The sequence below is a fragment of the Methylomonas sp. Kb3 genome (assembly GCF_002834115.1).
Lineage (GTDB): Bacteria > Pseudomonadota > Gammaproteobacteria > Methylococcales > Methylomonadaceae > Methylomonas > Methylomonas defluvii.
The window spans coordinates 57,672-115,342 of sequence record NZ_PIZT01000002.1; the positions used below are offsets into that span (position 1 = coordinate 57,672).

Annotated in this window: 55 protein-coding genes (2 of these 55 cut by a window edge); 42 read left to right on the forward strand and 13 right to left on the reverse strand. The window is 51.6% G+C overall.

Features of this window, described 5'->3' with window-relative positions; translation table 11 throughout:
* Positions 1-1,152 carry the beginning of a bifunctional proline dehydrogenase/L-glutamate gamma-semialdehyde dehydrogenase PutA gene (gene putA, locus CWO84_RS01145; RefSeq protein ID WP_101051533.1) on the reverse strand. The gene continues 1,929 nt to the left of window position 1, outside the view, so 1,152 of the gene's 3,081 nt are visible here — the first part of the coding sequence; it begins with the start codon at positions 1,150-1,152; its stop codon lies off the left edge, out of view.
* Between the two features lie 123 nt (positions 1,153-1,275).
* On the opposite strand from putA, the gene CWO84_RS01150 reads away from it, so the two are divergent.
* A complete protein-coding gene (locus tag CWO84_RS01150) occupies positions 1,276-2,631 on the forward strand; it encodes a type VI secretion system contractile sheath large subunit (protein ID WP_033157306.1) in 1,356 nt (451 codons plus the stop codon).
* Here CWO84_RS01150 and dctA read toward each other — a convergent pair.
* Both dctA and CWO84_RS01160 read right to left on the reverse strand, forming a co-directional pair.
* Positions 2,614-3,924, reverse strand: a complete 1,311-nt coding sequence (gene dctA / locus CWO84_RS01155) for a C4-dicarboxylate transporter DctA (RefSeq protein ID WP_033157307.1) — start codon at positions 3,922-3,924, stop codon at positions 2,614-2,616. The two genes, CWO84_RS01150 and dctA, sit on opposite strands and share 18 nt — an antisense overlap.
* A 226-nt stretch (positions 3,925-4,150) precedes the next feature.
* Positions 4,151-4,732: a hypothetical protein gene (locus CWO84_RS01160; protein ID WP_101051534.1), complete on the reverse strand. Its 582-nt coding sequence runs from the start codon at positions 4,730-4,732 to the stop codon at positions 4,151-4,153.
* A gap of 372 nt (positions 4,733-5,104) precedes the next feature.
* Here CWO84_RS01160 and CWO84_RS24085 point away from each other — a divergent pair, with 372 nt between their 5' ends.
* From CWO84_RS24085 to CWO84_RS01210, 11 genes are all read left to right on the forward strand, one after another.
* A complete protein-coding gene (locus tag CWO84_RS24085) occupies positions 5,105-5,365 on the forward strand; it encodes a hypothetical protein (RefSeq protein WP_133120632.1) in 261 nt (86 codons plus the stop codon).
* A gap of 26 nt (positions 5,366-5,391) precedes the next feature.
* Positions 5,392-6,378 (forward strand): ankyrin repeat domain-containing protein, encoded by a 987-nt coding sequence (locus tag CWO84_RS01165; RefSeq protein WP_101051535.1) that lies wholly within the window; start codon positions 5,392-5,394, stop codon positions 6,376-6,378.
* 237 nt (positions 6,379-6,615) lie between these two features.
* On the forward strand, positions 6,616-7,962 hold the full coding sequence (locus tag CWO84_RS01170; RefSeq protein ID WP_165786250.1) for a S8 family serine peptidase: 1,347 nt from the start codon (positions 6,616-6,618) through the stop codon (positions 7,960-7,962).
* A 51-nt stretch (positions 7,963-8,013) separates the two neighbouring features.
* Positions 8,014-9,060: a hypothetical protein gene (locus tag CWO84_RS01175; protein WP_101051537.1), complete on the forward strand. Its 1,047-nt coding sequence runs from the start codon at positions 8,014-8,016 to the stop codon at positions 9,058-9,060.
* A gap of 238 nt (positions 9,061-9,298) precedes the next feature.
* Entirely contained in the window at positions 9,299-10,762 is a 1,464-nt protein-coding gene (locus CWO84_RS01180) for an NAD(P)H-hydrate dehydratase (protein ID WP_101051538.1), read from the forward strand.
* The gene (tsaE, locus tag CWO84_RS01185) at positions 10,762-11,232 is read left to right on the forward strand and encodes a tRNA (adenosine(37)-N6)-threonylcarbamoyltransferase complex ATPase subunit type 1 TsaE (protein ID WP_033157311.1); all 471 of its coding nucleotides are present in this window, start codon (positions 10,762-10,764) and stop codon (positions 11,230-11,232) included. Before CWO84_RS01180 ends, tsaE begins: the two co-directional genes overlap by 1 nt.
* 44 nt (positions 11,233-11,276) lie before the next feature.
* Positions 11,277-12,827 (forward strand): N-acetylmuramoyl-L-alanine amidase, encoded by a 1,551-nt coding sequence (locus tag CWO84_RS01190; protein WP_240617931.1) that lies wholly within the window; start codon positions 11,277-11,279, stop codon positions 12,825-12,827.
* An 85-nt stretch (positions 12,828-12,912) separates the two neighbouring features.
* Positions 12,913-14,793 carry a DNA mismatch repair endonuclease MutL gene (gene mutL, locus CWO84_RS01195; protein ID WP_101051540.1) on the forward strand — a complete coding sequence of 627 codons (1,881 nt, stop codon included), beginning with the start codon at positions 12,913-12,915 and terminating at the stop codon, positions 14,791-14,793.
* Entirely contained in the window at positions 14,794-15,732 is a 939-nt protein-coding gene (miaA, locus tag CWO84_RS01200; RefSeq protein WP_101051541.1) for a tRNA (adenosine(37)-N6)-dimethylallyltransferase MiaA, read from the forward strand.
* Entirely contained in the window at positions 15,725-16,324 is a 600-nt protein-coding gene (locus CWO84_RS01205) for a 5-formyltetrahydrofolate cyclo-ligase (protein WP_101051542.1), read from the forward strand. The genes miaA and CWO84_RS01205 overlap by 8 nt, the downstream gene beginning before the upstream one ends.
* Positions 16,321-17,457 carry a carboxynorspermidine decarboxylase gene (locus CWO84_RS01210; protein ID WP_101051543.1) on the forward strand — a complete coding sequence of 379 codons (1,137 nt, stop codon included), beginning with the start codon at positions 16,321-16,323 and terminating at the stop codon, positions 17,455-17,457. Before CWO84_RS01205 ends, CWO84_RS01210 begins: the two co-directional genes overlap by 4 nt.
* 22 nt (positions 17,458-17,479) lie before the next feature.
* Here the strand turns inward: CWO84_RS01210 and CWO84_RS01215 are convergent, their stop codons facing one another.
* Genes CWO84_RS01215 through CWO84_RS01235 form a run of 6 tightly spaced genes read right to left on the reverse strand, consistent with a single transcriptional unit; the run spans position 17,480 to position 20,714 of the window.
* Positions 17,480-17,890: a hypothetical protein gene (locus CWO84_RS01215; RefSeq protein WP_101051544.1), complete on the reverse strand. Its 411-nt coding sequence runs from the start codon at positions 17,888-17,890 to the stop codon at positions 17,480-17,482.
* A gap of 5 nt (positions 17,891-17,895) precedes the next feature.
* Positions 17,896-18,813 carry a methyltransferase domain-containing protein gene (locus CWO84_RS01220; RefSeq protein ID WP_101051545.1) on the reverse strand — a complete coding sequence of 306 codons (918 nt, stop codon included), beginning with the start codon at positions 18,811-18,813 and terminating at the stop codon, positions 17,896-17,898.
* Between the two features lie 56 nt (positions 18,814-18,869).
* Complete coding sequence (locus CWO84_RS01225; RefSeq protein WP_101051546.1) at positions 18,870-19,271, reverse strand: hypothetical protein; 402 nt, start codon at positions 19,269-19,271, stop codon at positions 18,870-18,872.
* Entirely contained in the window at positions 19,264-19,458 is a 195-nt protein-coding gene (locus CWO84_RS24765; protein WP_240617932.1) for a hypothetical protein, read from the reverse strand. The genes CWO84_RS01225 and CWO84_RS24765 overlap by 8 nt, the downstream gene beginning before the upstream one ends.
* Before the next feature lie 58 nt (positions 19,459-19,516).
* Entirely contained in the window at positions 19,517-20,020 is a 504-nt protein-coding gene (locus tag CWO84_RS01230; RefSeq protein ID WP_240617933.1) for a ThiF family adenylyltransferase, read from the reverse strand.
* On the reverse strand, positions 20,013-20,714 hold the full coding sequence (locus CWO84_RS01235) for a TatD family hydrolase (protein ID WP_101051547.1): 702 nt from the start codon (positions 20,712-20,714) through the stop codon (positions 20,013-20,015). Before CWO84_RS01235 ends, CWO84_RS01230 begins: the two co-directional genes overlap by 8 nt.
* Positions 20,715-20,807: 93 nt before the next feature.
* Between CWO84_RS01235 and ettA the strand changes: the two genes are divergently transcribed.
* The 7 genes from ettA (at position 20,808) to CWO84_RS01270 (ending at position 29,005) form a co-directional block, all read left to right on the forward strand.
* Positions 20,808-22,472, forward strand: coding sequence for an energy-dependent translational throttle protein EttA (gene ettA, locus CWO84_RS01240; RefSeq protein ID WP_101051548.1), 1,665 nt, complete (start codon positions 20,808-20,810; stop codon positions 22,470-22,472).
* Positions 22,473-22,663: 191 nt separating this feature from the next.
* Positions 22,664-22,906: an RNA chaperone Hfq gene (gene hfq / locus CWO84_RS01245; RefSeq protein WP_020482487.1), complete on the forward strand. Its 243-nt coding sequence runs from the start codon at positions 22,664-22,666 to the stop codon at positions 22,904-22,906.
* 11 nt (positions 22,907-22,917) lie between these two features.
* Complete coding sequence (gene hflX, locus CWO84_RS01250) at positions 22,918-24,183, forward strand: ribosome rescue GTPase HflX (RefSeq protein WP_101051549.1); 1,266 nt, start codon at positions 22,918-22,920, stop codon at positions 24,181-24,183.
* Positions 24,184-24,349: 166 nt separating this feature from the next.
* On the forward strand, positions 24,350-25,543 hold the full coding sequence (gene hflK, locus CWO84_RS01255; RefSeq protein WP_101051632.1) for an FtsH protease activity modulator HflK: 1,194 nt from the start codon (positions 24,350-24,352) through the stop codon (positions 25,541-25,543).
* 1 nt (position 25,544) lies between these two features.
* Positions 25,545-26,399: a protease modulator HflC gene (hflC, locus tag CWO84_RS01260; RefSeq protein WP_033157325.1), complete on the forward strand. Its 855-nt coding sequence runs from the start codon at positions 25,545-25,547 to the stop codon at positions 26,397-26,399.
* 70 nt (positions 26,400-26,469) lie between these two features.
* Positions 26,470-27,666: an ATP phosphoribosyltransferase regulatory subunit gene (locus CWO84_RS01265; RefSeq protein WP_101051550.1), complete on the forward strand. Its 1,197-nt coding sequence runs from the start codon at positions 26,470-26,472 to the stop codon at positions 27,664-27,666.
* Positions 27,667-27,709: 43 nt separating this feature from the next.
* Positions 27,710-29,005, forward strand: a complete 1,296-nt coding sequence (locus tag CWO84_RS01270) for an adenylosuccinate synthase (RefSeq protein WP_101051551.1) — start codon at positions 27,710-27,712, stop codon at positions 29,003-29,005.
* Between the two features lie 104 nt (positions 29,006-29,109).
* Here the strand turns inward: CWO84_RS01270 and CWO84_RS01275 are convergent, their stop codons facing one another.
* Positions 29,110-29,955, reverse strand: a complete 846-nt coding sequence (locus tag CWO84_RS01275) for a sulfurtransferase (RefSeq protein WP_101051552.1) — start codon at positions 29,953-29,955, stop codon at positions 29,110-29,112.
* A 2-nt stretch (positions 29,956-29,957) separates the two neighbouring features.
* The gene (locus CWO84_RS01280; RefSeq protein ID WP_101051553.1) at positions 29,958-30,935 is read right to left on the reverse strand and encodes an NAD(P)H-quinone oxidoreductase; all 978 of its coding nucleotides are present in this window, start codon (positions 30,933-30,935) and stop codon (positions 29,958-29,960) included.
* A 78-nt stretch (positions 30,936-31,013) separates the two neighbouring features.
* Between CWO84_RS01280 and argC the strand changes: the two genes are divergently transcribed.
* The gene (gene argC / locus CWO84_RS01285) at positions 31,014-32,042 is read left to right on the forward strand and encodes an N-acetyl-gamma-glutamyl-phosphate reductase (RefSeq protein WP_101051554.1); all 1,029 of its coding nucleotides are present in this window, start codon (positions 31,014-31,016) and stop codon (positions 32,040-32,042) included.
* Positions 32,043-32,127: 85 nt separating this feature from the next.
* Here argC and xdp1 read toward each other — a convergent pair whose 3' ends face one another.
* Together xdp1 and prsT are read right to left on the reverse strand one after the other, a co-directional pair.
* Positions 32,128-32,886 (reverse strand): exosortase-dependent surface protein XDP1, encoded by a 759-nt coding sequence (xdp1, locus tag CWO84_RS01290; protein ID WP_101051555.1) that lies wholly within the window; start codon positions 32,884-32,886, stop codon positions 32,128-32,130.
* A 234-nt stretch (positions 32,887-33,120) separates the two neighbouring features.
* On the reverse strand, positions 33,121-35,922 hold the full coding sequence (gene prsT, locus CWO84_RS01295) for an XrtA/PEP-CTERM system TPR-repeat protein PrsT (RefSeq protein ID WP_101051556.1): 2,802 nt from the start codon (positions 35,920-35,922) through the stop codon (positions 33,121-33,123).
* 207 nt (positions 35,923-36,129) lie between these two features.
* Here prsT and CWO84_RS01300 point away from each other — a divergent pair, with 207 nt between their 5' ends.
* The 22 genes from CWO84_RS01300 to ppsA form a co-directional block, all read left to right on the forward strand.
* Positions 36,130-37,335, forward strand: coding sequence for an ATP-binding protein (locus CWO84_RS01300; RefSeq protein ID WP_101051557.1), 1,206 nt, complete (start codon positions 36,130-36,132; stop codon positions 37,333-37,335).
* Positions 37,322-38,704, forward strand: coding sequence for a sigma-54 dependent transcriptional regulator (locus CWO84_RS01305; RefSeq protein WP_101051558.1), 1,383 nt, complete (start codon positions 37,322-37,324; stop codon positions 38,702-38,704). Before CWO84_RS01300 ends, CWO84_RS01305 begins: the two co-directional genes overlap by 14 nt.
* 55 nt (positions 38,705-38,759) lie before the next feature.
* Entirely contained in the window at positions 38,760-39,071 is a 312-nt protein-coding gene (gene fliE / locus CWO84_RS01310) for a flagellar hook-basal body complex protein FliE (protein WP_033157335.1), read from the forward strand.
* Positions 39,072-39,088: 17 nt separating this feature from the next.
* Complete coding sequence (gene fliF / locus CWO84_RS01315; protein ID WP_101051559.1) at positions 39,089-40,840, forward strand: flagellar basal-body MS-ring/collar protein FliF; 1,752 nt, start codon at positions 39,089-39,091, stop codon at positions 40,838-40,840.
* On the forward strand, positions 40,833-41,843 hold the full coding sequence (gene fliG, locus CWO84_RS01320; RefSeq protein WP_033157336.1) for a flagellar motor switch protein FliG: 1,011 nt from the start codon (positions 40,833-40,835) through the stop codon (positions 41,841-41,843). The genes fliF and fliG overlap by 8 nt, the downstream gene beginning before the upstream one ends.
* Complete coding sequence (locus CWO84_RS01325; RefSeq protein WP_101051560.1) at positions 41,830-42,534, forward strand: flagellar assembly protein FliH; 705 nt, start codon at positions 41,830-41,832, stop codon at positions 42,532-42,534. Before fliG ends, CWO84_RS01325 begins: the two co-directional genes overlap by 14 nt.
* Positions 42,531-43,880 carry a flagellar protein export ATPase FliI gene (fliI, locus tag CWO84_RS01330; RefSeq protein WP_101051561.1) on the forward strand — a complete coding sequence of 450 codons (1,350 nt, stop codon included), beginning with the start codon at positions 42,531-42,533 and terminating at the stop codon, positions 43,878-43,880. The genes CWO84_RS01325 and fliI overlap by 4 nt, the downstream gene beginning before the upstream one ends.
* Positions 43,880-44,332, forward strand: a complete 453-nt coding sequence (gene fliJ / locus CWO84_RS01335) for a flagellar export protein FliJ (protein ID WP_101051562.1) — start codon at positions 43,880-43,882, stop codon at positions 44,330-44,332. Before fliI ends, fliJ begins: the two co-directional genes overlap by 1 nt.
* A 27-nt stretch (positions 44,333-44,359) precedes the next feature.
* Positions 44,360-45,721, forward strand: coding sequence for a flagellar hook-length control protein FliK (locus tag CWO84_RS01340; protein ID WP_101051563.1), 1,362 nt, complete (start codon positions 44,360-44,362; stop codon positions 45,719-45,721).
* A gap of 141 nt (positions 45,722-45,862) precedes the next feature.
* Entirely contained in the window at positions 45,863-46,288 is a 426-nt protein-coding gene (gene rpsF / locus CWO84_RS01345; protein ID WP_033157341.1) for a 30S ribosomal protein S6, read from the forward strand.
* 25 nt (positions 46,289-46,313) lie between these two features.
* Positions 46,314-46,544 carry a 30S ribosomal protein S18 gene (gene rpsR, locus CWO84_RS01350; protein WP_020482464.1) on the forward strand — a complete coding sequence of 77 codons (231 nt, stop codon included), beginning with the start codon at positions 46,314-46,316 and terminating at the stop codon, positions 46,542-46,544.
* A gap of 67 nt (positions 46,545-46,611) precedes the next feature.
* Entirely contained in the window at positions 46,612-47,475 is an 864-nt protein-coding gene (locus CWO84_RS01355) for a hypothetical protein (protein ID WP_225893057.1), read from the forward strand.
* A gap of 46 nt (positions 47,476-47,521) precedes the next feature.
* A complete protein-coding gene (gene rplI / locus CWO84_RS01360; protein WP_033157343.1) occupies positions 47,522-47,968 on the forward strand; it encodes a 50S ribosomal protein L9 in 447 nt (148 codons plus the stop codon).
* A 4-nt stretch (positions 47,969-47,972) separates the two neighbouring features.
* A complete protein-coding gene (gene rfaD / locus CWO84_RS01365) occupies positions 47,973-48,914 on the forward strand; it encodes an ADP-glyceromanno-heptose 6-epimerase (protein ID WP_101051564.1) in 942 nt (313 codons plus the stop codon).
* 137 nt (positions 48,915-49,051) lie between these two features.
* Positions 49,052-50,212, forward strand: coding sequence for a nitric oxide-sensing protein NosP (gene nosP / locus CWO84_RS01370; protein WP_101051565.1), 1,161 nt, complete (start codon positions 49,052-49,054; stop codon positions 50,210-50,212).
* Complete coding sequence (locus CWO84_RS01375; RefSeq protein ID WP_101051566.1) at positions 50,205-51,341, forward strand: sensor domain-containing diguanylate cyclase; 1,137 nt, start codon at positions 50,205-50,207, stop codon at positions 51,339-51,341. The genes nosP and CWO84_RS01375 overlap by 8 nt, the downstream gene beginning before the upstream one ends.
* Before the next feature lie 417 nt (positions 51,342-51,758).
* Positions 51,759-52,313 (forward strand): sigma-70 family RNA polymerase sigma factor, encoded by a 555-nt coding sequence (locus tag CWO84_RS01380; protein ID WP_101051567.1) that lies wholly within the window; start codon positions 51,759-51,761, stop codon positions 52,311-52,313.
* Between the two features lie 85 nt (positions 52,314-52,398).
* Complete coding sequence (locus CWO84_RS01385; RefSeq protein WP_240348252.1) at positions 52,399-53,364, forward strand: FecR family protein; 966 nt, start codon at positions 52,399-52,401, stop codon at positions 53,362-53,364.
* A 95-nt stretch (positions 53,365-53,459) separates the two neighbouring features.
* Entirely contained in the window at positions 53,460-55,883 is a 2,424-nt protein-coding gene (locus CWO84_RS01390) for a TonB-dependent receptor (RefSeq protein ID WP_101051568.1), read from the forward strand.
* 476 nt (positions 55,884-56,359) lie between these two features.
* A complete protein-coding gene (locus CWO84_RS01395) occupies positions 56,360-56,569 on the forward strand; it encodes a CopG family transcriptional regulator (protein ID WP_020482455.1) in 210 nt (69 codons plus the stop codon).
* A complete protein-coding gene (locus tag CWO84_RS01400) occupies positions 56,566-56,832 on the forward strand; it encodes a hypothetical protein (protein ID WP_101051569.1) in 267 nt (88 codons plus the stop codon). Before CWO84_RS01395 ends, CWO84_RS01400 begins: the two co-directional genes overlap by 4 nt.
* 185 nt (positions 56,833-57,017) lie before the next feature.
* Positions 57,018-57,671, forward strand: partial view of a phosphoenolpyruvate synthase gene (gene ppsA / locus CWO84_RS01405; protein WP_101051570.1) — the 5' end (the start) only. It continues 1,740 nt past the right edge of the window; the window shows 654 of its 2,394 coding nt (coding positions 1-654); the start codon lies at positions 57,018-57,020; the stop codon falls past the right edge of the window.

Here is a 57,671-nt window from a genome sequence, read left to right on the forward strand (position 1 = left end):
AGGCTTGGACAGTATCAGCCGAGCGCAAGTCAGATAAGACAAGTCGGTGGCAGGCTTTCGGGTGAACACCGGGTAGTCGTCCCAGCCGTTTTCCTGGGCGCGTTTGATCTCGCTATCCCAGTACGCGCCTTTTACCAAGCGAATGGGAATGATGCGCTTCTGGGATTCGGCCAATGCCGCCAGCCAATCGATCACCGCCAACGCGCGTTTTTGATAAGCTTGCACTGCCAGACCGAAGCCCGGCCAAGCGGCCAGCGCCGGATCGTCAAATACCGCCGCGAAAATATCCAAAGACATATCCAGCCGTTCGGCTTCTTCCGCGTCGACAGTCACGGAAATATTCGCCGCGCGGGCCAGCTTAACCAAAGCTAACAGTTTGTCGCTGATGGCCGGCACCGCATAACGCTGCTGTAATGGCTCATAACGCGGATATAACGCCGACAGCTTGATGGAAATGCCGGGGTTGGTAAATAAATCGGCTGTTGCTGATTCGGCCAGCGTTTCAATGGCATGCCGATAGGCCGCGCAATAGCGTTCCGCATCGTCTTGGGTTAAGGCCGCTTCGCCGAGCATATCGAAAGAATAGTGATAGGCCGGATTGCGGTCGGATTGTTTGATAGCCGCGTTTATGTTTTCGGCGATGACGAAATGTTCGGCCATTTGCTGCATGGCTTGCTTGATCGCTGCGCGGATCAGCGGCTCGCCCAGCCGGCTTAATAATCCATCGAAAACCCGCTGCCGAACCAGTTCTTCCATTTTGCCGCTGATCCATAAACCGCCACTAGCCAGATTGACTGCTACCGACTCGCTGTGCAACCAGTGGCTATACCAGTCGGCATCGGCGAGTTTATCGCGCAAGAACAGGTTTTGCGTGTCGCTATCCGGAATCCGCAGCAGCGCTTCGGCGATGCTCATCAAGACGATGCCTTCATCGCTGCTCAGGCTGTATTCGTGCAAGAAGGCTTCGAAAATGCCCGGCTGTTTATGCTTGGCGCGTACCGCTTCTATTAATGCCTGCGTAGAGGCGCCGATGGCCTGGCTATCGTAATCTCCCAACCTGGCGATTAGGCCGGAGATGGCTCGCGGCTCTGCTTGGGTAAATGCTTGATTGATGCGCCGGCGCAGTTCGGCTAAACGGTTGGCGTTGCTCATGGCTATCACCTGTTGGACTGACAGCCATAAGCATACCGCTATCCGGAAAAACCGGCTGGCTTGTTGGACCGGGTTTGCTCTGCTACTGTTGATGGTAAAGCACTGAACGCGCGAGGAGAAAACATGTCAGGCAGAATTGATTTTACGATGGGTTTTAATGCCGGAAAAACGGCCAAGGCCGGCGGCGACAGTAGCTACCGGGTTTATGTGTTCGGCAATTTTTCCGGTGTCGCCGTGCCCTGGGAGCAAAGCAAAATGCGCAAAATCGATGTCGATAACTTTGAGCAAGTACTGGCGCAAGTCACACCCACACTGGAAGTCAGCTCGGGCATCACGCTGCAATTTCCGGCGCTGGAGGATTTTCATCCCGATGCCTGGTTGGGAAAAGTCAAGCTGCTGGCCGATTTGCGGACTTTAAAATCGGAACTGGGCAACCCCAATACCGCCGCGCAGGCGGCGGCGAAAATTCAGGCCTTTTTTCCTGGCGTAGTCGCCAGCGAAGCAGCAGCGCCTGTGGCGGAAACGGAAAGCCAGGACGATATGCTGGAACGCCTGTTGGGGAAAAAGCCGGAAGGCGCGGTCGAGGCGTCCGATTCTCTGGATAGTTTGTTGAAACAGATTGTGGAGCCGCATGTCGCCAAAGACGCTAATCCGCAGCATGGGGTTTTAATCGATGTGATCGACGCCGCCACCGCACAGTTTGTGAAAGCCCTGTTACACCGGCAGGATTTTCAAGCCTTGGAAGCTTTGTGGCGGGCGACGTATGAATTGGTGCATGAAGAAGCGGCCGACGCGCAACAGCTCTATTTGCTGGATATTAGCCAAGCCCAATTGCTGGCGGAGCTGGAAAAAGGCGGCGAGAGCGTCGTCCAGCGTTTGCAGCAACATATTCAAACCGGTGACGGCGAGCAGGATGTGTTGATCGTGGCCGATTATCTGTTTGCCGATAATGCGGACGACAAAGCCTTGCTCGGTTATTGTGCGGATTTAGCCGCCAAATGCGGGGCGGGTTTTCTGGCGTGCGCAGGGAACGGTTTGGTGGTCGAGGCGTTGCAGAATGCCGCGGATTGGTTGGCATATCGCCAGCAGATCCAGGCCGACAGCGTGATCTTGACCTATCCGCGCGTGCTGATGCGTTTGCCTTATGGCAGCAAACGCGATCCGCTGGAGAGCTTGGCGTTTGAAGAGTGCACTAATATCCCGCAGACCAACGAGTTGTTGTGGGGAAATTCGGCCTTTTTAGCGGCCAGGGTATTGTTGAGAGCGGCTCAGGATGACGCGACACCCGAGCAATTCTTTTTTGCCGATGTGCCGGCGTTTAGCTACGAACTGGACGGCGAGCAGGTATTGCAGCCGGCGACGGAAGTGGTGTTGAACGAAGTGCAGGCGAATAATCTATTGGCGCAAAACATCATGCCGGTAGTCAGCTATCGGCAGCGGCAAGGCCTGCGCTTACTGGGGTTAGACACCCTGGCTTGACCGGTTTCGACCTAGCTGCGCCCGCATCTTTTCTGTATCCAGCTCGCCTTCCGAATGCGACACTACAATCGTGGCTACCGCATTGCCGACGATATTGGTCAAGGCCCGCGCTTCCGACATGAAACGGTCTATGCCCAGGATTAACGAAAGCGCCGCGACCGGTACTGCCGGCACTACCGCCAGTGTAGCCGCCAAGGTGATAAAGCCGGCCCCGGTGACACCGGACGCGCCCTTGCTGGTCAACATCGCGACCAACAACAGCGTTAATTGTTGCGTCAGCGTTAGATCGACATTCAAGGCCTGGGCGACGAATAGCGCGGCCATGGTCAGATAAATATTGGTGCCGTCCAGATTGAACGAGTAGCCGGACGGTATCACCAGACCCACCACCGACCGCGAGCAGCCCAGTTTTTCCAGCTTGTTCATCAAAGGCACCAGCGCCGATTCCGACGACGAGGTGCCGAGCACCAGCAACATTTCTTCCTTGATGTAGCGCAACAGCCGAAAAATATTGAAGCCGGTCAGTGCGGCTATGCTGCCTAGAATCAAGACGATGAACAAGCCGCAGGTCAGATAAAAACTACCCATCAGCGCGGCCAGCGGTTTCAATGCAGCCACACCGTATTTACCGATGGTAAACGCCATCGCCGCGCCGGCCCCGAACGGCGCCAGCTTCATGATCACGCTCATCATCGCAAAAAAGATGTGCGAGCATTCTTCGATAAACACATACACCGATCTGCCGGCGCTGCCCATTTGCTGCAAGGCAAAACCAAACAACACCGCCACCAGTAACACTTGCAGCAAATCGCCGGAACCGGTGAAGGCGTCGGTAAAGGTTTTAGGGATGATGTGCAGCAAAAAGTCGGCGGTGCTTTGCTGGCTGGCTTGTTTCACATAGCCGGACACCGCCTGCGCATCCAGCGTGGCCGGATCGACATTAAAGCCTTGGCCGGGCTTGAGCAGATTGGCCACCAGCACGCCCAACCCCAGCGCGAAAGTCGAGACGATTTCGAAATACAGCAAGGCTTTGACGCCCACCCGGCCAGCCTTTTTCATATCGTCGGCACCGGCGATGCCCAGCACAATAGTGCAAAACACCACCGGGCCTATCAGCATCTTGATTAGGCTGATGAAGCCGTCACCAATGGGTTTGAGCGAGATAGCGTGTTCGGCGTCCAGGTAACCGAAAAGGCCGCCGGCAACGATAGCCATTAGAACCCATAGATAAAGCCGGGCGGAGGAGCTGGCTGCTTGTGACGATGGCGGTTTGCTGAGGTTTTCCGAGTTCATGGTTTAGCGCGTGGCTCTTAGAATGTAGCGCGGGTGTTGAGCGCACTATCGGTTAAAAGCTGCGCGTATGGCAAGGATAAGTTACGAGGCCAACAGCCCGTCTTACGATGGTATGGAATCGTTCGTCGCCAACTTAAACCACAAGGCTATGGTGGACTCAATTATTGCAGTAAAAGGCTGCCGGAATCTTTTTGATTTAGACAAAGCGGCTGTTAGCGCCTTCCCGTTATTTGTCTTCCTTCTTGTCAAACACCCCGCTGAAGCTAAAGCCAATATCGATTTTGCCGATTTCCTCGATCACTTTCTGGCTCAATTCATCTACCGGCTTATCGGAAAACACCGCGTAGCGCATTAGATTTTCCGTGTAGGTTTGCTTGTCTTTGTATTGGCTGTAAAACGCGAACATCAACGCGGCGATGCCTGTCACCGTGGTTTGCACTATCGCCGACTTATACCATTCGCGCTCGCCCAGCCGGTCTTTCAACAACACCCCCAGCGAAGGCCACAAAAATACCGCCACCGCCGAAATCAGCGACAGCCAGAAAAACACTTTGTTTAAAATCGCATAACTCCTGGCTTTAACATACAAATCGTAAATCAACACCAGCTTGCGCTCTTCGTCTACAGTTGTAGGCTTTGCCGTGCCCGTTGCATCGGTCTTACAGACGGCGGTTTTGGCGTAATCCATCAACAACTTCGCGCTGGTTTGATTGGGGTTGAGGATGCTCACCACATCTTTATCGCAGGATTCCGACGCGCAGCCGCTCAGCGCAATCAGTGCCACCGTGATCAACAGAAACTGACGCATGGTTTTGCTCCGTATCGATTTAGTGGGGCAATTGTGACATAAGCGGCGTGATGGATTGTCCGTAAAATAATGCCCGGCGAGATTTGGCAGAGTGTTTTTCGGTAGTGTTTTTCTGCGATGGGATGTCTCGAACTTTTGGGGATCGACAAACATTTGCCCTTTACAGTCTGTGGCATTATCTGGTTGATTGACTAAAATTTATCGTTACCAATTATTGTAACTCGAAGACATTATAAATGCGGCGAGAAATGTTGAATATTTTCTAGAAACTGCCTCATCTCTGACTAATTTCTGGAAAGTATAGGGACAGCATGCAACCGCTTGTTATGCTACTCGTGATATTTCGTAATTAAATGAATTTTGGATTTAGCGGTGCAAAAGATGCGTAGCAAACACAAGGAAATAAAAAAATTTATAAAATCTAATATTTGTTTTCTATTTTTATTTTTTAGTTGCATCGCTGAAGCAAATAAGCCAGGTTATGTTGGCCCTGTAATAAAAGAAATAAAATTTTCGTTAGAAGATAAAAATGTTATTTATGCGGTTATCGGAAATTCAGATAAATTCATAAGTTTCGATAAAGGCTTATCGTGGGCTTATCAGAATCGAAGGACTAGCTATCTTTTGACATAAAAACTAGAAATACGAGCAAGAATAATATGGGCGAACTTTGTGTTGATGGAGTAGAGGCGCCTTCGTCGCCTAATATTATTTATGCAATTTGTTATAGAGACTCCAATTCAGGAGGCCATAGCAACTTCAAGAAAAGCATTGACTATGGCGAAACATGGGAAATACTAGGTGATGGTTTACCAGGCAGTTGGTTTGCCACCATTTTGGCTGTTGACCCGCGCGATCCTAACCTATTGTTCGCAGGATGGCTTGGCGGCGGGCTCTTCCGGTCGCTGGATGGCGGTAAAACTTGGAAGCCGTCCGACAAGGGTTTGATCGATAAACACGATCCCGCTCGACGATATTTGATGCAACCGGACTTGCACAAGGCGGTGCTCGATAATGATTTAAAGCAGATTGAAAAATTATTAAAGAGTGGCGCCAATATTGAAGAGATGGCCGAAGGAAAATCGCCGCTATTGTTGGCTATTAACTTGGGCCTTGTAAAAGCCGCCAAAGTGCTTTTATCGCATGGCGCTAATATTCATGTCCGAGATTCTAATGGGGCGTCGGCGCTCTATTTCGCAATTAATAGTAAAAATTCAGAATTGGCAGAGCTTGTATTCAATGCTGGCCTTAAGTTAGATGAGCCGATTTCGACAGCATTTCTTTCTGATCCTCTAATGTATAGTATCGATGCGCCAATAAATATCGAATTGATTAAGCTTTTGGTAAAGAAAGGTGCTAGTTTGGATATCCCCTATTTGATGGCGAGGGCAATAGACTATAATTTGAATTACCGAGACTCAGATGCTAAGCAACTTGAGTTGGTAAAATTTCTTTTTCAGAAAGGTGTGCCGTTGGATTATGAAAACAACGGCAATAATTTGGTCCATTATGCTGCGTGGTTATGCAAGCCCGATATCGTCCGATTTTTTCTGCAAAAAGGTCTTTCTGCCAAAATAACGAATGCATCGGACTTGCGTCATCCAGCTGATGGAAATTTGGCTTGCTATCAAGAATCAAAACACTAATAGATCAGTTGTCAAAATAGAGTTTTGGGGCTTTAAAATGTATTTTTCATAATAATATTATCAATTTTTTTGTTACGTGATTTTTATCGTCTGATGCATAAAATAGTTTCGCTTTACGTTTGCGCCACCTTTGCCTGTTGGTTATCAAAAGACGTGAGAGCGGAAATAGCCGCCGAACCTACGACCAACCAAGGAGACACAATTTTACGAGTAGATCAGACGAGAACTGACTACGCTTTGAACGGAGCGGGTATCACCGTTGCCGTCATCAGCGACAGTTTCAATTGTCTGGGCGGCGCGGAAATTGGGCAAGCCAGCGGCGAATTGCCACCAACAGTGACGGTAGTGAAAGAAGCTGATTGCAAAGGCGAAAAGACGCTCGATGAAGGCCGGGCGATGCTGGAAGTGATACATGATCTGGCGCCTGGCGCCAATTTGCTGTTTCACGCGATGGGCGACAATCCCGGCGATTTGACGTACGCCTTGAATCAAGTGGCCGATCACGGTGCGCAAATTATCGTTGATGATGCGGTGTATTTTAGCGAACCAATGTTTCAGGATGGGCCTGCATCGCAAACGATTGATCGGCTGGTAGTCGAACGCGGCATCGCTATTTTCTCGTCGGCAGGCAACGCCGGTCTTAACAGCTATCAATCCGCATTTGCCGATAGCGGTCGCTATCCTTTGGGCGAAAAACATGGCGTCGCCCACGACTTCAATCCCGATCCTAACAAAATCGACATCTGCCAAACGATTACTGTCGGCGCCGATGCGTTTACTGTATTGAGTTTGCAGTGGGACCAACCGGCCAAGTCGATTAGCGGCGGTAATGGTTCGGCTAATGATCTGGACGTTGTGGTTTACGACGATCCGGCCTGCAAGCGCGCCAGTCAAGCCTGGGTCATCGGTGGTTCAACCGATAATTTGGGTGGGGACCCCGTTGAAGTGGTCGGATTCGATAATAAAGGCAACCGCCGTCGAAAAACCGTCGGTTTGAGCATTTTGAAAGTGGCCGGTCCCTTGCCTAGCTTACTCAAATACATCCTGAGCGGCAGCTCGCTACCTAGCGAACACCCAAGTATCGACGAGTACCGCAACGCCCCAAAAAGCATCACTTCGGTATTCGGCCACGCTAACGCGGCAAGTGTGTTCAGCGTCGGCGCCGTCGAAGTCGGCCAAGGCAAAAAGCCGCTGGTGCCGAGTTATTATTCTTCGCCCGGCGGTTTGCCGGTCTTATTCGATAATCAAGGCAAGCGTTTAGCCGAGCCTGTCGTCCGGCAACATGTCGATGCCGTGGCTCCCACCAACGTCAATACCAGTTTCTTTTCCAAAACCCGTCCGGACCCTGAAAAAGACGGCAAGCCTAATTTCACCGGCACTTCTGCTGCTGCTCCCCATGCCGCCGCAGTGGCTGCTTTGGTGCTGCAGGCTGCGTCGAAAAAAGGTCTGAGTTTGCAGCCTCTCGAACTTTACGACGTGTTACGGCGTAGCAGTTTGGATTTGGGAGACATCGGTTATGACTCGTCAACGGGATATGGGTTGCTCGCCGCCGACAAAGCTCTGAAGGCTTTGTCCAATGAGTAATAATTCCCGCATATCGGGGCGATAAGCTTTATTAAGCAACTAGGGATCACCATGCGTAAATTACTGAGTTCTGCCGCGTTACTGTTGATACAGGCATGTACAACAGAAAAGCCTTTAGATAATCCGATCAACGATACCCTCATTCCATTTCCTGTCGAGCAACCACTGAGTTGCAGTTTCGGAAATCTGGAGTTGAATGACAATGTTGTTGTCTTGGCGGCTGGCGGCGGAGAGGGTAAAGAGCTTGATTTTGTCATAGAGCAAAAAAGCGGTAATGCTGCTAAAAAAATAGATGTTGCAGTCAACTCAATCGATAAACCGGTTGTATTGATGCTGGGTACTTATAACCCCACGATTTGGAATATAGGCTGGACGCCTGGCACCAAAATTTTAGCCGTTTCCGTTTTTGGTTATCACAAACAACGTGTTTCCGGATTACCGGCCGGTACGCCGGTATTGGCAAGTAGCCATGATGAAGGTGGCCCGTGCGAATTAACGGCTCTAACAAACAATAAAACGGGTTCGAATGAAGACAAACAAGCCCAGCAACTTTTTAATCGGCCGATAGCGGGTTTTAGTCGAGTGTCGAGAGGTAAAGTGTCGATTGGCGCCCCTATAGCTTATGGTGTGAGTTTGGTGACTTCGAACGCAACCCCACTCGAATCATTTCGTGAGCCGAATACACCGCTAGCCGGGAGTGCCGGCTTGGAACAGGCCTTGAAGGAAAACATATTAAGAAAGGCAACATTAAACGATGTCGCGGAATGGACCAGATTGCTTAAACAAAAGTATGCGCAAATGCATAAAAAGCCACCTGATATTCCTCCGTATTTGGATAACGCATTTATGGTCTTGAAAGAATTTGTCTGTCCTGCCGGCTTATATGGAAGCCATTCTGCAAATTTCTATGTCGCCAAAGGAGTTCCTTACCCGAAGGGCGATTGCGGCCATTCGAGTATTTACGATTTCAATTCCATGATGCTCGAATGTAGTGCGGGTAGTGCTTGTGGGGAAGATATCCTTAACGGAAGAATCGGCGCAGGCGCGATGCGGCGCATGACGACTATTAACTCGGGTCCTAGTAAGCCCGGCGATTAAATAGAGGAAGCGTGTCGGAAAACTATTGGACTACAATCGTCGAATGCAGATAAACATTCGGCATTGGATATTTGTGTTCGGTTTGTTTTGTAAACGCTGATTGCATACTGGTCTACTTACGCTATCTGCGCGTAAGCAGACGCTGAAGAACCGGAGTTAAAGGCAACTCTTGGCGGATTTTTCAGTAGTCCCGGCAAGATCAGCGAAAAAACCCTTAGATTTCCCCCAAGGCTAAGCTATGCAAACACCCCCAAACAAACTCTTTTGCACCGCCCAAATCCGCGAAGCCGAGCGTTATGTGATCGACGAACTGGGGATTCCTGGTAGGGAATTGATGCGGCGGGCCGGATACGCGCTGTTCGAGCAAATTCGGCGGCGTTGGCCGGAACGCGCCGCGATCACGGTGTTTTGTGGCGGCGGCAATAATGGCGGCGACGGTTATGAGGTGGCGACGCTGGCCTTGCAGGCTAATTATCAGGTAACCGTTTACGCCTTGACCGATCCGCACGGTTTGTCGAGCGATGCGCTTGCTGCGTATCAAGATTTTTTAAATGCTGGAGGTTGTGTCAGCGACTTCGAAGCCGGGCAATCCAGGCTGCAAGGCGTGATCGTCGATGCCTTATTCGGAATTGGTTTGAGTCGCGAAGTCGGGCAAGGTTATGCGTTAGCCATCGCCGCAATTAACGATTCAGACTGTCCGGTAGTTGCCGTGGATGTACCGTCCGGTTTACATGCCTACACGGGTTCGGTATTGGGCTGCGCGGTTAAGGCCGATGTGACGGTGACTTTTATCGGTTTGAAGTGCGGCTTGTTTACCGGCGCAGCGACGGAATATTGCGGCGAGATTATTTGCAATAATTTGGATATCGACGCCGCAGTGTTGGCGGCAATGCCGCCGTTCGCGGAATTGCTGGATAAGTTAGCGTTACCGCGTCGTTCGCGGACGGCGCATAAAGGTCATTTTGGTCACGTACTGCTGATCGGCGGCAATCTGGGTTATACCGGGGCGATTCGTTTGGCGGGTGAGGCGGCCTTGCGTTCCGGGGCCGGACTGGTTAGTATCGCCACCCGCGCCGCGCATAGCGGGCTGATCAATATCGGCCGGCCGGAGTTGATGTGCCACGGCGTGGAATGCGGCGAAACGCTGCACGCCTTACTGGATAAAGCCAGCGTCATCGTGATCGGGCCCGGCCTTGGTCAGGACGATTGGGCCAGGGAAATGTTTGGTACCGTCATGGGTCGCGATAAGCCTTGCGTGCTTGATGCCGACGCGCTGAATTTGCTGGCGGAGCAACCGAAGCGCCACGATAACTGGGTTTTAACACCGCACCCCGGCGAAGCCGCGCGCTTGTTGGCATGTAATACCCGGCAAATCTCGGCAGACCGCTTTGCAGCCTTATCGGATATTCAGAGTCAGTACGGTGGTATCTGTTTGTTAAAAGGCGCCGGTACCTTGATTAGCAACGGTGAAACGGTATATGTCGGCACCACCGGTAATCCCGGCATGGCCAGCGGCGGCATGGGCGATGTGTTGTCCGGCTTGATCGGCGGTTTGCTGGCGCAAGGCTTGAGTTTGGAGCAGGCGACTAGGCTGGGTGTTTATGTGCATGGCGAAGCGGCTGACAGTCTGACTGCAGAATTGGGCGAGCGCGGCTTGTTGGCCGGTGATTTGCCGGAACGAATCAGGAAATTATTGAATTAATGAACATCACGCTGGAAACCCCCGAAGATACCGAAGCGCTGGGCGCCGCGCTTTGGCAAGCCTTGCCGGCAAAATGTCTGCTGTTTTTGTACGGCGATTTGGGTGCCGGCAAGACGACGCTGGTGCGCGGCTTATTGCGCGCTGCCGGCCACTCAGGCGCGGTGAAAAGCCCTACTTACACCTTGGTCGAGGAATACGAAGTCGATGGCCGGCGCTTGTTTCATTTTGATTTGTATCGGCTGAAGGACCCCGAGGAATTGGAGTGGATGGGCATGGACGATTATCTCAACCAAAACGCATTGTGCTGCATCGAATGGCCGCAAATGGGTGCCGGCTTTCTGCCCAATGCCGATGTGGAGGTTAGCTTGAATTATTTTCAGCGGCAACGTACCGCTGAAATCAATGTGTTAGCAAAAAATCGGCTTGGCGACATAAAACTAAACTGGAAAAACAATAACCTACTGCTATAATTTCAACGAAGTTGTCACTAGTGGAAATGTGGGGTATGCAGCAGATGTCTAAAATTTTCTGGATATGGGGTTTGTTATTACCCACGTTTTCGGTGCTCGCGGCTCAGACTGAACTGGGTCCGATCAGTTATTCATCCACCAATCAACTGCTGGTCAATTTGCCGAGCACGGTCAAGCATCATGCGTTTGTGTTGAAAAGTCCTAATCGTCTGGTTATGGATTTTAGCGATGCCAAAATGGCGCAGGATTTGAATCAACCGGTTGCGGATCATCCCTTGTTTGGTTTTGCCCGCAGCGCAATGCGTAACAACAAGGATTTGCGTATCGTCGTCGAATTGAAAGCTGATGCGGACGCCAAAGTCGCGATGGTCGGTAAGAATTTACAAATCGATTTGGCGGCAAAAGATCAGCCAGCGCAGCCGCAATTGACAGCCAAGCCGGCGGAAAGAGCATTTACTCCGGTTGCGGCGGTTAAAACGGAAAAGCCGACAGCTACTCCGGAGGTTGCTGCTTCCGAAAAAGCCGATAAATCCACTAAAAAATCCGAGACCACTGCCAAGCCTGTCACGGTTAAATCCGTCGCCAAAGCCAAGGGCCGAAACATCATTGTGGCCATCGACGCTGGTCATGGCGGCAAAGATGTCGGTGCGCAGGGCGCGAACGGCACGCAAGAAAAAGACGTGGTGTTTGCGATTGCCAAGAGTCTACAAGGCATGGTTAACAGCCAGCCGGGCATGAAAGCGGTGATGATTCGCGATGGTGACTATTTTGTGAAATTAAACGAACGCCGCCGTATTGCCCGAGCGGCCAAGGCCGATTTGTTTGTGTCGATACATGCCGATGCGTTTAGCGACAGTCAGGCGCACGGTGCTTCGGTTTATACGTTGGCCAATAAAGGCGCGTCCAGTGCCGGCGCCACGTGGCTGGCTAACAGCGAAAACGCGGTGGATGGCGGTGCTGGCGAGGACAGAGATGACACCTTGACCTCGGTGTTGATGGATTTATCCAATAAGGCGGCGAAGGAAGCCAGTCAAAACATCGGTAATAAGGTGTTGAGAAGCGTGAAGGGTGTTGGTCATTTGCATCGCAATACCGTGCAAAAAGCCGGATTCGTCGTGTTAAAGTCGGCGGAAATTCCGTCTATCCTGGTCGAAACCGCATTTATTTCCAATCCGGAAGAAGAGCGCCGTTTAAACACCAAGGCTTATCAAAACAAAATGGCCTCGGCGGTATTTAGCGGCATCGTCGGTCACTTTAAACAATATGCGCCGGCCGATACGATGATGGCGCAGCTTAATCGTTCCGGCAAATCCAAAGCTGTGCAATTGGCGGCAGTGGATGTGGATACTAGTGAGTCTGTGGCTAAAGCAAAACCGGAACAAAAACCGGTGTTGGCGGCTAGAGAGCTGGATGCCGCTCCCGCCACAATCGCGAGCAACAGTGCCGGCACGCATCATGTGATTAATCGCGGCGAAACCCTGTCCGGCATCGCCCAGCAATATGGCATAAGCATGCGAGCCTTGCGGATGGCCAATGCGATGAATGACGGCAATGTTCGGGTTGGTCAGGTGTTGCAGATTCCGCATGACAGCTGATTAAACTATCTTAAAGCGGGGCGAATCATTTCGCCCCGTTTCATTTCCATCCGCTAAAATACGCGCTTTTGTTTGAGCGCGGCCGATGCGGATTCATGCTTTACCTACCCAATTAGTCAATCAAATCGCCGCCGGCGAGGTGGTCGAACGGCCGGCGTCCGTGGTCAAAGAGCTGGTGGAAAATTGTTTCGATGCTGGCGCCACCCAGATTCAAATCGATGTGGAGCAGGGCGGCACCCGGCAAATCCGAATCCGCGACAACGGTTGCGGCATCGTTAAGGATGACCTGGCTTTGGCTTTATCCCGGCATGCCACCAGCAAGATTGCTTCGTTGGATGATTTGGAGCATGTGATCAGCATGGGCTTTCGCGGCGAGGCCTTGCCCAGCATCAGTTCGGTGGCGCGTTTGACTTTGATTTCCCGTACTGCGGATGCCGATTGTGCCTGGCAAGTCAGTGCCGATGGCACCGAGCAAAACTTCGATCCGCAACCCGATCCACATCCGCCCGGTACCACGGTGGATGTCCGCGACCTGTTTTACAACACCCCGGCCCGGCGTAAGTTTTTAAAAGCCGAGAAGACCGAGTTTTCCCATATAGAGAGCCTGATTCAAAAATTGGCTTTGGCGCGTTTTGATGTCGGTTTCCTGTTGAATCACAATCAGCGCGAAGTGCTGAACCTGAAACCGGCGGACACCCAAGCCGCCCAGGAAAAACGCATTGCGGCAATTTGCGGTTCGGCCTTTGTCGAGAATTGCGTGAAAATCGATTTTGCCGCATCCGGTTTACATTTACACGGCTGGGTTGGCTTACCGACCTTTTCGCGCAGCCAGCAAGACATGCAGTTTTTCTACGTCAACGGTCGCTTAATCAAAGACCGCTTGGTGGCCCATGCGGTGAAGCAGGCCTATCAGGATGTGCTTTACCACGGCCGGCATCCGGTGTTTGTGTTGTACCTGGAGCTCGACCCAGCGCTGGTTGACGTCAATGCGCATCCGACTAAATTGGAAGTGCGGTTTAGGGAAGGGCGGATGGTGCACGATTTTCTGTTTCAGGCCTTGCATCGCAGCTTGGCCGATCAACGACCCGGCGCTACCGCGGTGGCGCAGCACATTGAAACTGTAGGCGAAGTTTCGCCTGCGCAAGCGCCGATGACGCAGTTGCGGACGCCTTTGAATCAGCAAATCTCTTTACCGCTGACGACGCCGGAGTCGAGTGTGGATAGCATGTCGCAACGGCCTACACCTGAAGCATTCGGCGCTTATCGCTACCCGTCGGAGCGAGCCAATTTGTCGGATGTGGCCGAACAAATCACAGCCTACGGCAAGCTGTATCCGCAGACCGAACGCGCCAGCCCAACCCAGCCAGTAGGCGAGTCGGCGATACCCCCGCTGGGTTTTGCCTTGGCGCATATCCACAATATTTACATCCTGGCGGAAACGACCAATGGCATTATTTTGGTGGATGCCCACGCTGCCCATGAGCGGGTGACGTATGAACGGCTGAAACAGCATTACCACAATCGGGCTATCGTCTCTCAGCCCTTACTGTTGCCGATCAAATTGCAAGTCACCGCCGCCGAGGCCGATCTGGCGGAGCAAGAGCACGAATTTTTTATGAATCTGGGGTTCGAAATCAACCGTTCCGGCCCGGAAACAGTGGTGCTCAGAGCCACGCCGGCCCTGCTGGCAAAAGCCAATGTCGATCAGTTGGTGCGCGACATTCTGGCCGATCTGGCCACTCACGGCGTCAGCCATAAAGCACTAGAAAGTATTAACGCGATTTTGGCGACCATGGCTTGCCACAGCTCGGTGCGGGCCAAGCGCAAACTCAGCATCGAAGAAATGAACGCCTTGCTGCGCGACATGGAACAAACCGAGCGCATCGGCCAATGCAACCACGGCAGACCGACCTGGGTGGCGCTGAGCCATCAGGACTTGGACCGGTTTTTCATGCGCGGGCAATAAATGAGCGAGTTGCAAAAACCGTCGGCCATTCTGTTGATGGGGCCGACCGCATCCGGCAAGACCGCGCTGGGCGTGGCGCTGGCGCAAGCCTTGGACACCGAAATCATTAGCGTCGATTCCGCCTTGGTTTACCGTGGCATGGACATTGGTACTGCCAAGCCCGACATCGTCGAGCGCGGCGGCGTGCCGCATCATTTAATCGACATTCTCGATCCCCATGAGAGTTTTTCCACCGGCCAATTCCGTGACCGCGCTTTGGCGTTGATGGCGGATATGACTGAACGTGGCAAGTTGCCGATTTTGGTGGGAGGGACGATGCTGTACTTCAGCGCCTTGACCCAAGGTTTGGCGCAATTGCCGGCAGCCGATCCGGAAATTCGCCAGCGATTGGACCACGAATTGCAAACCTTGGGGAAAGACGCCTTGCATGCCCGTCTGGCGCAAGTCGATCCGCAATCTGCGGCGCGAATACACATCAACGACCCGCAACGTATTCAACGGGCGTTGGAGGTCTTTGAAATCAGCGGCCGGCCGTTATCCAGTTTCTTCGACGCCGATCAGCAAGCCGAGCATCCGTATCGGTTTATCAAATTGATTATCGCGCCTGAGCAGCGTAGCACCTTGCATGACAAGATTGCCGAGCGCTTCGATCTGATGTTGAAACAAGGTTTTCTCGACGAAGTGCAGGCTTTATGGCGACGCGGCAATCTGGACGAAAGCATGCCGTCGATACGCTGTGTTGGGTATCGGCAGGCTTGGTCCTATCTAAGCGGCGAATACGACCTGGCAACCATGCGGGATAAAGCTATCATCGCCACTCGTCAGTTGGCCAAGCGCCAATTTACCTGGCTACGCAAGGAGCAGGACGCCCAGCATTTGATTACCGGTTCTAAAGACCTAGTCGGGCAAGCCTTGGCCTATTGCTGCGCCTATGACTAAAGCCGAACAACGCCAAATCGCCTACGCAGCGCGTCATGCGCAGGCAGATAAAGATGCGATCAGCGCCGACATTTGCCGGCGTGTTGTCGAGCAAGCCTGGTATCAAGCAGCTAAGACGGTGATGTGGTATTTACATTGCCGTTCAGAGGTGCAGACGCTGCCTACCGTAGCCGCAGAGCTAAATTCGGGTAAGCGCATAGTCGTACCTTATTGTACGGTCGATACGGTGGGTCATAAGCAATTGGGATTGTGGCAGCTGGAATCACTCGACGAATTGCAAGCGGGCATGTGGAATATTCTCGAACCGCCGCGGGCACGTTGGCTGGAGCCGGCTAAGCAAGTGGTTGCTGATGAGCTGGATGTCGTCGTCGTGCCCGGCGTGGCGTTTGACAATCAAGGCGGACGCTTGGGCAACGGTGCCGGTTATTACGACCGGCTACTGCAAAAAGTGCGGCCCAACGCGGTGTTGGCGGCGATTTGCTATGAAGCCCAACTATTGCCGCAGGTGGCGATGGATACACACGATGTGTTTATGGACTATGTGCTTACCGAGCACGCGATTTATTCAGGCAACAGGCATGCTCAACGATGAATTGGCTCGAGCTAAAGCAACAAATTCCCACCAGCCCCGCCTTGGTGCTGGACGAAGCGCAAATTCTCGCCAATCTAACACCGCTACAAGCGCTAAAGCAGGCAAGCGGCTGCAAGATTTTGTATTCGATGAAGGCGCTGCCGTTGGCGGCATTGCTGGCGCTGATAAAAGATCAAATCGACGGCTTTTCGGTCAGTTCCTTGTTCGAGGCGCGACTGGCGAAAGAGGTTTTGGGTGACGGCGGCAGTATTCATTTGACCACGCCGGGCTTGCGCCCCGACGAGTTCGCAGAGTTGGGCCGGCTTTGCAGTCATATCAGTTTCAATTCCTTGCCGCAGCATCAGCGGCTAAAGGCGTTGGCTGACGGTTATTCGCCAGGTTTGCGAGTTAATCCCAAGCTGTCTTTTGCTGACGATCAGCGCTATGACCCGTGCCGGCCGCATTCCAAATTGGGGGTCGATATCGAACTGCTGAGGGATGGTTTGCCGGCCAATGTGGAAGGACTACATTTTCACACGGTATTTGCCTGCCGGGATTTTAGGCCCTTGCAACAGACGCTGGAAAAGCTGCGGCCCATTCTAAAATGCAATCGGCTTAAATGGCTGAATCTGGGCGGCGGCTATTTGTATCACGCCATCGCCGATCACCAAGATATTGCCGAATTGATCAGGGATGTGCGAGCCGAATTTGGCGTCGATGTGTATCTGGAGCCGGGTAAGGGGCTGGTCGGTAATGCCGGTTATTTACTGACCACCGTGCTGGATCGCTTCGTCAGTGACGGCAAGCAGGTGTTGATTTTGGACACCTCGGTGAATCATCATCCGGAAGTGTTCGAATATCAGATGAAACCGCGCTTGCTGGAAGAAGAGGGTGCCGGTGAACAATCGGCAATTTTGGCGGGCTCGACCTGCCTGGCCGGTGATGTGTTCGGCGAATATCGGTTTAGGCGGATTCCGGCGGTTGGCGACCGATTAGTGTTTGCTGATGTGGGGGCGTATTCGCTGATCAAGGCCAACCGGTTTAACGGTTATCAATTGCCGGATGTTTACAGCGTCAATCCGGCCCGCTGGGTGCTGCAAAAGCGTGATAATTATGCCGATTATCGCCGGCAATGGGCGAATAGCGGCGATTAGCGTTTCGCTGCCGGTTTTACGTTTAAGGGTGGGCGTGCGGCGGCGCTTGCTCTTGGTCCAGGCCGCTCATTAGCGCTTCCATCTTCTGAATACTGGCATCGCAACCTTCGATGCTTGCTTGTACCTTGGCTTTAAAGCGCAGGCCCATGTGTTCGCCATCGCTTTCCCGTTCCGCATATTCGTTCAACAGATGACAGGCATCGTGCATGGATTGTTCGGCATTTTCGAAGGCCTCATTATCCGGCAATTGCTCGGCTTCACTGAGCATCATCAGTCGGCTTAATAGCGCACTCTGGTGGCGGAATACCGATTCGGCGTAGTCGGCAAAGCTGTCGTGTTGGCTATTGGCCGGCACGCTGGCGCAACCTATTGCACCGCATACTACCAATGTAAATAGAGTCAGAAACTTCAAACGCGGTAAAACCATCGGCATCGTGTTTAAGCCTTTTGCGCAGTAAAAATGCAATATTCGGTGAGTTTTTCGGTAAACAACTGATGTTGGGCCAGGCCGACCAAATAGTTGGCGGTTTGTGCCTTGGAACGCAGCCCCAGCCATTGGCTGATGGTTTGTACCGGTTTCAGGCGTTTGGCGACTTTGTACATGTGTTCGACCGATGCCCGGGTTTGGGCGGTAATGTCGTGGCAAACAATCGTTTGAAAACCTTGCTGTTCCAACAAGTCAGTAAATTCGTCGCGCGCACACAGATTCGGTACGGCCCAGCCGTTCAAACAGGTCACGACCGCCTGCCATTGCTGTTCGTTAAATTGCCGCTGCAACACAAAGCCGTCGCAAACCACAATCCGGCCGCCAGGCTTTAATACCCGCCAGGCTTCGCGCAAAAAGTCGCCTTTTTTTAACGCATGACAAGAGCTTTCCAAAGCCCAGACGACATCAAAAGAGGCGTCGGGGAAGGGCGTGGCGCAAAAATCCGCGACTTCGAAATCGACTAATTCTGCAACGCCGTGGCGCTTGGCGTGCTGACGAGCATAGTCGGCTTGCTTGGCGCTGATGGTGATGCCGGTTACCCGATTGCCGTGTTGTTTAGCCATCCAGATCGTGCTGCCGCCGATGCCGCAACCGGCGTCCAGGACTTTGTCGCTGGCCTGAATCCCGGCCTTTTCATAAAGTACCTGATTTTTGTTCAGCAAGGCTTGATGTTGATCGTAAGGCTTGGCCTCGTCCCAATAACCGTAATGCAAGGCCAGATTGTCGCGGTTGCACCAAGCTACCAGATAATCGTTGTAACAGTCATCGTAGTGCTTGGCGGCGTCGGCCTGTAGTTCGCTGCTGGATAATTCGGTGTCATCGCGCAGGCTTTGGTCGCGGTAATCTTGGTTGGGTTCTAGGGTGTACATCGTAGCGGGAATCGAGGAACGGGACGGCTGAGCGTAAGGCAAGGTAAACGGCCGAATTAGTTGGGTTGCCGGCCATTATAATTCAGATCGGCGATTCGCTTCATGTTAGCCGACAGATTGTTGAATTGCGGGTGATTGATTTCCAGCAATGCAAATATCTGTTTTATGGTTAAGTCTTTGATTTGTTCCGGTTCCATGCCAAAGCGAATCTTGAACAAACGCCGCTGTTTACCGACCGGTAGTGACGCCAAAATTTCGCTTAAACGCTGATCGATCAATTGTCTAGCCAAGGCCATTTCCGGGCTTAAGTTTTTATCTATCGCTTGGGGCTGGGGTTGGATAGGCGCGGGAGCCGGCTGATTTGCCGTGGCCGCGCGCTGTCGCATCTCCTGCAAACGTGAACTTTTGCCTGGATTGACCAGCAAGGAATCCGCTGGACGGCTGGGTAATTTATCCATGATGTTTGTTGTGGTGAGAATGTGCGGGATCGTGAATCAAGTTGCGGATGACTACCGAAGCGCAGACGCCGCCGAATGCCGCCGGCAAATAGGAAATCGTGCCGTAAGCCGACTTTTTATAATTACTGCCGTCGGTAAACATCAACGAATCTTTATTCACCACTTCCGGCGAAAACACCACTTTCACGCCGCGGCTGATGCCGTGTTTGCGCAGGCGGATGCGAATGAATTGGGCGAATGGGCAGTTATAGGGTTTTGGAGATGTCTACCACCTTTAGGTGCGTGGGGTCCATCTTGCCTCCTGCACCCATGGAACTGACGATTTTCATTTTGTTGGTTTTGGCGGCGCGAATCAGGTGGATTTTTGGGGTCAAACTGTCGATAGCGTCGACGATGTAATCGTAATGGGTGGTCAGCAAGTCGGCGGCGGTGTCCGGGGTGATGAATTCGTGGCGGATATGCAATTTCAAATCCGGATTGATCGCCAGCAGACGCTCACCCATGATGTCGGCCTTGGATTGGCCGTGGGTGGTGGACAGCGCCGGTAGTTGCCGGTTGCGATTGCTCGGGTCGACCACGTCGCCATCGACGATGGTCATTTCGCCGATTCCGGCCCGGCAGATAAATTCGGCTGCAAACGAGCCCACGCCGCCCATGCCCACTACCAACACATGGGATTGTTGGAGCTTGTCCAGTTTGGGCTTGCCGATGAGGAGTTCGGTGCGAGAGAGCCAGCTTAAATCAGTCATGCAGAAATACTCGTTTGAAATTGCTCAGGATTTGTTGGCGCAAGGTTGCGATGTCCAAATCAAGCATTTTAGCCGCTGCGGCATATATCGCGTCAATGGATACGTTTGCGGTGTCGGTTTCCAGGAACAAGCGATCAGCTGGCGTGCAACTCAGAGCTTTGCCGGCATGGCTGCGAGGATTTAGCAATGCGGCGCCAAAGGATAGATAAAGCCCGTGTCTCAGTAATTGTTCAGCCATGGCGGGTTTGCCGTTAAAGCCGTGAATGACCCAGGGCGTCTGGATGTTTGGAGTGGATTTTTTAATCTGGATCAGCTCGTTGAAGGCGCGCACGCAATGAATCATCAACGGTTTGCCAAGTTGGTTGGCGAGCTTGATCTGGCCTATGAATGCGGGGATTTGCATGGCCAACGGCGTGGCAATAGCTTTGTCCAGTCCGCATTCGCCAATTGCCAATAGCTGTGGATCCTGGCTTGCTGCGCTGATTTTTCTTAAAGCGGTTTCGGCGTTTTCTGCGTCGAGATGCCAGGGATGTAAACCCAAGCTGTAAAAACCGTGTTGTGTTGCCGTGACGTCGAAATCCTGGGTGGCGAGGCTGATCATTTCAACGGTCTGCTGGCTGCCGGTTTGGTGGCAATGGATGTCAATGTAGGCATCGGCCGAGCTCAGCGTGTTGTTAGCTGTTTCAATAATCACTGAATTACCACCTGATACTCGATAAAAATTAACACCCTTAAAAAACCGTTATCGCACGGTATAATGCTATTTTATTTCTTCAGCAGAAAAACAATGGCGCAATATATTTTCTCGATGAACCGGGTCGGCAAGATCGTACCGCCCAAAAAGTACATCCTTAAAGACATTTCTTTATCGTTTTTTCCTGGCGCCAAAATCGGTGTGCTCGGTTTAAACGGCTCCGGTAAATCCACGCTGTTGCGCATCATGGCCGGTATCGACAAGGAAATCGAAGGCGAAGCGATTCCGCTGAAAGGCACCAAGATCGGCTATCTGCCGCAAGAACCGCAACTGGATCCGAATAAAACCGTGCGCGGCAATATCGAAGAAGCGGTTGCGGAAATCAAAGACGTGCTGGCTCGATTGGACGCGGTCTATGCCGCTTACGCTGAGCCGGATGCCGATTTCGACGCGCTGGCTGCCGAGCAAGCCAAGCTGGAAGATATTATCAATGCTTGCGACGGTCATAATCTGGATCGTACGCTGGAAGTGGCTGCCGATGCCTTGCGTCTGCCGGACTGGGATGCCGATGTCACCAAGTTGTCCGGTGGTGAAAAGCGCCGGGTGGCGCTGTGCCGATTGTTGCTATCTAAACCCGATATGCTGTTGCTGGATGAGCCTACCAACCACTTGGATGCCGAATCGGTGGCTTGGTTGGAACGTTTCCTGCACGACTATCCCGGCACCGTGGTAGCGGTAACCCATGATAGATACTTCCTTGATAATGTTGCCGGCTGGATCTTGGAGCTGGACCGCGGCATGGGCATTCCTTGGGAAGGCAATTATTCATCCTGGTTGGAACAAAAGGAAAAACGCCTGGAGTTGGAGGAGAAACAGGAGTCTTCTCGGCAGAAAGCCATGAAAGCCGAGCTGGAGTGGGTGCGCTCCAATCCAAAAGGCCGGCACGCGAAGAGTAAGGCGCGTCTGGCGCGCTTTGAGGAGTTGTCATCGGTAGAGACGCAGAAACGTAACGAGACCCAGGAAATTTATATTCCACCCGGTCCACGGCTGGGCGATGTGGTCATCGACGTCGAGAACATCAGCAAGGGATTTGGCGACAGGTTGTTGATCAACAACTTGAGTTTCAAATTGCCGCCGGGCGGTATCGTCGGCATTATCGGCCCGAACGGTGCGGGTAAAACCACGCTGTTCCGGATGATGGCCGGCTTTGAGAAACCCGATTCCGGCGACATCAAATTTGGTCAAACCGTGCAGATGGCTTATGTCGACCAGTTGCGCGACGACATGGACAACAACAAGACGGTTTGGGAAGAAATTTCCGACGGTTTGGACATGATTACTGTCGGCAAATACGAGACGCCGTCGCGGGCGTATATCGGCCGGTTCAACTTCAAGGGTGGCGATCAACAAAAACGCATAGGTGAACTGTCCGGCGGCGAGCGTAATCGCGTGCATTTGGCCAAGCTGCTGAAAAGCGGCGGCAACGTGTTGCTACTCGACGAGCCGACCAACGATTTGGACGTGGAAACCTTGCGAGCCCTGGAAGAAGCCTTGTTGGCTTTCCCCGGTTGCGCGGTGGTGATCTCGCATGATCGCTGGTTCTTGGATCGGATCGCTACGCACATGCTGGCGTTCGAAGGCGATAGCGAAGTTGTGTGGTTTGAGGGTAATTATGCCGACTACGAGGCCGATAGGCATCGCCGCCTGGGCACAGATGCCGACAATCCGCGTCGTATCAAATATAAAAAAATCGGCTAAGCTGAACTTAAGCAGCCGTTGTTATTTTCGCAACGGCTTTGCTAATAAAGATTCGATTGAACTTGAAATAGCGGCGAGCAGTCCCAAAGTCACTAACAGTTTTTTATTGATCCGCAGCCCGCGTGTTGAAATTGGTGGGTCTAGCGGGTAATGTATTAATAGCGCACCGAACAATAATAAGGAGAAATAGGATGTCGAAAGCACAAAACTTGCAGGACAACTTTTTGAATGCCCTCAGAAAAGAACACACCCCCGTGTCGATTTTTTTGGTTAACGGTATCAAACTGCAAGGCCGCGTCGATTCTTTCGACCAATACGTGGTGATGCTGAAAAACACTGTGAATCAGATGGTTTACAAGCATGCCATATCCACTATCGTTCCCGGCAAAAATGTCACGATGCACCGTGACCCCGACGTTAGCGACGAAAGCTAAGAGGTTATTTTTTGTTTGAACGTCCCGATGCGGGTGAACGAGCTATTCTCGTTCACCTCAATTTGCAAGTTGGTCAAGAAGACCTCGACGAGCTGAAAGAACTAACCAAATCCGCAGGCGCCCAACCCACTCATGTAGTCACCGGTAGCCGGTATCGGCCTGATCCGAAATATTTTGTCGGCACGGGCAAGGTTGAAGAAATCAGGTCGGCGATCATCGAGCACGAAGCCAATATCGTTATCGTTAATCATCCACTCACACCCAGCCAAGAACGCAATTTGGAGAAAGCCCTGGAAGTCAGGGTGGTGGATCGCAACGGCCTGATCCTGGATATTTTTGCGCAGCGGGCGCAAACCTTCGAAGGTAAATTACAGGTCGAACTGGCGCAACTTAAACATTTGTCGACTCGATTGATTCGCGGCTGGACGCACTTGGAGCGGCAAAAAGGTGGTATCGGTTTGCGTGGTCCTGGCGAAACCCAGTTGGAAACCGATAGGCGATTATTGGCGGTGCGTATCAAGCAGATTCAGCAGCGCCTGGGTAAGGTTGAAAAGCAGCGTCATCAAGGCCGAAGTAAGCGTAAAAAGGCTGAAATCCCCGCCGTGTCGTTGGTGGGTTATACCAACGCCGGCAAGTCGACTCTGTTCAACACCCTAACCGGTGCCGGCATTTACGCCGCCGATCAACTGTTTGCTACCTTGGATCCGACTTTGCGGCAATTGTCGCTGAGTAATGGCGGCGAAATCATTTTGGCCGATACCGTGGGCTTTATTCGGCATTTACCTCATGAATTGGTGGCGGCATTCAGATCTACGTTGCAAGAAGCCAGCGAGGCGGATTTGCTATTGCACGTGATCGATGCGGCGGCGGAAGATCGCGAAGATACGATCTATCAGGTTAACCAAGTCTTAAACGACATCGACGCCGCTAAAATTCCTCAGTTGATGGTGTTCAACAAAATCGATTTGCTGGAGGATGTGGCGCCGCATATCGATTACGATGCTGACGGTAAGCCTGTCAGCGTCTGGATTTCCGCGCAAAACGGGGTAGGCTGTGATTTGTTGCAGCAGGCTCTGTCCGAATTATTCGCGAGCAGTAAGGTGATTCGAAAGTGCTTTTTGCCAGCCAGCCAAGCCGGATTAAAAGCAAAGTTATTCACTTTTGTGAAAATTATCGACGAAGTCAATAACGATAGTGGCGATTGCGAACTGACGATAGAAATCGACAAAAAGCATTTGGGCTTGTTGAAGGGGATTGACGTTCATGAGCAGGTTTAATCGGTCGTTAGCTGGAACAATCACCTAGTTATTTGCTCGGAAATGGTTAAGTTACGATAGAATGGCGACTTTTCGGATAGAGCAGCCAGCGCTTCGAATCATCGAACAGGCGGTCCTTATGAAATGCAGCTTTAGAGTTTTCAAATCCAATTTTGGAGTGTTTGGTATGTCTTGGAATGAACCCGGCGGTGGTAAAAAAGACCCCTGGAGTGGTCGTAATGATAAGAATGATCCACCCGATTTGGACGAGGTAATTCGTTCGCTACAGGACAAGCTGGGCGGTATTTTCGGTGGCGGTTCTAAAGGTGGTCTTGGCAATGGCCCGTCGATGAAAGGTGTCGGTTTGCTGGCTGCCGGTGCAATCGTTCTATGGGGTTTGAGCGGGTTCTATACCGTCGACGAAGGTACGCGCGGCGTGGTGACTCGCTTCGGTGCCTATGTCAATACCACACAGCCCGGTCTGAACTGGCATATCCCGTCGCCTATAGAGCAAGTGGCGGTCATCAATGTCGAGCAACAACGCTTTATTGAAGTGGGTTACCGTTCCGGTGGCGGGCAGGGTATGGGTTCAGTGCCTAAGGAAGCGATGATGCTGACTAAAGACGAAAATATCGTCGACGTCCGTTTAGCTGTCCAATACCAAGTCAAAGATGCCAAGGACTATGCGTTCAACGTACTCGACCCTGCCTCAACGCTGAAACAAGTCACCGAAAGCGTGCAGCGTGGCGTGATCGGTCGCAGTGATATGGACTTTGTGCTGACCGAAGGCCGTAGCGATATTGTTTTGGCGGTTAAGTCAGAAATTCAAGCGGTCATGGATGCCTACAAAACCGGTATTTTGATCACCAGCGTCAACTTGCAGGACGCGCAGCCACCTGAACAAGTACAAGGTTCCTTTGAAGATGCCATCAAGGCGCGGGAAGACAAGCAGCGCTTGATCAACGAAGCTGAAGCCTATTCTAACGACGTAGTGCCCAAAGCCCGTGGTGCCGCTTCACGTATCGTGCAGGAATCTGAAGCCTACAAAGAAAAAGTGATTGCCCGAGCTAACGGTGATGTCAGCCGCTTCTCGCAATTGCTGGCCGAATACAAAAAAGCACCGGCGGTAACCAAGCAGCGGATGTATATCGAAGCAATGGAATTGGTCCTGGGCCGTTCCAACAACGTACTGGTGGATGTCAAAGGTGGTAATAACATTATGTATCTGCCGTTGGAAAAGTTGGCGAATAAGGCTGCTGAAGATGCCGCCCCGGCCCCCGTAGTCAGCCACGAACCGGTTTCTTTAAGCCCCCAACCCGTGAAAGAAATTAAAACCGATGTGCGCGCGTCAAGCCGTGAGCGCGATGTGAGAGGACGCTAAGATGGGAAATAAGATTTTAGTAGCCGTTGGCGCAGTAGTCATCTTGCTCTCGATGTCGGTATTTACCGTGGCAGAAACCGAGCGGGTAATTAAGTTTCAATTAGGCGAGATTGTCGGTGCCGATTTCCAACCGGGCATGCACTTTAAACTGCCGTTTATCAATAATGTTAAAAAGTTCGAAGCGCGCATTCTGACCATGGATTCCACGCCGGAGCGCTTTTTAACGGCGGAAAAGAAAAATGTTATCGTTGATTCGTTTGTCAAATGGCGGATAGGTGATGTCAAGACCTTTTACACCACCGTTGCCGGTGATGTGAACCAGGCTAATATTCGTCTCGATCAAATCATCAAAGATTCGGCACGCAGCGAGTTCAGTAAACGCGAGATCAAACAATTGGTTTCTACTGATCGCAGTGCGATCCGCGATGCGCTGATTACCAATGTGTCGCCACATGCCGCGAAACTGGGCATTACCATTGTCGATGTACAAGTCAAGCGCATTGATTTGCCGGCTGAAGTGAGTACCTCGGTTTATCAAAGGATGGAAGCCGAACGGGCGCGGGTTGCTCGCGAGTTTCGTTCGCAAGGCTCCGAAGCCGCCGAGCGGATTCGCGCTGATGCAGACAAGCAGCGCGAGATCATTTTGGCGAATGCTTACCGTGACTCTGAAGTAATGCGAGGCGAAGGGGATGCCAAAGCCGCTGATATTTTCGCTAAAGCATACAGTGAAGACAGCGATTTCTTTGCGTTTTATCGTAGCCTGATAGCATATAAAGAAAGCTTGGGCAAATCCGGCAACATCATGGTGCTGGAACCGAATTCCGACTTCTTCAAATATTTCAAGAATCAGAAATAACCTCCATTTGAATGACTAGTAGTCAAACGCCCCGCTATGCGGGGCGTTTGCTGTGTTTGAGACAGACAAAATGCAAAAAAAAGACACCTGGCTATTGCCGGAAGGAATTAGCGAAGTATTGCCGGAACAAGCCGCGCATCTGGAGAAGTTGCGCAGAAAGCTTTTGGATACTTTCGCCTGCTGGGGTTACCAGTTGGTCATTCCGCCGTTTGTGGACTTTCTTCACTCTTTGCTGATCGGTTCAGGACATGACCTGGATTTACAGACGTTTAAGCTGACCGATCAATTGAGCGGCGAAATGTTGGGGGTGCGCGCGGATATGACGCCGCAAGTGGCTAGAATCGATGCTCATCACTTCCAGCACGACGGTCCAACTCGCTTATGCTATGCCGGTACCGTGCTGCACACTTTGGGCGATCCCCTGGAAAAAAGCCGTAGCCCGATGCAAATTGGTGCTGAACTTTACGGGCATGCCGGCCTGGAAAGCGATTACGAAGTCATCCAGTTGATGCTGGAAATGCTGGCGATTAGCGGTTTGCAAAACGTGCACTTGGATTTAGGGCACGTCGCTATCTACCGAGCTTTGGCTGAACATGCCGGTCTTGATCCGCAACAGGAAGCTGAATTGTTCGATGTTCTGCAACGTAAGGCCAGAACCGAACTGGCGGAATTGCTTGCCGAGTTTAATATAGACACGCGCTATAAAGACGTCTTCAGTGCTTTACCTAAACTGAATGGCGGCCGGGATGTACTTGATAAAGCCAAAGCCTTGTTAACCGGTTTTGCCGGTGCCGATGAAATTGCCGGCGCCTTGGCGGATTTGCAGGGTATAGCCGATAAATTACGCCGAGATTTTCCGGCGTTGACGGTGAGCTTCGATTTGGCCGAGTTACGGGGTTATCACTATCATACCGGCATGGTATTCGCGGCTTTTGTGCCTGCTCTGGGTAAAGAAATTGCCCGTGGCGGCCGTTACGATAATATCGGTGAAGTATTCGGAAGAGCGCGAGCCGCTACCGGTTTTAGTGCAGATTTAAAAGTATTGGCGGGCATGTATAAAGTCGATGACGAAGCAGCGCAGGTGGTGTTTGCCCCTTTTGCGGAAGATGCTGATTTGCAGGAAGCTGTTAGAGATTTGCGTGCGCAAGGCGTGGCGGTGATTCAACATCTGCCGGACCAACAAGGCGGCGCTGAACAGCAGGGCTGCAATGCTATTTTAGAAAAACACAATCAACGCTGGGTTGTTAAATCAATAAGCTGTCGTTAGATCAATAAGCTGTCGTTAAACCACTAGTTTAAGGTTAGATAATATGGGAAAAAATGTTGTTGTTATCGGCACGCAATGGGGCGATGAAGGTAAAGGTAAGCTGGTCGATCTTTTAACCGAACAAGCTGCTGCGGTGGTGCGCTTTCAAGGCGGCCACAATGCCGGTCACACCTTGGTGATTAACGGCGAAAAAACCGTGTTGCATCTGATTCCGTCCGGTGTATTGCGGGAAGGCGTGCAATGCATGATAGGCAATGGCGTCGTGCTGTGCCCGGAAGCGTTATTGAAGGAAATCGAGATTCTGGAAAAGTCCGGGGTTCCGGTCCGGCATAGGTTGCAGATCAGCGAAGCCTGCGCCTTGATTTTACCGATACACGTTGCTATCGATCAGGCCCGTGAAAAAGCCAGAGGCAGTAAAGCCATCGGTACGACCGGGCGCGGTATCGGTCCGGCTTACGAAGACAAGGTGGCCAGACGCGGCTTGCGAGCCGGTGATTTGCGCAATACCGAAGAATTCGCCGCTCGCTTAAAAGAGCTGGTCGAATATCACAACTTCATGTTGATTAATTATTACCATGCCGAGCCAGTTAATTATGCCGAGGTACTGGCAAATACCTTGCGTTTGGGTGAGATCATCAAGCCGATGCTGACCGACGTTGGCGAGGCTATCTACAGCTATCAAAACCAAGGCGAAAACGTGCTGTTCGAAGGCGCGCAGGGTGCACTTCTTGATATAGACCACGGTACTTATCCCTACGTCACTTCATCCAATACCACGGCGGGCGGTGCGGCTACCGGTACTGGAGTAGGGCCATTGGCGCTGGATTATGTATTGGGTATTACTAAAGCCTATTCCACTCGCGTCGGTAACGGCCCGTTCCCCACCGAATTGCTGGATCATTACGGCGAGCATCTGGGCGTGAAAGGCCACGAGTTTGGCGCTACTACGGGTCGTAAACGCCGTTGCGGCTGGTTCGACGCGGTGTCCATGCGTAAATCGGCGCAATTAAATAGCTTGAGCGGTATCTGCTTAACCAAGCTCGACGTGCTGGATGGTCTGGATAAAATTGGTATCTGCACCGCTTACAAGATTAACGGTGAAATGACTGAGACCGCCCCGCTAGGTGCTGATCAATATGCGGCGTGTGAAGCCGTTATTGAGGAAATGCCGGGTTGGACAGGTACGACTGCTGGCGTTACTGATTTTGCGCAATTGCCGGAAAATGCCAAAGCCTATATTGCTAGGCTGGAACAACTGGTCGGTGTAAAAGTCACGATCTTGTCTACCGGCCCGGATCGGAACGAAACCATAGTCTTGGAAAATCCGTTCCAGGCTTAATGCTTAAGCAATAAACCTGCCTTTAAGACGCTGAATATATTCAGCGTCTTTACAGTTTTAATCGTTCAGAAAATACAGCACCGCTGTTACGGCTTATGCTCGGGTCAACCTCTAGCGACAGCTCTGTTCCGGTTGGTAATCCATTCGCTCCATGAGCCGGCGTAAAGTTTTGAATCCTTTAGTCCTGCAATTTCCATCGCTAACAGGTTGTGACAGGCGGTCACACCCGATCCGCACATGTGTACTACTTGCTCGGCTGGATAAGGAGCTACTAGCGCGCTAAATTGCTGGTGTAACTGATCGGCGGGTAAAAATAATCCCGATTTGTCCAGATTGGTGTGCAAGGGCCTGTTTCGCGCTTTGGGTACATGGCCGGCTACTGGGTCTATAGGCTCTTGTCGACCATGGAAGCGTTCAGGTGTTCTGGCATCTATCAAGGTGAATTTTCTTGTCGCCAAACCGTTTGCCACTTGATCGGCATCCAGCCATTGTTTGTTGTCCAAATAGACGCGGAATTGGCTGGCGGTAATGTTTGGAAGCACGGTAGTGACCGGAAAATCTCGCTTTTGCCAGCGTGTAAATCCGCCATTCAGCACCGCGACTTGAGTATGGCCCATGGTGCGCAGCAGCCACCACATCCGCCCGGCAAACGCGCCACCGGCATCGTCGTACACCACGATTTGGCTGCGGTTGTTGACGCCCCAATCGCCCAACTTTTTACCTAATACGTTAAAGTCAGGCAATGGATGGCGACCAGTATACGATTGCACCGGTGAAGACAAATCCTGATTTAAATCAGCATAGCGCGCACCGGGAATATGGCCTTGTCGATAGGATTTATGACCGGCTGTCACATCGGCAAGCGAGAAACGGCAGTCGAATATTCGCCAATCCGGATTGTCCAAGTTAGCAGCTAGAATGTCTGCGGAAACCAGTGTGGTGTAGGACATGCTTATATCTCCAAAATAATTTTACCGATATGTTGGCTGCTTTCCATACGCTCGTGGGCTTGCGCGGCCCTAGCTAGTGGAAAAACCGAATCGATGATGGGTTTGATTTGGCCGGATTCCAGTAGCGGCCAAACTTTTGCAAAAAGTTGTTGGGTTATTTTAGCCTTGAATTCGTCGTCGCGGGGGCGCAAGGTGGTGCCGGCGATGGTCAAGCGCTTCATCAGCACGGATGCCAGATTGATTTCGCTTTTACCGCCGTGTTGGATGGCAATCTGTTGGAGTCGGCCATCGATAGTCAGACATTTCAAGTTACGCGGCAAGTAGTCCCCGCCGATTATGTCTAAAACGACATTAACGCCTTTGCCATCTGTCTGATGCATAACGGCTTCGACAAAGTCCTGCTGCCGATAATCGATCGCAAGGTCTGCGCCCAATTTTTCGCAATACTGGCATTTATCTTCGTTACCTGCGGTGACAATCACTTGCGCGCCAAATGCTTTGCCAAGCTGAATGGCGGTGGTGCCGATGCCGCTAGTGCCTCCATGCATCAGTAACGTTTCGCCGGCTTGCAGTTTCGCGCGATCAAACAGGTTGCTCCACACCGTAAAAAAAGTTTCCGGCAGCGCGGCGGCCTGAATAAAACTGAAGCCTTGCGGTATTGGCAGGCAGCAACAGGCGCTTGCTAGGGAATATTCCGCATAACCGCCGCCGGTCAGTAGGGCGCAAACCGGTTCGCCAATCTTGAGGTGTTTTACTTGGCTGCCGAGTTTGGTGATAGTACCCGCTACTTCCAGGCCTAGAACTGGGGATGCTCCGGGTGGCGGGGGATACAGGCCTTTGCGCTGCATCAGGTCTGGACGGTTTACCCCGGCTGCAACCACTTTTATCAATACTTGATGTGGGGCGGGTGAGGGTAGAGCTTGATCGGCGACGATTAAATCGGTCAACTCAGAGGAGCGATAAATCTCGATGGCGCGCATGGTGTTAAGCTTTGCGGGGAGAGTGGCGTATTATATGCGCCGCATTAGATTAACAGTATTTTTTCAACGAGAGCATTCATGATACGTGCAGGCATTGTCGGCGGCACCGGGTATACCGGCGTCGAATTATTAAGAATTTTGGTATTGCATCCCCAGGTCGAAGTGAGTGTGGTGACTTCGCGCGCGGATGCCGGAATGCGAGTGGATCAGTTGTATCCGAGTCTACGGGGCTGCTGTGATGTGACATTTAGCCTGCCGGAGCTGGATAATTTAAAAGACTGCGATGTGGTGTTTTTCGCAACGCCAAACGGTACCGCCATGCTGATGGCAGAGGCGCTGTTGGAGCTTGGTGTCAAAGTTATCGATTTGTCTGCCGATTTTCGGATTAAAGATCGTCAGGAATGGGAAAAGTGGTACGGCATGTCGCATGCTAGCCCGGATCTTATTGCCGAAGCGGTCTACGGTTTGCCGGAAGTCAACCGGGAACAGATCAAGCAGGCGCGCTTGATCGCATGCCCAGGATGTTATCCGACTGCCGTGCAATTGGGGTTTTTGCCGTTATTGGAGGTCGGCGCGATAGATGAGCAGCATTTGATCGCCGATGTGAAATCCGGCGTCAGCGGTGCCGGACGCAAGGCGGAAATATCGTCGTTGATGAGTGAGGCAGGTGAGAGTTTTAAGGCTTATGCAGTCGCCGGGCACAGACATTTGCCGGAAATCAGGCAGGGTTTGCAAAATGTCGCCAAACAGGCAGTTGGTTTAACTTTCGTGCCGCATCTGACTCCGATGATACGCGGTATTCACGCCACGCTGTTTGGGCGTTTAAATAGGAAGTTGGATTTGCAAAGTTTGTTTGAAGAGAAGTATCGCGATGAAAGATTTGTCGATGTGTTGCCAAGCGGCAGTCATGCCGACACTCGCAACGTGCGCGGCAGTAATCGCTGTCAAATTGCCGTGCATCAACCGCAAGGTGGCGATACGGTAGTAATTTTGTCTGTGATTGATAACTTGGTGAAAGGCGCGTCGGGGCAGGCGGTGCAGAATATGAATCTGATGTTTGGGTTGCCCGAGTATCTGTCTTTAGAGACGGTCGCTTTATATCCTTAATATGTATTAAAAAAACGTGGTGCATAAAAAAACCGTCTTCCAGTTTGGTCTGGAAGACGGTTTCTTATTTAGAGCTTCTGTGCGCTTATGCGGCCAAGGCTTGAGTTTTGCGATTCATTCTCCAGCCCAGCATGCCGCCAGCCAGCAACAACAGGCTGGTTGGCTCCGGCACGCTGCCGGCACCGCCGCCACCGCCTGGCGTTCCAGCTGTGCCTTCAAGCTTGGTGAGCTTGAAGTAGTCGTTGCTGTTGTCGACGTTAGAGTCTCCCAAGCCGGAACCCCATCTGCTGCTGTACGCGCTAATTAGCCAAAGACTTGAAGATAAGCTGTTCGGGTTGATGTCTTCAGCCACGTCGCCAACGGTATTGTAACTACCTACGAATTCCCAGCTGTTGCTAAGAAGACTGGAAATACTTTTTCCGGAAATATCTGCTGCGCCAGTAAGCGCACCGGTAGCCGGTACCGTGCCTTTGTATCTGAGAACCGATATATCTGAGTCGTAGGCCGTGGTATCCGGCCAACCGACAGTTAGTTTGTCTAAAATCGTGCTGCCATCAAACCGAAATAGTACCGCTTCGATTCTGCCGTTGTTATCAACCGCATGGTCTGGGTAGCTATTTGTCGTCTCCGAGCCGCTTAATACACCCAGGCCGTTAGCACTACCGTACCAAGCTAGTGTGGCTGCTGAAAAAGTTGAAGTGCTTGTAGTCCCAACTGAGTATGCAGCGATACTTTGAATGCCCGTCGGTGTCACTGAACTAGTACCGTTTATAGTCCATATGGTGGCGTTAACCGACCACGGGGCCAGCAGCAGAGTTGCTATAGCCAAGAGTTTTAGGGTCATAATGTCCTCGCAATTTTTGAAATTTTACCTTCCGGTATTGTCTTCGTCGGCCTGGAAATAACCATTGTACTATTGGTCATGAACAAAGTTTTACGGTCTGTTTATATCTGAGCACTTATTGGGCCATAGTAAAAATTATTATTCTAATACAATGCGTTAATTGTTTTTTTGTGAATAAAATAAGTCGGCGATTACGCATGGTGTAAAAAATTACGACATGTTTTGAAAAATCGACTATCTGCTCAGCTTTTCAAGCAGTGCTTTGGCTTGTTCGCGGCCATTGAAAATAGCTTCGCCTTTTAGCGCTTCTTGTAATTCTTGCTTAGCCTCTTCCTGGCGTTGCAACTGATTGAGGGCAACTGCGATATGGTAGCGTATCTCAGAATCTTGCGAGAGTAGTGAGTGTGCATTTCGTAAGTAATGAAGCCCCTGTTCTATTTGTCCCGTGTTAACCAGAATCCAGCCCAAGGTGTCGTTCGTTGCCGGTTGGTCAGGAGCCAATTTATGGGCCTGTTCGGCAATCGACAAGGCTTTGCTGTTGCCGTTATTGAGATATACATAAGCAAGGTTGTTCAGGAACTGCGGTTCGTTGGGGAATTGTTTCAATAGCTCGACGTAGTACTTTTCCGCCTCTTTAAACTTTCCGCTTTTCAGTAATTCGTTTGCAAAGGCTGCCATCGGTAGCTGGTCTTGAGGATGCTTTTTGACCCACTGATCCAGTAAATTGTAGGCTTTGTCCGGCTGATCGATTTTTTTCAAATTTTCATAAAGCAGCATCAATGAAGCTGTATCCGGCTCCAGCTCGAAAGCTGTTTGGTAATGGCTGTTGGCCAAACTAAGGTTTTTGTCATGATCGGCGATGTTTCCCAATAGTCGGTGGGGAAAGGCGCGTTTGGGATATTGTTTTAACAGGCTTTCTGCGCGGCTCAATGCAAATACCGGTTTCCCATGGAGCAGTTCCATTTCCACCAAGGCAATTTGCGAAGGTATATGATTTTCGTCGACCAAAACGGCTTTTTTCAAGGTCTTTATGGCTTCAAAATAATCGCCTGCATCTATTTGATAACGAGCAGCTTTGTAAAGTTGTTTGACATTAAACCGGGCTTGGTCAGCCATGCGGATAAATACACCTAAGGCTTTGTCCTTATTGTTATTAGCCAAGTAACTTCGAGCCAGGGCGTCCATAACCTGGGGGTTGTTCTTGTCGATCACTTCCGCTGCTTGTGCGGCGGCATTAGCCTCAGCAGCTTTGCCTATCTTCAGATTCAACTCAACCAAAGCCAAAAGAGTCGGTAATGATTTTTGATCAATCATCTTCGCTTTTGCCAGCCAGTCATTGGCTAGCTCATAGCGTCCGGCACTTTGCTCGACTTTGGCCAGCTCAATAAGAATATCTATGTCGCCCGGATGATTCTGCTGCAAGGATTGCAGGCGCTGTCTGGCTTGATCAAGTTTGTTCTCGCCGACGTCCAGTTTACTTAGGTTGATTTGCGCGTCGAGAAAATTGGGGTTCAGTTCAATCGCTTTCTCGAAACTTTGCCGTGCCAGCTTGTATTGCCCGGTATTGACTTGAGCGGTCCCCAGTAAATTTAGTAGTGTAAAGTTTTTCGACGCTTTTTCATGCAGGGCTTGTGCGGTTTTCAACGCTTTTTCCGGTTCGCCACGGCTCATGTAAAGTGCCACGAGAGGAATACCGGCCTTGACCGCATCCGGATTTTTTTTGAATGCCACTTCAAGGTCTTGAACTGCTGCCTGTTCCTGGCCCATTGCTAATCGGTTAAGGCCTATTTCGGCTTGTAGGCTGCCACTGTCATTCCCTAAAGCAGCGGCTTTTCCAAACATATTATTGGCCATATCGTGTTTGCCGGCCTTCATGAAAGCACTTCCCAATAAAAATGCCAGACGCTGATCCTGGGGATTGCGGATTTGCACCGGGCGGAGCAGATCAATAGCTTGCTCGGGTTCGTTTTTTTCTAAAAGTATGGTGGCCAGCAATTTATACGTGCCTGATTGTTCCGGGTATTGCTTAACGTACAGACGCAAATACTCCGCTGCCAAGTCGTATCGTTGCAGGCTGTAGTTAACCAAGCCGGAGAGCATTAAAGTCGGACCATGTGCCGATAAATATTCCGGTTTTATGCCGGTGATGATGTCGGCCGCCACTTCCAATTCTTTGGTCGCCGCTTCTTTCTGGTTATTGCGTTCGAGTAAAACCGCATGTAGATAGGCTGCTTTCGGTTCAAATGGATAAGCCCGGCGCACATATTCCAAATCTTGCCGTGCCCGATCATCTTGCTTCAAGTCCATTAACAGGCCTGCTCTGGCAAGTCGTGTGTCTACGTGATCGGGGTTGAGCTCAATTGCTTTGTCGTAAAATTTTAAAGCTTCATCCAGTTCCATGTTGGCATGCTTGATCGAGCCTTTTGTATACCAAACGCCGGCATCGCTGGCTTGGATTTGTATGGCTTTCTCGGCAGCTTGATCGGCGCCTTTAATGTCGCCACGCTTTAACAGGGCATTCGCGCGCCCGATTGTGGCGTTCACCTGATTGGGAGCAATTTGCAAGGCAATGTCGAATTCATTCAGGGCTTCGCTGATTAGATTGAGTTGCAGGTATGCGTTACCGCGGTAAACATGCAAAACTGGACGCAAACCGCTATTGAACTGCGCCGGATCGATTTCCTTCAGCAGGTCGTTGTAACGGATTTGGTAGGTATAGAGCTTGGCCAGGTTTTCCGCTATTAAAGATGGGTCCGCGCCTAATTGTTTGGCTAGGCCAAGTTGGACTTCTGCTTCCGTCAACGATTTCTGTTGCAAGTAAATTTCGCCAAGCAGCATGTGAGCCGAAACATACCTTTCATTTTGCTGCAGCGCATTCTTTAACTGGATGATCGCTTCGGCATTGTTCTGATTTCTGTAGGACTGTAACGCCTCTTCGTAAAACTTGCCGGCCTGGATGTCGTCGGCAAAGCTTATCTGTACGGGGCTGAGCGCGAGAATCAGCAGTAGTTTATTTAATGGGAAATTGGGTTTCATCGGATGTTTGCGCATAGCGAAGATGGAGTTGCTCAAGTGTGCACATAGCATAGTCGTAAAGCCAACTCGCCACCAGTCCGGAACTAACAGCCGGCTTCTTGTCGTCAAAAACTTGACTATTCGTATTTAACTGATTGTTTTTAAATTTAAATTTAAATGGTCTAAATTTTGCTTTTAGCGTCTGGACAATCAATTAGGCGACTAGATATGGGTACTTTAGAGCTGCATCAACAACAAAAAACCGAGCGCTTGACCGATGCATTCCGGATATTTAACGAACTTTCAGAAAATCTGGCGCATTCTTACCAAGGTTTGGAAGAGCAAGTAGCCAAGCTGAATCGCGAGTTGCAGGCCGCGCGTAGCGAGCGACTAAACACGCTGATAGAGAAGGAAAAGCTCGCCAGCCGCTTGCAACAAATTCTGGCAGCCTTGCCGGCGGCAGTGGTTGTGCTTAATTCGCACGGTTTAATCATCGATTGCAATGTCCATTCCGTGGACTTTTTGGGTGAACCCTTGCTGGGCCAATTGTGGTCGAGTGTGGCGGCGCGCAGTTTGCAACCGGTGTTCGAATCGCCACATGAACGACAGCTCCGAGACGGACGTAAAGTCAATATCACTCATAGTTCATTGGGTAACGATAATGAGCAAATTATTTTGTTATCGGATGTCAGCGAATTGCGCTCCTTACAAGACACGCTGGCTCAGCATAAGCAGCTAAGCGCAATGGGCGAAATGGTGGCCGGTCTGGCGCATCAGGTACGCACACCGCTGGCAACCGCGATTCTGTATGCCTCGCAAATGAGCAAACCCGCGATAAGCGACGAAAAACGCCAACAGTTCTCCGAGAAAATTTTAGAACGCCTGCATCACCTGGAGCGCCAAGTGAACGACATGCTGATTTTTGCTAAACAGGGTCGAATGGCCATGCAAAGCTTTTCATTGCGGCGGCTGCTGGCGCATCTTGCCGAAGCGGCCGATAGTTTTGCCGGCGAATTTAGCATTGAAAACTGCATCAGCACCGATCAGTTGCTTGGCAATGAGGATGCGCTACGAGGGGCGCTACTGAATTTAATCAATAACGCGGCTGAGGCGGGGGCGCGCAACATTGCATTAACGGTCCGGCGTAGCGATTTAGGCTGCATCGACATCACGGTGACGGATGATGGGCCCGGTATAGCTCTTGCCCAGCAAACTAAACTATTCGAACCGTTCTACACCACCAAATCCAATGGCACCGGCTTGGGGTTGGCGGTGGTGGACAGTGTCGCACGCGCCCATGGCGGCAGTGTCATATGCCGTTCGACGCCGGGGCTGGGGACGAGTTTTAGTTTGAGTCTGCCCTGTGTCAGTCAATACACCCTCGGCTTATCCGTCGGTCATGCCAAAATGGAGCAAAATGATGAAACAGTATGATGTACTTATCGTCGAAGACGACGTGGCTTTATGCGAGGCCCTATGCGATACCTTGGAAATCGAAGGCTATCGGGTCATCTCCGCTAAACACGGTATCGAGGCGTTGAGCCAATTAGCCAAGCATCCGGTCCGGCTAGTAGTCAGCGACGTACAAATGCCGGTGATGGACGGTTTTCAGCTGTTACAGAATATTCAGCAAAAGTTCGAACAGTTACCGGTGTTGCTGATGACGGCTTACGGCACCATTCCCAAAGCGGTGGAAGCTATGCAGTCCGGTGCGGCTGATTATTTGATCAAACCGTTCGAAGCGGGGATGTTGGTCGATAAGGTGGCGTCGTTGATTATGCTGCAAGCTCCAGTCGTTAACGAGCGGGTGGTGGCTGACGAGAGCATGAAAAAGCTTTATGCCTTGGCCAGCAAAGTTGCCAAAACCGATGTGACGATGTTACTGGAAGGCGAGAGCGGTACCGGTAAGGAAGTGCTGGCCCGTTATGTTCATCGCAACTCGCATTATCATGCCGGCCCGTTCGAGGCTATTAATTGCGCGGCGATTCCGGAAAACATGCTGGAAGCGATGTTGTTCGGTTATGAAAAAGGCGCATTTACCGGCGCTATTCAATCGGCGCCCGGCAAGTTCGAGCTGGCGCAAGGCGGCACCTTATTACTGGACGAGATTTCCGAGATGGATATTTCGCTGCAAGCCAAATTGCTGCGGGTGTTGCAGGAAAAAGAGGTTGAACGCCTGGGTAGCCATCGCAAAATTGCGCTGAACGTCAGAATTTTGGCGACTACCAATCGCAAATTAAAAGAGTATGTGCAGGATGGCCGGTTTCGCGAAGATCTTTATTTCCGCTTGAGCGTATTTCCACTCAAAATTCCGCCACTCCGGGAACGAGCGGGCGATATTTTGCCGCTGGCGCTGGAGTTGTTGCACAAGCATAGTCCGGCTGGGAAAGCGGTCGGCGGCTTTGACGAGGCGGCCATGATCAAGTTGTCTGAATACAGTTGGCCGGGTAATGTCAGAGAGTTGGAAAACGTGGTGCAGCGGGCCTTGATCCTGCAAAGCCGGCATCAAATTGGCGCCGACGACCTGATTTTTGAGGAAGATATGTTGGTTTTGCCGAGTTTGCCCGCTGCTGTGCAAAGTCTTGCCGTAGAATCGCGGCAAACCGACGGCGAGAATAGCCCTTTCGAGCTCGGCAGCTTGGGCGACGGCGTGCGTTCGGCTGAGGAAAAAATCATTTTGCAAATGTTACGCGACGTCAGCGGCAGCCGGAAAACCACAGCCGCCAAGCTGGGTATCAGTCCGCGCACCTTGCGTTATAAAATTGCGCGGATGAAAGAGGCGGGAGTGATGGTACCAGGTTAAATCTTGGCTTGAAAAATGCTTATGCTAAGCAAGGCAACCTAAAAGAGTCATTATCATGTCAGATATGAATGTTAACCAAGTGCTCGCCCAGATGCGGGCCATGTCCATAGAGGCCGGTGCCAAGCCACAGCCTAGCGACACCTCCGGCGATTTTGCCGCCATGTTGAAACAATCCATCGACGCAGTGAATAACACTCAGCAAACCGCCAGCGGTTTGGCTAAATCCTTTGAGATGGGTCAGAGCGACGTCAGCTTGGCGGAAGTGATGATTGCCTCGCAAAAAGCCAGCGTTTCTTTTCAGGCCATGCTCCAGGTGCGTAATAAACTGGTGGATGCTTATAAGGACGTGATGGGCATGTCAATGTAGGCAGCGGAAGATAAGCCATGAGCGAACTAGACAGAAATCTACCGATGGAGGCCCATACCCAATCAAGTATGGCAAACGCCGACAAAATGCACCCTGCTTTGAAAGGCCTGAGCAAAATGCCGATGGTGCGCCAGCTGGGTCTGATGCTGGGTTTGGCGCTTAGCGTGGCAATAGGCGTAGCGGTGGTGTTGTGGTCGCAGGCCCCGTCTTACGATTTACTGTTTTCCGGCGTGGCGGAAAAAGATTCTGCGGAAATTCTCGATGCATTGACCAAGCTAAATGTCGATTACAAGGTCGAAACCGGCTCCGGCGCGATCATGGTGCCAGCCGACAATATCCGGGAGCTGAAATTAAAATTGGCCGCACAAGGCTTGCCGCGCAGCGCCAGTTTGGGCTATGAATTGCTGGATAAAGATAACGGCTTCGGCGCCAGCAAAAATGTCGAGCAAATGCGTTTTCAACGCGCATTGGAAGGCGAAATTGCCCTGACGATTCAAACCATTCAAAACGTCAAATCCGCAAAAGTGCTGCTGGCTATTCCGGTGCAATCGGTATTTGTCCGGGAACGCAAAAAGCCCAGCGCCTCGGTGGTCGTAGAGCTCTACCAAGGCCGCACCCTGGAAAAGGAGCAAATCGAATCCATTGTGCATTTGGTCGCTTCCAGCGTGCCATTGATGGAAGCCAGCCAGGTGACGGTCGTGGATCAGAAAGGCCGCTTGTTGAACAGCAAGGAAGGCGGCGAAGACATGTCCTTGTCCAGCAAGCAGTTCGAATACAAGAAAAATATAGAAGAGCATCTGCGTGGCCGGATCGAAAATATCCTGACGCCACTGGTAGGCGGCGACGGTATGCGGGCGCAAATTTCTGCGGACGTCGATTTCACCGTCACCGAAAAAACCCAGGAAATGTTTAACCCGGATTTGCCTGCTCTGCGTAGCGAGCAAACTCAGGAAGAAAATAACTCCTTATCCAAAGTGCAAGGTGTGCCCGGCGCATTATCCAATCAACCCCCACCCACGGGTACCGCGCCGGAAGTAGCTAGCGGCCAGGAAAAACAAGCGGCCGTAGAATCCGGTTCCGGCTCGTCCAACAAAACCGCGACCCGTAATTACGAACTGGATAAAACCATTACTCATACTAGACTGGCCACAGGTGCCTTAAGACGCCTGTCGGTGGCGGTAGTGGTGGACGATAAAAAAGTGGTGCAAGCCGACGGTAAAGCGACCTTAGTGGCTTACTCGCAAGAAGATCTGAATCAACTTCGCGACTTGGTCAAACAGGCCGTCGGTTATGATAATAGCCGCGGCGATCAGGTGACGGTAACCAATGTCGCGTTCAGATTGCCCGATGCAATGGAAGAAGTACCCTCCGAACCTATCTGGGAACAAGCCTGGTTTGCCAGTGCACTGAAACAGCTGGCGGCGGTTGCTGTCGTGTTGCTGCTGATCATGGGGGTGTTGCGTCCCGGTCTGCGCACCTTGATCGCCAAGGAAGAACAGTTAGAGGCACTTGAACAAGCCAAGGCAATCGCGGAAGCAACCGGTGGTGTGGTGCGTTTCGATGAGACCGGCAAGCCGGTGGCTGTCGCGGTCTCGGTCGATGAGGAAACCGGTGAAGTACGCACCATCACCACTGGCGTGGAGGATTTATTGTTACTCGAAGCGCCGCAAAGCTATGAAAAACGTTTGGAATATGTGCAAAAACTCATAGACGAAGATCCTAAATTGGTCGCGCAAGTGATCAAAACCTGGTTGAAAGACGATGGCTGAGCAAGAGAAATTAACGCATGCGCAACGGGCTTCGCTGCTGTTATTGGCGGTGGGGCAGGATAGAGCAGCCTCGGTATTGCGGCATATGGGACCGAAAGAAGTGCAATTGATCGGTTCGAACATGGCGCAGCTTGGGCCGATTAGTTCGGGCATGGTTGATGAGGTGTTGGAAGAATTCATCATCGAAATCAAAAACGAAACGGGTCTGGGGCTGGACTCCGACGAATACATCCGCAATATGCTGACCAACGCGCTGGGTGCCGACAAAGCCGGCAGCATCATCGACCGGATTTTGTTGGGAGCCAACAGCAAGGGTATCGAACAACTGAAGTGGATGGATACTCGGTCCATCGCCGACTTGATTCGTCTGGAACATCCGCAAATCATTTCCATAATTTTGTCCTTGCTGGATGCCGATCAGGCCGCCGACGTGCTGACCTTATTGCCGCAAAACATGCGCTCGGATATTTTGATGCGCATCGCCACGCTGGAAGGCGTGCAACCCGCCGCTTTGCGCGAGTTGGACGACATCATGGAGAAACAGTTGACCGGCAGCGACGGCGTCAAATCCTCGCAAATCGGCGGTATCGACGCAGCGGCCAATATCCTTAACTTTATCGAAAGCGGTATCAGCGATCCGATGATGCAAGACATCAACGAAGCCAACGCCGATTTGGGCCAACGCATCCAGGATAAAATGTTTGTGTTCGGCGATTTGATCAATGTCGATGATCGCGGTATTCAAACCCTGTTGCGCGAAGTGTCCACCGATCAGCTGCTGTTGGCTCTGCGCGGCGTGGAAACCGGTTTACGCGACAAAGTGTTTGCCAATATGTCCAGACGCGCGGCGGAAATGTTGCGTGACGACTTGGAAGCTGCACCGCCTGCGCGCTTGAGTGAAGTCGAAGCCGCGCAAAAAGATATTCTGGCGATAGCCAAACGCTTGTCCGATGCGGGTGAAATAGCTTTGGGTGGCGGTGGCGGTGGCGATGAGTTCGTCTAAGGGCAATAAGTTTTCCGAGTCTGAATTACAGGCTCTGGATCGCTGGACCAATCTGCAGGATTTCAGCAACCCGCGTTCCGAAGCCGTCGAATTGGAGGAAGTAACCCAGGTTTTGACCGCCGAACAGATTGAAGAAATTCAAAAGCAGGCCTACGCAGAAGCCTTCGAACAAGGTAAGCAGCAAGGTTATGCGGACGGGCAAAAGGAAGGTTTTGAAGTTGGGCGCAAACAAGGCTATGAAGAAAGCGTGCATTTGCTGCAAAAGCAGGCGGCCGAGTTCGCCAATTTACTGGAGGCGCTCAGCGAGCCTTTCAAACAACTCGACGAGTCGGTCGAGCAGGAGTTGGTGAAATTAACCATTGCCATTGCCAGTCAGTTGATTCGCCGGGAGTTGAAGTTAGAGCCCGGCGAGATCGTCGGCGTAGTCAGGGAGGCGATCAATGCCTTGCCGCTGGCATCTCAGAAAGTCACCGTCAACTTGCATCCCGAAGATGCGGCCTTGGTGCGTACTGCGTTAAAACTCGATGAAAATATGCCGCCTTGGCGCTTACAGGAAAATCCCTTGTTGAGTCGTGGCGGTTGTACCGTTGAAACTGAAATGTCCAGAATCGATGCCAGCGTCGAAAGCCGGGTAGCCGCCGTGATCGCCACCGTATTGGGCGGCGAGCGCCGCGAGGATTTTGGGCGATGATTCCCAGTGCCGACCGTTCCGACTTGTGGTTGGCGCGCTTGCAGCCGTATCGGGAAAGATTGGCTGCGGACCCCCTGGAATTGGTGGTCGAAGGCAAATTGTCGCGGATGGTGGGCTTAACCCTGGAAGCGGAAGGTTGCCGGGCGGCAATCGGTTCATTGTGTCAAGTGATTACCAAATCCGGCAAGATCATCACGGCTGAGGTCGTCGGTTTTGGCGGATCCCGCTTATTTTTGATGCCGACCGGCGATACGCACGGCCTGGAACCGGGCTGCCGTGTCATTCCCATGGGCAAGAACAGTCTGGCCAGCGTCGGTTTTGGTTTATTGGGCCGGGTGCTAGACGGTGCCGGCAAGCCCTTGGATAGTAAGGGGCCGCTGGATACCGATGCCAAGGTCTCTTTATCCGGCGTTACCATCAATCCACTCAGCCGCAAACCGATCCGCGAGGCCTTGGATGTCGGTGTGCGGGCGATCAACGCCATTCTCAGCGTCGGCCGCGGGCAGCGTATGGGTTTGTTTGCCGGTACTGGAGTGGGCAAAAGCGTGTTGCTGGGGATGATGACCAAGTTTACCAATGCCGACGTCGTCGTGGTGGGTTTGGTCGGCGAGCGGGGCAGGGAGGTCAACGAATTTGTGTTGAAAATTCTTGGCGAAGAAGGTTTGCGCAGAGCCGTGGTAGTCGCCTCGCCGGCTGACGACTCGCCGTTGATGCGGGTGCACGGCGCCTTGCTGGCGACCAGTATTGCCGAATATTTTCGCGACCAGGGCTTGGACGTGCTGTTGCTGATGGATTCCTTGACCCGATACGCTCAGGCGTACCGGGAAATCGCCTTGGCGATAGATGAACCGCCGGCGACCAAGGGCTATCCGCCCTCGGTGTTTGCGAAATTACCGCAATTGGTAGAACGTGCCGGAAACGGCGATGAAGGCGGCGGTTCGATTACTGCGTTTTATACGGTACTGGCGGAAGGCGACGATACTAACGATCCGATTGCCGATGCGGCGCGGGGTGTATTGGACGGTCATGTGGTGCTGTCGCGCTCGTTGGCGGAGTCCGGGCACTATCCGGCAATCGATATTGAAGCCTCGATCAGCCGGGTGATGCCGGACATCATAGAACCGGAACATCTGCAAATGGCGCGCGATTTGCGGCGTTTGTATTCCATCTATCAACAGAACAAGGATTTGATTAGCGTCGGTGCTTATCGGCTGGGAGCCGATCCGCGCATTGACAAAGCGATAGAAAAAAATCCGGCGATCATGGATTTTCTACAACAAAGCATGGACGAATCGGTGGACTTGAGCCGGAGTCTGAGCGAGTTAGCGCAATTGCTGGCGAGCTGATGAAAAAGTCGCAGCGACTGAAAGTTATTATCGACTTACATGCGCGTCAGGAACATGACGCTTTGCAGGCTTTGGGTATCTGTCAGCAAAAACTGCAAGAGCAGCAGGCCCAACTGGAAAATTTACAAAGTTACCGTTTGGATTATTTAGGTAAGTTCGCTGTCAGACAGCAGGCGGGGATCAACATCAGTCAGTTGATGGAATTCAGGGCTTTTGCCGATAAGCTCGATCAGGCTATTGAAAGCCAGCAGCAGACGGTAAGCAACCATGAGCGCGAGGTGCAGCGGGCCCGTAAGCGCTGGGAAGAGGCGCATCAACGTACCAAAAGTTTGCAAAAAGTCAGTGAGCTGGCTTTGATTGAAGAAATGAAAGTCGAACAAAAGCGCGAGCAGGCCGAGCAAGATGACCGGGCGGCGCGATCAGGACGCAAGGATGGCACGGGAAGTGCTTGATTAAATAAAAATGTCAGGAGAAATGCCATGAATATCCAAGGTTTAAATCCGCTGTCTCTATTAGCCTCCGCCGATAGTGCCGGCGCTGCGACGACAGCTCTATTGGGCGAAGGTGGTGGTGGCGTGTTTTCGGCGACGCTGCTTGAGCAGCTGGCACAATTGCAAAACAGTTTATTGAGTAAAGGGGCGGCCGGTGACGCCGGCTTGGCGAATTTACAGCAGCTGGGCGGATTGGGGACGGATGCTCTGAACAGTCAAAGCTTGCAGGATTTTACCGCTCTATTCGGCAAGAGTTTGCCGACGGCAACCAAACTTGATCAGGATATTAATCTCGACGATACCATGCAAGCCTTAGCGGATGTTTTGCAATACTTGCAAGGCTTGGAGGCCACCGGTGCCGCGCCGCAAGCTCCGGTTTTACCGGTTGCATCGGCCGATCAAGAGAATCTTGCCGATATAGTGACGGAAAATATCGAGGCTGCACATGATGAGCAGGCGGTGAATGCTGCGATCTACGTAAGCACGCAAGCTCAGCCCTTGCCGGTGGCGGATAGCGTGAGTGTTGTTAACGACGCGCTGAAATCAGCGGTAGTAACCAGCGAGGCGATGTCTGCCATCAAAAACAATCCGGAGCTGTTGGGTATGGATGCCAAAAAAGAGGCGTTGACGGCATTGAGTGGCGCTGATGAAGGGCGGAAGACGATGGTAGCGGAGAGCGGTTTTGCCAAAACCCTGGCCGCCGAAGACGGCGCGTCCCCGCAATTTGCGCAAGACAGCGCGGCTGATACTTTTCAAACCGAGCAGCGCGATGTGCCGAAACAGCAAATTGGCGGTAGCGAGGCTGATATGGGGTTATCGAGAATGACGGCCGACATCAACCAGCTGAATAAATCGGTAAATAGCGTCGGGCAAACGTCAGCGCCGACGATAGAAAAACATTTGACTCATCCGGAATGGAACACCGAGCTGGGCGAAAAATTGTTGTGGATGCATAAACAAGCGGTGCCTTCCGCTGAAATTCGCCTGAATCCTGAGCATCTCGGCCCTATTTCCATCAAGATCGATGTCAATCAAGATCAAGCCAATGTGGTCTTCACCGCCCAGCACGCGGCGGTCAGGGACGCCATTGAAGCGGCAATCCCCAAGTTGCGGGAAATGTTGGGTGGGCAAAACTTGAATTTGGCGGATGTTAATGTTTCCCAGCAACAATCAGAACAACGGTCTGGACGCGAGTCCTTCCAAATGGCCGGCGAGCAAAATCGCGGTGGCAATAGTCAAAGCCAAGGCCATTCCGATAGTGCGGCAACCGAGCCCTCCAACACTATGCTCGAAGAAATTGAAGCAGGCCGTGCCATCGCCAGTAATGGCTTATTGAGTCTGTTTGCCTAGTCAACTTTAGGCGCTGTTGAAAAATTGCTTTGCAAAAACAGCGCCTATTTCTATAATGCCCAGCTTTTTGGGGAATTTATCCCCACCCCTTGCCTCACTGTTCAAGCGGATGGGAGGCTTTTAAACCCGTAAGGAGAAATCATGCGACATTATGAAATTGTCTTCTTAGTCCACCCTGACCAAAGTGCTCAGGTGCCGGCTATGATAGAGCGTTATAAATCCACCGTTGAAGAAGCCGCAGGCAAAATTCACCGTTTGGAAGATTGGGGCCGTAGACATTTGGCTTACCCTATCAAAAAAATTCATAAAGCACACTACGTGTTGATGAACATCGAATGCGATCAAGCCACTCTTGAAGAACTGGAAAGCGGTTTTCGTTTCAACGACGCCATTCTGCGTAGCCAAACTCTGGCGCAAAAAGCGGCCGTAACCGAGCCTTCCGCGATTGCTGTCAGCGGTAACGACGGTCAAAAAGCCGGTAGCCGAGTTAAGGAAGAAGTCGAAGAAGAAACCGAAGAAGCTGAAGTAGAAGTCGTTGAGACTGAAGTCGCAGCGGATTCCGAATAATCAACATTGAACCAAGAGAATTGTGATGGCACGTAACAACATTAGACGCAAAAAAGGTTGCCGTTTTAGCGGCGAAGACGCGATCAAAATCGATTATAAAGATCTGGATTTATTGAGCGAGTATGTTACCGAAACCGGCAAAATCATTCCTAGCCGCATTACCGGTACCAGTGCGAAATATCAAAGACAGCTGACTTCCGCTATTAAACAAGCGCGTTTCCTGGCTTTGTTGCCGTTCTGCGACGCACACAAGTGATTTAGCACGGGGGGCGTAGCGCGTGCAATTTCTGGCCACTTTCATTATGAAAGGACGGATGCAGGCCATGACGGTCGCATCCAGCCTGGCCTTGCTATCGCTGCTGTTTCCTCCTGTCAGTATCGTAAGTTCAGCCGCTGTCTCATTGGTAACATTGAGGCGTGGGGCTAGCGAAGGCTTGTATGTGCTGATGTGCTCATGTCTGGCTGCCGCCGTATTAAGCACCTTATTGATCGGTAATTACCAGTACGCATTGCTTTACGGTCTGGCCTTTTGGCTACCGGTTTGGCTGATTTCGATAGTACTGCGCGAAGGCCGTTATCTGACACTGGCAATTGAAATTGCCGTGTTGCTGGGTGTGGCGGTGGTGCTGGGTATTTACATGATTCAGGACCAACCGGTACAGCTTTGGCGCGAAGTGTTGAGCTTTATGCTGCAGCCCATGCTTGAAGGCAAAACCGATGTGCCGCTTGAGCAAATTAGGCAGTCTGCAGAATTGTTGGCGCATTTCATGTCCGGAGTTGCCGCGGCAGGCAGCGTTTACGGCTTGCTGTTCGGTTTGTTTTTGGCCAGATGGTGGCAAGCAGCGCTATACAACCCGGGCGGTTTCAGAGCCGAGTTTTTGGCGTTGAAAGGGCATGTGCATTTGACATTAGGCACCTTGTTGGTGGCCGGAGTAGCCATGCTGACTTCCGGCAAAACCGCGGAACTTTGTTGGAACGTGCTATTGGTGCTGCTGGTGACCTACACAATGATAGGCACCGCAGTGTTGCACGCGGCGTTCTCGGTGATGAAGGGTAGTCGTTTCATGGTGCCTTTTTTATATGTCACATTGATGTTGATCCCGCATGTGATGGTGGTGATCGTGTTGTGCGGACTGACTGACACCTGGCTGGACTTACGAAATAAACTAAAACCAAATGGAGCGTAAGCTCCCGATTTTTCGACAATCAAGTCGATCTAAGAGGTAGAAAACGATGGAAGTCATTCTTCTGGAAAAAACCGCCAATCTGGGTAACCTGGGCGATAAAGTAACCATCAAAGCGGGTTACGGCAGAAACTATTTGATCCCGCAAGGCAAAGCAGTGCCTGCTACGCCCAAGAAAATCAGAGAGTTTGAAGAGCGTCGCGCCGAGCTGGAAAAACAAGCGGCTGAAAAATTGGCTGCTGCGACTGCTCGCGGCGAAGCAATCAGCAAATTGAACGTATCCATTGCCCACAAAACCGGCGACGAAGGCCGTTTGTTCGGTTCTGTTGGTACACAAAACGTTGCTGATGCCATTACCGCTGCCGGCGTAAAAGTTGAGAAGCACGAAATCCGTATGCCAAACGGCGTCATCCGTAACATCGGCGAATACGACATTGCTATCAATCTGCATACCGACGTCGTTATTACGCTGCCGGTAAAAGTGGTAGCCGAGTAAAACCGTGATCATCGTAACCGGTGGCGCCGGCTTTATTGGCAGCAATCTGTTATTGGGCCTGAATGCCCGCGGTTATGATGATATTTTGGTAGTCGACCATTTGACTAACGGTATCAAATACCGGAATTTGGTCGAGTGCAAGATAGCGGATTATCTGGACAGAAGCACCTTTTTGGAACGACTGCAACAAGGTGCTTTCCAAGCAGAATCGATAGAAGCCATATTTCATCAGGGCGCCTGTTCCAGCACGACAGAGTGGGACGGCCGCTACATGATGGACAACAATTATGAATACAGCAAAACGCTGTTTCATTATTGCCAAAGCCATAAAATCCCGTTCATTTACGCCTCCAGCGCCGCTACTTACGGTGCCGATTTAACCTTCAAGGAAGAATTGGCTTATGAAGGTCCGCTGAATGTCTACGGTTATTCCAAGTTTCAGTTCGACCAATATTTGCGCAGACAGCAAAAATTGACCGCGCAAGTGGTGGGTTTACGCTACTTCAATGTCTACGGTCCGCGCGAAGCCCACAAAGGTAGCATGGCCAGCGTAGCCTTTCATTTGAATAATCAGATCAAAGATTCCGACGAATTACGCTTATTCGAAGGTTGCGACGGTTACGGCAACGGCGAGCAGCGCCGCGATTTTGTTTATGTCGGCGATGTGGTGGCTATTAACCTTTGGTTTCTGGATAACCCCCAAGCATCCGGCATCTACAACTGTGGCACGGGTCGTAGCCAGACCTTTAATGATGTGGCGAATGCGGTGATCAAATTTCACCAGCGCGGCCATATCAAATATATTCCCTTCCCCGAGCACCTGAAAGGCTGCTACCAAAGCTTCACCGAAGCCAATCTGGATAAATTACGCGCCGCTGGTTGTAAACATTCGTTCCAAACCGTCGAGCAAGGCGTACAACTTTATATGGAATGGTTGAACGGCTAGTCAGGTCAATTTCTATCATCGATCCAGATGATTTTTGTAAGCAAATAACGACAAATCTCGATTTTTCTACAGCATGGTCTGGAGCCCGGTTGTAGAATATTTCCCTAATTCGTCAACAGTAACTGCCGAGAACGTAGATGAGTCCCCGCACGGCAATTCGCATTGCCCATTCCTGTTTAGCTGACCCCCAGCGGGCGGTCGAAGAGCTTGCTTTAGGTTTGCAGCACACCGACACCACCTTGGTCCTTTTCTTTTGTTCGAATAGTTATGACCGAACTGTGCTGGCTTCCGAAATAAGACGTCGATTTCAAGGTATCCAAGTGCTTGGCTGTACGACTTCCGGCGAAATTGGCGGTGCAGGATTACGTCAACAAAGCCTGGTAGGTGTCGGCTTTTCCGCACCGGATTTTATGGCAACCAGTGGCCTAATCCCTAATTTGCAACAGTTTCGCATCGCCGAAGGGCACGCGCTTGCCAACGAGCTTTTGTATGGCTTGCAAGATAGAGTGACGCATCTTAACGCCGAAAATTGCTTCGGTTTTTTATTGATCGACGGCTTATCGGTGCGCGAAGAGCAGGTTACCCATGCGATACAAGACGCATTAGGCAATATTGCCATGATTGGCGGCTCGGCGGCCGACGACTTGCAGTTCCGTAAAACATACGTTTATTGCGAGGGCGACTTTCATACCGACAGTGCCGTGTTGTTGCTGGTGCATACCTCGTTACCGTTCAAAATATTCAAAGCCCAGCATTTTGAGCCGACCGCGGAAAGATTGGTGGTCACTCTCGCCGATGCCAGACGCCGCGTCGTATATGAAATCAACGGTCTACCAGCCGCGCCGGAATACGCCAGACTCATTGGGGTTTCGACAGACGCTTTAAGCCATGCGCACTTTGCCGCGGCGCCGGTCGTGGTATCTATCGACGGAAACTATTATGTGCGGGCGATTCGTAGCGCCAACCAAGATCAAAGCCTGACTTTTTACTGCGCGATTGAGGAAGGCTTGGTATTGAGAGTGGCGCTGGGCGTCGATCCTATCGAAAGTCTGCAACAGGTTTTTGCCGAAGTTCGGGCCGAGATAGGCCAACCTCAGGTCGTTGTCGCTTGCGATTGCATCCTTAGAAAGCTCGAGCTGGTGCAGCGCGGGTTGACGGCGCAGGCTGAACAAATCCTGAGTGATAATAAGGTGATAGGTTTCAATACTTATGGCGAACAGTTTCGCGGCGTGCATGTGAATCAGACCTTCGCCGCGGTTGCCATCGGGGCAGTAGATAGGTGTGACGAGTATGATTGATACAGATGCACTCGATATAGAGAGCGAATTAAGGGCGGAAATCGTTCGCCTGAATAAGGTGGTGGAAGCCTTAATGAATCGAGTAGAGCATAGTTCCACTCAACACTATTCGGATTTTGATCAGTTTCAAACCACCATCATGCTGGAGAATTTGGTGAGGGCGCGGACAAAGGAACTGGATGCGGCGTTGCGGGAAAACGAGAAAATCAATCGGGCCCTGCAGGAAGCCGAGGAGAAATTTCATCGGGTGCTGGATCAATCCTTGGTTGGTATCACCATGATTATCGATGACCGTTTCCATTATGTGAATCCCAAGTTCGCGGCAATCTTTGATTACCCGGTCGATGAACTCATGACGATGGACATCATGGAACTCGTCAGCGATGCCGATGAACCTACCGTGCGCGCAGCGATGCAGAAAGCGCTGAACCAAGAGCTTGCCAAAATTAATTTTGTCGCCAACGCCGTGCGTAGGAATGGCCAAATGATCACGGTGGAGGTATCGGTGAGTCCGGCCATAGATATTGGTGGCAAGCCTGCATTGATAGCGGTCTTGGCGGATATTAGCGAGCGATTGCGCTCCGAGCGGCAAGTCCAAGCGCTACACGAGCAACTCCAATATCAGGCGATTCATGATCCGTTGACCGGACTGTATAACCGCCTGTTCCTTAACGAGAATTTGGAACGTGAATTGCTGTTGGCAGAGCGACAAGGCTACGAGGTGAGCGTGGTGATGAGCGATCTGGATCATTTTAAAATGATCAATGATTGTTATGGACACCAGGCCGGTGATGCAGTTTTGAAAGCATTTGCCGACATCCTGAAGCGTCATGCCCGCGCCAGCGATTTGGATTGCCGTTATGGCGGCGAAGAGTTTTTTCTGGTGTTGCCGGATACTTCGCTGCAAACCGCTAATGAACGCGCCGAATCGATACGTTTGGCCCTGATTGCGCAGCCCATTGCCGTTGCCGACATCAGTATCCATGTCACCGCATCATTTGGTGTAGCCACCTACCCGGCAAACGGCCTATCCCCGGTGGCCTTGATCGGGGCGGCGGACAAAGCGCTCTATCTAGCCAAGGACGCTGGCCGCAATCAGGTCGTCGCAGCTGCCCCGCCATTGTCGTAGATATTTTTAGTCCACTTTCCGGATAGCCCGATTCGGTTAATTTCTGCTGCGAAGTGCTTGCCGATTGCTCGCTTCTAGCTGCAGCCTGGCCGCGCCTTACTCGATGCGGTAGATGCCGATGTTCTGGTGGATTCGGCTCAACGTGCTCAGCAAGCGTGCGATTTGGTGCGCCCGGCACCATTGCCCGCTGATTTACAAAAACACATTCTCGATACTTTCGCACGGGGCGTAACCCAACCTAGAATGTCGCTGCCAATCAGGGATTCACCGCAAACCGCTGTGGCATATCACGTATTTTCTCCGTCTGTCATTCCGGTATGCGCCGGCAAAAAAGCTTAATTGCCTGATTTCTATTTGCTTGTGCGATTGGGCGCGTATTGTGCTTTTAACATCCGGACAATAACGCAGCGATGGCACATGTCCGACCAACTATTTTCCGCAAAACCTTCCGACAGCGGCGAGCAAGCCGAACTCAGCGCCGAACAGTTTGCGGCATTCATCGATAAACATCGCGATGAACTCAGTCGTTTTATCGTGCGTAAACTGGGTTCGGAAGACCTGTCCGCAGACATACTGCAAGATGCTTATTTGCGGCTAAGCCGCCAGCAAACCCAGGACACTATCGAGAATCCGCGCGCATTCGTGTTTCGGGTTGTCGGTAATCTGGTGATCGACTATCAACGGGTTAGCGTCAATCGGCTCAAGCAGGATGTTGACGACGACACCTACAACGCCGTTCCCGAACAGTCGCCCGGCCCCGAGCAGCGTTATCAGCAGACCCAGCGCTTGCAAGCCATTCATCAGGCCTTGGCCGAATTACCCGAAGACTGCCGTCTGGCTTTTTACTGGAACCGGGTCGAAGGCCTTAGCCATACCGAAGTCGCGGCCCGCCTGCGCATTTCGGACAGCATGGTCGCCAAGCATCTGGCAAGAGCCATGCGGCATTGCCGGGACAGACTCAAGCAACATTGAGTCCCATGCCGACCGCCCGGAAAATATCAGCAAGAACCGCCTCGTCATCCGTCATAATAGTTTCAACCGTCACAACCTTATGCCGATGAGTAACGCACCCGTTTCCGAAATCACCACTTTGTCCGATCAGGCCATTGATTGGGTGATACGGCTGCGCGCCGGAAACGCCGGCGAGCAGGAGCGGCGTGCGGTCGCCGAATGGCAAAATCGCAGCCCCTCGCACCGTCGCGCCTTTGCCGAGGCCGAACAACTGTGGCTGGACATGGGCGAGGGCTGGTCGGTAACGGATCTGCCGATACCGGCGCAAGCCATGGGCCGCCGATTTAGCCGGCCCGTCTGGCGCGGTTTGGCAGCGGCCGCGGTTGCCTTGGCGTTGGTTTTGCCGTTTTCCGGCCTTGGCGACCGCTGGTTCAGTGACTATTACACCGCTGTCGGCGAACAAAAAACCGTGACGTTGGCCGACGGCAGCCAGGTGCTGTTGAATACCGATACCGCATTGACGGTTGCCTATTCGGATACCGGCCGCAAACTGACATTGAAACACGGCCAGGCCTTGTTCAAGGTCGCCGCCGACCGTAAACGGCCGTTTGAGGTAGCCACCGATACTGTAGTGGTCAAAGCCTTAGGCACGGTCTTTGAAGTGCTGCAGCAAGACCACGCCGCCCGCATCACTGTGCAGGAACACGCCGTGGGCGTCAAAGGTCTGCAGGCCCCGGATTACCCGCCCGACGCCCGCATTCAAGAAGGGCAACAAGCGGTTTACAGTGCCGCCAACGGCTTGCAAGCTGCAGTGTCGGCCGATCCGCAGCAAAGCGCCGCCTGGCAACGCGGTAAACTGGTCTTTAAAAATCAAGCCCTGGCCAATGTGGTTGCGGAATTGGACCGCTATTTCCCCGGAACGATCATCATCAGTGACGCCAAACTGGCGGCGCTAAGGGTCAGCGGCGTTTTTCCGCTGGCGGACCGCGCCGCCACGCTGGCGATGCTGCAACAAATCCTCTCGGTAAAAATCAGTCAAATCACGCCTTGGTTAACCATATTGCACGGCTAGCGCAAAAAAAATCCCGCCGCCATTACAAGATTTTTCCAGCCGTCCGTCTTAACCGGTACGCGGCAATGGTGCCGCCGCCACGTTAAGGATTACAGATGAAAAAATCACTCGATACCGGCAGCGTCCATCCCGGCCAGGCCCGTATGTTTAAACCCAAGCCTATAGCCGCATTATTACTGCTCGGCACTGTCAGCCTGGCCGCGATGGCCGGCGACGCTGCGCAAGCCTTCAACATCCCGGCGCAAGCCCTGGACAGCGCCCTGACCGAACTTGCCTACCAGACCAACCTGCGCCTGCTCTATCCGGCGGACCTGGTCGGCAAACTTCGCTCCAGCCCGGTGTCCGGCCAATACACCCCGGAGCAAGCCATGCAGCGGATGTTGCAGGATTCGGGGTTGACGGTGCGGAAAACGGCGGATGACACGTTTACGGTGGAACCAGCCGCGAATGCCGAGCCGCGCACGGCGGCGACGATGCCGGCTGTGACGGTGATGGGGAAGGCGGTTTATGATTCGACTGATCCTTATAACCCCGACTACAACCTGCCTAATGCTTCCACTGCAACCAAGACCGACACGCCAATCATGGAAACACCGTTTTCGGTGCAGGTAGTCTCCAAGCAGGTTTTGCAAGACCAGCAAGTGACACGTCTCGAGCAGGGGCTAAAGAACGTTAGCGGAGTAACGGTTTTTCCAGGCAACCAAGGATTCACTGATAGTTTTATCATGCGCGGCTTTCTGAATGATACAACCTATCGCGACGGCGTATTACTGCCAACGATTTTAGGTGGAGGGACGACTAAACGAGAAGTAGCTAATCTTGAGCGGGTTGAGGTACTTAAGGGGCCTGGCTCGATTTTGTTCGGTCGGGCAGAACCGGGCGGCATTATTAATATGGTTACAAAGCAACCGCTTTCAACACCTTATTATTCAATGCAGCAACAGTTCGGTTCCTATGACTTTTATCGAACAACAATTGATGCAACTGCACCAATAACAGATGATAACTCTCTGTTATACAGGCTTAATATTGCTTATGAAAATGCCGGATCATTTCGTGATTTCGTTGATAACGAGCGCGTATTTGTCGCACCGGTGCTGAAATGGAATATAAGCGAGCAAACTCAAGCAACATTTGAAATGGAGTACCAGCACTTTAACGAATCGCCAGATCCTGGAATCCCTCCGCTTGGAAATAGGCCTGCAAATGTACCCATTGAAACGGCATTACACGAACCTCTTGTGAACAAAAATGATGGGGACAGAGTGATGGTTGGATTTAACTGGTCACACCAATTTAACAACGATTGGAAATTAAGCCATCGTTTCACTTCGGAATTTTTCAATTTCGACAACCGAACTTTGTTCTTTGGCTCTGCTGCTGCGAACGGGGCTGTTTCTCGGTCTTTCAATCTTTCGCCTGAAACTGAATCTCAGCGCTACATGAATACAGTAAATTTATCTGGGAAACTGACAACCGGATTTGCTCAACACACCTTGTTATTTGGTTTCGACCACTTTCAGGAAGATGACAAAATTCGCGGAAACTGTTGTACGCCTGCTCCCGCCTTTAATATTTTTAACCCGGTATATCTTAGCACTGCTCCACAATTGAATTCTGTTGATCGCAATAACTATACTCAATCCTGGTATGGACTCTATTTTCAAGATCAAATTGAGCTGCCCTATGGTTGGCACCTATTAGGCGGCTTTCGATATGACAATGCCGAAGGTGAAAATCATCTCCTAGGTCGGGTAACATCCAAAGAAGACCGAATTAGTCCTCGTGGCGGCATACTTTGGCAGGCATTGCCCTGGTTATCGTTGTATGGGAGCTATACCGAAAACTTTGGCCCGTCCAGCACCTTATTTAGAAATGATAATCTAATCCTTCCTCCCCAATCGGCGCAACAATGGGAAGCTGGCTTAAAAACAGAGTTTTGGGATGGTAGATTAAGGGCTACGTTATCTTACTTTGAACTTACTAAGCAAAATATCCGCGTCCCCGGAACGACACCGCCGCTCTTCACCCCTAGAGCAGTTGGTGAAGCTGAAAGTCATGGTATTGAATTTGAAGTAACCGGTGAAATTCTACCTGGCTGGAATGTAATAACCGCGTATGCCTATACGCCATATGCCGAGATCACCAAAGACAATACCAATAATGGAGGTCCCGGCAATACAGGCAAGCGCTTATTTTTAGCGCCGGAACATTCCGGCAGCGTTTGGAGTACCTATGAGTTTCGAAATACTGCATTCAAAGGTCTTAAATTTGGCGCTGGAGCTGTTGGATTAGACCAAAGACAAGGGGATTCGGCGAACTCCTATCAATTGCCAGGATTTTTGACAGTAGGGTTAATGACAAGTTACGAGATGAAAATTGGAAAATCCAAAGTAACTACTCAGTTCAATGTCGATAACTTACTGGATAAGGAATATTACTCAGGCAGTAACAGCGGCAATTTCATAACAATAGGTACTCCAAGAACTTTTATGGGATCGGTTAGGGTTGAGTTCTAATTTCTGGTTCCCAACCTCTAGCTTGGGAACCTCGGCCTTGGAAGCTCCAGCTTCCTAACTCTACAGGAAGCAAGAGCTTCCAAGTGATTGGTTCCCAAGCGGGAGCTCGGGAACCAGGGGTGCTGTTCTCGTTCCCACGCGCTGCGTGGGAATTCCAAACTCCGGCCGCGCTGCGGCACGAAATTACCGTATCCGCACGATTGAGTTTTAATCCCTAAACGCAAGGGATCGGCTTCCGGCCCGATGGTTTAAAACCCGTTCCAAACCCCGTCCGAAACCTTATGGGCGGGGTTTAGGTCAGTGAGATTGACGCTTGGCTCATACTGTCCGGAACCGGCTCGGCGTGGCTAAATGTGCGACAGCCAAGCAGGTTTCGAATTGATTAAACTCGACAGGCTGGAGCCCAAGCATTCTGCTTGCCTGATGTGTAAAATATCTGTATAAAAAACACATCATTTAACCAAGAGGAACTGCCCATGTCTGTACGTTTCAATGTTGTGTTGTCCGATGATCTGAATCGCGAACTGGACAAGGCCGCTGAGGAAGGAGAAACCAATAAAAGCGAAATTTTGCGCAAAGCGATCACCCTGTATTTGGCGGCCAAGGATGGGCGTCGGCGCGGCCTGAAAATCGGTTTGGTCGAACCCGAAACCCAAAAGCTGGAAACCGAAATTATCGGCTTATGAGCCATATCGATCTCAATAATCCACCGCCCAATCATACGTTCAGCGTTTCGGTTGACCGTCAGGAAACCGGCGCCGAACGGAATGTCCGCTTATTCAAGGATTTAGCGCTATTCGTTGTTGCGCTTGGTTTTGTGGTTTTAATCGTCTGGTTGTGCTACGCCACTTTGGTGGCAACTACCACCAGCGCGGAGGAAAAAAAGTGGGCGATGTCGATCTTGTCCGCGGCGACAGGCGGGATAATCGGTTATCTGTTGCGTAAATAATTCACCGATTCTTGGCGGGGCGGGGAGTTATCCCTGACCTTCACAATCCACCCGCTTTAAAATTTCGCTAAAACCTCGCTTACCGGAATTACACCCGCCCCAGGCGATAGCTCCAGACCCTTGCCGATTACTGTCAACGGCGTATGCTTATCAGGAAAAGCATAACAACAGCCAAGGAGCGCAACATGTCCACGCACAATCAATACATCCGCTGGTTTGCAGAACTTACCATTAACGATATTCCGCTGGTCGGCGGTAAAAATGCCTCGCTCGGCGAGATGTATCGCGAGTTGGCCGCTGATGGGGTGATGGTCCCCAATGGTTTTGCGATTACCGCCGAAGCCTACCGTTATATGCTGGACCAAGCCGATGCTTGGCCGCGTTTGCACGCCTTACTCGACGACGTCGATGCGGACGATGTTGCAGACTTGGTGCGCCGTGCGCAGCAGGCGCGTGATTTGGTATATGCGGCTCCGTTGCCGGCCGATTTGCAGCAGCAAATTCTGGATGCTTTCGGGCAATTACAACAACAATATCAAGACGATTTAACCGTCGCGGTGCGCAGTTCCGCGACCGCGGAGGATTTGCCGACCGCCAGCTTTGCCGGCCAGCAAGATACCTATCTGAATATTCGCGGCGGCCAAGCTTTACTGGATGCCTGCAAGCGTTGTTTTGCCAGTCTGTTTACCGACCGGGCGATTCATTATCGGCTGGATCAAGGTTTCGACCATTTCAAAATCGGTTTGTCGATAGGCGTGATGAAAATGGTGCGCTCCGACTTGGCGGCCAGCGGTGTGATGTTTTCGCTGGATACCGAATCCGGATTCAATGACGCAGTT

Excerpts from the sequence above, each read along its gene's own strand:
- CWO84_RS01150 (WP_033157306.1), top strand. The coding sequence starts at position 1,276 with ATGTCAGGCAGAATTGATTTTACGATGGGTTTTAATGCCGGAAAAACG.
- dctA (WP_033157307.1), bottom strand. The coding sequence starts at position 3,924 with ATGAACTCGGAAAACCTCAGCAAACCGCCATCGTCACAAGCAGCCAGC.
- CWO84_RS01160 (WP_101051534.1), bottom strand. The coding sequence starts at position 4,732 with ATGCGTCAGTTTCTGTTGATCACGGTGGCACTGATTGCGCTGAGCGGC.
- CWO84_RS01165 (WP_101051535.1), top strand. The coding sequence starts at position 5,392 with ATGGGCGAACTTTGTGTTGATGGAGTAGAGGCGCCTTCGTCGCCTAAT.
- CWO84_RS01175 (WP_101051537.1), top strand. The coding sequence starts at position 8,014 with ATGCGTAAATTACTGAGTTCTGCCGCGTTACTGTTGATACAGGCATGT.
- CWO84_RS01180 (WP_101051538.1), top strand. The coding sequence starts at position 9,299 with ATGCAAACACCCCCAAACAAACTCTTTTGCACCGCCCAAATCCGCGAA.
- tsaE (WP_033157311.1), top strand. The coding sequence starts at position 10,762 with ATGAACATCACGCTGGAAACCCCCGAAGATACCGAAGCGCTGGGCGCC.
- CWO84_RS01190 (WP_240617931.1), top strand. The coding sequence starts at position 11,277 with ATGTCTAAAATTTTCTGGATATGGGGTTTGTTATTACCCACGTTTTCG.
- mutL (WP_101051540.1), top strand. The coding sequence starts at position 12,913 with ATGCGGATTCATGCTTTACCTACCCAATTAGTCAATCAAATCGCCGCC.
- miaA (WP_101051541.1), top strand. The coding sequence starts at position 14,794 with ATGAGCGAGTTGCAAAAACCGTCGGCCATTCTGTTGATGGGGCCGACC.
- CWO84_RS01205 (WP_101051542.1), top strand. The coding sequence starts at position 15,725 with ATGACTAAAGCCGAACAACGCCAAATCGCCTACGCAGCGCGTCATGCG.
- CWO84_RS01210 (WP_101051543.1), top strand. The coding sequence starts at position 16,321 with ATGAATTGGCTCGAGCTAAAGCAACAAATTCCCACCAGCCCCGCCTTG.
- CWO84_RS01215 (WP_101051544.1), bottom strand. The coding sequence starts at position 17,890 with ATGCCGATGGTTTTACCGCGTTTGAAGTTTCTGACTCTATTTACATTG.
- CWO84_RS01220 (WP_101051545.1), bottom strand. The coding sequence starts at position 18,813 with ATGTACACCCTAGAACCCAACCAAGATTACCGCGACCAAAGCCTGCGC.
- CWO84_RS01225 (WP_101051546.1), bottom strand. The coding sequence starts at position 19,271 with ATGGATAAATTACCCAGCCGTCCAGCGGATTCCTTGCTGGTCAATCCA.
- CWO84_RS01230 (WP_240617933.1), bottom strand. The coding sequence starts at position 20,020 with ATGACTGATTTAAGCTGGCTCTCTCGCACCGAACTCCTCATCGGCAAG.
- ettA (WP_101051548.1), top strand. The coding sequence starts at position 20,808 with ATGGCGCAATATATTTTCTCGATGAACCGGGTCGGCAAGATCGTACCG.
- hfq (WP_020482487.1), top strand. The coding sequence starts at position 22,664 with ATGTCGAAAGCACAAAACTTGCAGGACAACTTTTTGAATGCCCTCAGA.
- hflK (WP_101051632.1), top strand. The coding sequence starts at position 24,350 with ATGTCTTGGAATGAACCCGGCGGTGGTAAAAAAGACCCCTGGAGTGGT.
- hflC (WP_033157325.1), top strand. The coding sequence starts at position 25,545 with ATGGGAAATAAGATTTTAGTAGCCGTTGGCGCAGTAGTCATCTTGCTC.
- CWO84_RS01265 (WP_101051550.1), top strand. The coding sequence starts at position 26,470 with ATGCAAAAAAAAGACACCTGGCTATTGCCGGAAGGAATTAGCGAAGTA.
- CWO84_RS01270 (WP_101051551.1), top strand. The coding sequence starts at position 27,710 with ATGGGAAAAAATGTTGTTGTTATCGGCACGCAATGGGGCGATGAAGGT.
- CWO84_RS01275 (WP_101051552.1), bottom strand. The coding sequence starts at position 29,955 with ATGTCCTACACCACACTGGTTTCCGCAGACATTCTAGCTGCTAACTTG.
- CWO84_RS01280 (WP_101051553.1), bottom strand. The coding sequence starts at position 30,935 with ATGCGCGCCATCGAGATTTATCGCTCCTCTGAGTTGACCGATTTAATC.
- argC (WP_101051554.1), top strand. The coding sequence starts at position 31,014 with ATGATACGTGCAGGCATTGTCGGCGGCACCGGGTATACCGGCGTCGAA.
- xdp1 (WP_101051555.1), bottom strand. The coding sequence starts at position 32,886 with ATGACCCTAAAACTCTTGGCTATAGCAACTCTGCTGCTGGCCCCGTGG.
- prsT (WP_101051556.1), bottom strand. The coding sequence starts at position 35,922 with ATGAAACCCAATTTCCCATTAAATAAACTACTGCTGATTCTCGCGCTC.
- CWO84_RS01300 (WP_101051557.1), top strand. The coding sequence starts at position 36,130 with ATGGGTACTTTAGAGCTGCATCAACAACAAAAAACCGAGCGCTTGACC.
- CWO84_RS01305 (WP_101051558.1), top strand. The coding sequence starts at position 37,322 with ATGAAACAGTATGATGTACTTATCGTCGAAGACGACGTGGCTTTATGC.
- fliE (WP_033157335.1), top strand. The coding sequence starts at position 38,760 with ATGTCAGATATGAATGTTAACCAAGTGCTCGCCCAGATGCGGGCCATG.
- fliF (WP_101051559.1), top strand. The coding sequence starts at position 39,089 with ATGAGCGAACTAGACAGAAATCTACCGATGGAGGCCCATACCCAATCA.
- fliG (WP_033157336.1), top strand. The coding sequence starts at position 40,833 with ATGGCTGAGCAAGAGAAATTAACGCATGCGCAACGGGCTTCGCTGCTG.
- CWO84_RS01325 (WP_101051560.1), top strand. The coding sequence starts at position 41,830 with ATGAGTTCGTCTAAGGGCAATAAGTTTTCCGAGTCTGAATTACAGGCT.
- fliI (WP_101051561.1), top strand. The coding sequence starts at position 42,531 with ATGATTCCCAGTGCCGACCGTTCCGACTTGTGGTTGGCGCGCTTGCAG.
- fliJ (WP_101051562.1), top strand. The coding sequence starts at position 43,880 with ATGAAAAAGTCGCAGCGACTGAAAGTTATTATCGACTTACATGCGCGT.
- CWO84_RS01340 (WP_101051563.1), top strand. The coding sequence starts at position 44,360 with ATGAATATCCAAGGTTTAAATCCGCTGTCTCTATTAGCCTCCGCCGAT.
- rpsF (WP_033157341.1), top strand. The coding sequence starts at position 45,863 with ATGCGACATTATGAAATTGTCTTCTTAGTCCACCCTGACCAAAGTGCT.
- rpsR (WP_020482464.1), top strand. The coding sequence starts at position 46,314 with ATGGCACGTAACAACATTAGACGCAAAAAAGGTTGCCGTTTTAGCGGC.
- CWO84_RS01355 (WP_225893057.1), top strand. The coding sequence starts at position 46,612 with ATGACGGTCGCATCCAGCCTGGCCTTGCTATCGCTGCTGTTTCCTCCT.
- rplI (WP_033157343.1), top strand. The coding sequence starts at position 47,522 with ATGGAAGTCATTCTTCTGGAAAAAACCGCCAATCTGGGTAACCTGGGC.
- nosP (WP_101051565.1), top strand. The coding sequence starts at position 49,052 with ATGAGTCCCCGCACGGCAATTCGCATTGCCCATTCCTGTTTAGCTGAC.
- CWO84_RS01375 (WP_101051566.1), top strand. The coding sequence starts at position 50,205 with ATGATTGATACAGATGCACTCGATATAGAGAGCGAATTAAGGGCGGAA.
- CWO84_RS01380 (WP_101051567.1), top strand. The coding sequence starts at position 51,759 with ATGTCCGACCAACTATTTTCCGCAAAACCTTCCGACAGCGGCGAGCAA.
- CWO84_RS01385 (WP_240348252.1), top strand. The coding sequence starts at position 52,399 with ATGAGTAACGCACCCGTTTCCGAAATCACCACTTTGTCCGATCAGGCC.
- CWO84_RS01390 (WP_101051568.1), top strand. The coding sequence starts at position 53,460 with ATGAAAAAATCACTCGATACCGGCAGCGTCCATCCCGGCCAGGCCCGT.
- CWO84_RS01395 (WP_020482455.1), top strand. The coding sequence starts at position 56,360 with ATGTCTGTACGTTTCAATGTTGTGTTGTCCGATGATCTGAATCGCGAA.
- CWO84_RS01400 (WP_101051569.1), top strand. The coding sequence starts at position 56,566 with ATGAGCCATATCGATCTCAATAATCCACCGCCCAATCATACGTTCAGC.